Here is a 57,671-nt window from a genome sequence, read left to right on the forward strand (position 1 = left end):
CAGACGGCTAAACTGTTACAACTGCAATTGCCCGGATGGCCCCCCCGCGCGCGGTTTTATCAATCGGGCGTGTCACCTGATACAATAGCGCCGTTTATGCCGCCGCCCGCCCCGCAACTGGGCGTTCCCCCCAAAAGTAAAGGTTTCGTTCCGACATGAACCACGACAAGTCCAAAGCCCTCTTCGCCGCCGCCAACAAGACCCTCGTCGGCGGGGTAAACAGCCCCGTCCGCGCCTTCAAGGGCGTCGGGGGCGATCCCTTCTTCGTCGCATCGGGGAAAGGCGCCACCATTACCGACGCGGACGGCAACGAGTACATCGACTACGTGCTCTCCTGGGGTCCGCTCGTCCTGGGCCATGCGCACGAGGCCATCGAGACCGCCGTGCGCGATGCGCTCTCGCGCGGCGCGAGTTTCGGCATCCCCACCGAGGCCGAAATCCTGCTCGCGGAGCGGCTGGCGAAGCTCGTCCCCTGCATCGAGAAGGCGCGCCTCGTGAACAGCGGCACGGAGGCCACCATGAGCGCCATCCGCCTCGCGCGCGGCTACACAAAGCGCGATCTGGTCGTGAAGATTGAGGGCTGTTACCACGGCCATGTGGACAGCCTCCTCGTCAAGGCGGGCAGCGGCCTGACCACCCTCGGCGTCCCCACGAGCCCCGGCGTTCCCAAGGCCTACGCCGCCACGACGCTGACCGTGCCCTTTAACGACCTCGACGCTATCCGCGACGTCTTCGAGGAGCACGGCCCGAATATCGCCTGCGTCATCGTGGAGCCGGTTGCCGGCAACATGGGCGTCATCCCGCCGGTGCCGGGCTACCTCAAGGGCCTCCGCGCCTTCACGAGCGACTACGGCGCGCTGCTCATCTTCGACGAGGTGATGACCGGGTTCCGCGTGGCCCTGGGCGGCGCGCAGGAACGCTATGGCGTCACGCCGGACCTCTGCACGCTCGGCAAGGTCATCGGCGGCGGCCTGCCCGTGGGCGCCTACGGCGGGCCCGCCGAGATTATGGATCACCTGTCGCCCGTCGGCCCCGTCTACCAGGCCGGCACGCTTTCCGGCAATCCCCTGGCCACCGCCGCCGGCATCGCCGCGCTCGACGCCATCGCTCAGCCCGGCGTCATGGAGAGCCTGGAGGCGAAGCTCAAGCAGCTCGGCGACGGCCTGGGCGCCATCGCGCGGGAGACCGGCGTCCCCGTTTACCAGACCCAGGTGGGATCGATGGCCTGCATGTTCTTCCACCCCGGCCCGATCCGCAACTACGCCGAAGCCACGAAGTCGGATACCGCGCGCTACGCGAAGTTTTTCTGGGGCATGCTCGAGCGCGGCGTCTATTTCGCGCCCTCGCAGTACGAGGCGGCCTTCATGAGCACGGCCCACGGGGACAGCGACATCGACAAGACGCTCGAAGCCGCGCGCGAGGTCTTCAAGACGCTGTAGGCCGGGGCTACAGGGCGCCCGCGCCGCCACCGCCCGGCGTTTCGATGATCAGCACGTCGCCCGGAGCCACCGCCACCTGCGCGTGGCCCGGCAGGTGCTCCGGGAATTCGCCGCGCAGCAGCCAGTTCTGGCCGGGCAGGCCGGGCTGGCCGCCGTCGAGGCCGAAGGCCGCCGTGGTCCGCCGTTCCATCAGGCACGATACCGTCACCGCGCGCCGGAACTCGATTGCGCGGACGAGCCCGTCGCCCCCGCGCCAGCGCCCCGCGCCACCCGATCCGCGCCGGATCGAGAACTGTAGCAGGATGACCGGATAGCGCCGCTCCAGCACTTCGGGGTCCGTGATGCGCGTGTTGGTCATGTGGCTGTGCACCCCCGAAGCCCCCGGAAAGCCGCGGCCCGCGCCCGTCCCGCCGCCGATCGTTTCGTAGTAGCCGAAGGTGTCGTCGCCGAAGGTCAGGTTGTTCATGGTGCCCTGGCTCCCGGCCAGGACGCCCAGCGCGCCGTAGATCGCGTCGCAGATCCGCTGCGAGGTTTCCACATTGCCGCCCACCACCGCCGCCGGAGGCCGGGGAGACAGCAGCGATCCTTCCGGAATAATGACCTCGATCGGGTCCAGGCAGCCGCTGTTGAGCGGGATGGGCTTGCCCACGAGCGTCCGGAAGACGTAGAGCACCGCCGAGAGCGCCACGGCCCGCGGCGCGTTCAGATTCCCCTCCAGCTGCGGCGCGGTTCCCGTGAAATCCACCATGGCCCGCGATCCGTCGATGGTGATTTCGCAGCGGATCGGCGCGCCGCTGTCCAGGATCTCCGTAAACGAGTACGCGCCATCGGGAAGCGCCGCGATGCAGTCCGCCATGGTGTCCGCGGCGTTCCTGCGCACGTGCCCCATGTAGGCCTGCACGGCGCGGACGGTATACTGGTCACACAGGCCGCGCAGCAGATCCGCGCCGAGTACGTTTGCGGCGATCTGCGCGCGAAAATCGCTCAGGCGCTCCTCGATATCGCGCGCGGGCCAGGGACCGGCCGCCAGCGCGTCGCGCAGCTCCTTCTCCCGGAATTCTCCGCCGGAAACCAGCGCGAAATTGTGGAAGCGGATGCCCTCCTCGTCGATGCGCTTCGAAAACGGGGGCATGGATCCCGGCGCGATACCGCCCACGTCCGCGTGGTGGCCGCGATTGGCCACGAAGAAGATGCGCTCGCCCGCTTCCGAGAACACGGGCGTCACCACCGTCATGTCCGGCAGGTGCGAACCGCCGTGATACGGATCGTTGGTCAGGTAGACGTCGCCCGGGCGCATCGCGTCGCCCGCATCGCGCAGGATCGCCTTCACGCTCTCGCCCATGGCCCCCAGGTGCACCGGAATGTGCGGCGCGTTCGCCACAAGCGCGCCGTCCGGCCCGAACACCGCGCAGGAGAAGTCCAGGCGCTCCTTGATATTCGCGGAGTGGCTCGCGCGCTCCAGGCACTCGCCCATCTGCTCCGCGATGGACATGAACCGGTTGTTGAACACCTCCAGTAGCACGGGGTCGGCCTCGGCGGCGATGTGCTCGGTTTCGGCGACGGCCTCGGCGGTGAGAATCAGGTTGCCCAGCGCGTCCACCGCTGCGGACCAGCCGGGATCCACGATGACCGTCGAGGCCTCCTCGACGATGAAGGCGGGGCCCGCGAGAAGTTGGCCGGGCAGGAGCGCGTCCCGACGATAAACCGGCGTCTCCACGGGCGCCAGGGTGCGTGCGCCATCGGGCTGTACGGTATCGAAATACACCGTCACGCGATCCTCGGGTACGGGGGGCGCGCCCGCCGAAGAGGCCGCGCCGGGCAAGGCCGCCGAGAGGGGCGCCCGGTTCTCGAAGCGGCCCGTCGCGCGCAGGCGCAGGTTCACCACCTCGATGGGATGCCCCGGCTTGGCGAAGCCGTAGCGCTGCTGGTGAAGCGCCGCAAACGCATCGGCCCAGTTTGTGTCCGTCTCCACCGGAATCTCCAGGGCCGCGTCCGCGCCTTCGTAGCGGAGCTCCGCGCTGCGCGCGAACTGGACCGCGTCCGGCGCGATGCCGTCGCGTTCAAGCACGGCCCGCCCGCGCGACTCCAGCGCCGTGAATCGCGGCAGGATCCGCGCGAGGGCTTGCTCGTCCAGGCGCGCCAGCACCGGCTCGCTCTCCGAGTGCGCCAGATCGGCCAGGCCCATGCCCAGCGCGCTCAAGACCCCCGCCCGGGGATGCAGCACGATGTGGCGCATGCCCAGCGCGCCCGCCACGGCGCAGGCATGCTGCGCGCCCGCGCCGCCGAAGCAGCACAGGGCATACTCCCGCGCGTTGTAGCCGCGCGCCACGCTGATGGCCTTGATCGGCTTGACCATGTTCTCGTTAGCAATCCGTATGAAGCCCGCCGCCGCCTCCTCCAGCGACACCGTGCGCCCCGCCGCCGCCGCCATGGCCTCGGCCAGCGCGCCGATGCGCGCCCGCGCCGCCGCCGCGTCCAGCGGCTGATCCGCGTTCGGCCCGAAGCACGCCGGAAAATAGCGCGGCTGGATGCGCCCGAGAACCAGGTTGGCGTCCGTCACCGCCGCCGGGCCGCCCGCGCCGTAGCAGGCCGGTCCCGGCTGTGCGCCCGCGCTCTCCGGCCCGACGGTGCAGCGGTGCCCATCAAACGCCAGAATCGATCCGCCGCCCGCCGCCACCGTTTCGATCGCGATCATCGGCGCCTTGATACGCGCGCCCGCGACCGTTTTTTCGTAGACAAACTCGAAGGTGTTGTCGGCGCGGCTCACGTCGGTGGAAGTGCCGCCCATGTCGAAGCCAATCGCCTTCGGGAAGCCAGCCTCCCGGCAGATCGCCGCATAGGCCACCGCGCCGCCCGCCGGCCCCGAGAGGATCGCGTTCTTGCCGGAAAAGCGCCGCGCATCCGCCAGGCCGCCGTTGGACTGCATGAAGCGGAGCGGTGCGTCAGCCCCCAGCGCCTCCCGCGCCCGCGCGATGTAATCCCGGATGATCGGCGTGAGGTAGGCGTCCGCGAGCGCCGTGTCGCCGCGGCCCACCGCCTTGATTTCGTTCGCTGCCTCGTGGCTCAGGCTGATCTGCGAAAAGCCAAGCTCCCGCGCAATCTCACCAATGCGAAACTCGTGGATCGGGTTGGCGTAGCTGTTCAGGAGCAGCACCGCGACGCTGTCGATGCCCGCCGCCCGCGCCGACACCAGCGCATCCCGCACCCCGGCCTTGTCGAGGGCGGTGTGGATCGCGCCGTCCGCCAGGATCCGCTCCGTGACCTCGATCGTGCGCGCCGCCAGGGTGTCCGGTTGCTGGATATGCAGCGCGAAGAGGTCCGGCCGGTCCTGGTAACCAATCGCCAGCAAATCCGCGAAGCCCTTCGTCACCAGAAAGGCGACCGGCGCCCCCTTGCGCTCCAGCAGCGCGTTGGTGGCCAGCGTCGTGCCCATCTTCACCGCGTTGATCCGGTCCGGCGGGATTGGTGCGCCCGCGGGCAGCCCCAGCAACGACCGGATCGCGTGCAGCGGCGCGTCGGCGTAATGCGCCGGATTCACGCTCAACAATTTGCGCGCATGGATCTGGCCCTGCGGGTCGCGGGCCACGACATCGGTAAACGTGCCGCCGCGATCAATCCAGAAATCCCAGCCGCGGGCGGGAGAAGAGGCGGGGTGCATGAAAAAACTCCGGGAAGTTGCGGTACTTCGTGCGAAACCGGGCGGAAGTATAGCAGGTTCGCCGACCGCGCCGGCGCTCCATCCGAAATATGCAATACTTTAGCGGAATGAAGGTAGCTTGATTTCTCGACAACACAAACCTGCGCCACATTCCCTTAATGGTACACGTAAAAAACCAGGGTGAAGCGCGCAAGGAACGTGGCACAGCCGTCCCGGCTGTGTACCGGTTGCGAAGCGACCGGCCTTTCATCCTCTACGAGTGACGCTACGCCCCATGAAAGGCTGCACCCCCAAAGGGACACGCCCCCTTATCCGCGACAAAAGTAGGATAGCCGTCCCGGCTGTCCACCCCGGCAATGCCCGCGCAAGCGGCGCCCGCGATCCGCCGCCGGCCTATTTCTTCACGGGCTTCTTGGCGGGCTTTTTTCCGGCGGCGGGCGAGGTGCTGGAGGAGCCGCCGTCCAGGTTGTTCGGATCCTTCATCTGCGCCCGGGCGTCCTCCTCGGAGATGAGCCCCGCCTTGTACAGGTTCTTCAGCGAGCGGTCCATCGTGATCATGCCCTCGCGGGTGCTCGTCTCCACGACGCTGTAGACCTGGTGGGTCTTGCCTTCGCGGATGAGGTTGGCGATCGCCGTGTTGTTCATGAGCATCTCGCAGGCGAGCACGCGCCCGGTGTTGTCCGCGTTGGGCAGGAGCCGCTGGGAGATGATCGCGTGGAGCGTGAGGGAGAGCTGGAACCGGATCTGCTGCTGCTCGTGGCCGGGAAACACGTCGATGATGCGGTCCACGGTCTGGATCGCGTCGTTCGTGTGGAGCGTGGCAAAGACGAGGTGGCCGGTCTCCGCCGCCGTAAGCGCCGCCTTGATGGTCTCCAGATCGCGCATTTCGCCGATCAGGATCACATCGGGATCCTGCCGGAGGACGTACTTCAGCGCCGTCGGGAAGCTGTTGGTGTCGCCGCCGACTTCGCGCTGATCCACGATCGACTTCTTGTGGGTGTGCACGTATTCGATCGGGTCTTCCACGGTGATGATGTGGCAGGCGCGTTCGTGGTTGATGAGGTCGATCATCGCCGCCTGGGTGGTCGTCTTGCCGTGGCCCGTCGGCCCCGTGACCAGCACGAGGCCCTGCTTCACCTTGGCGATGCTTGCCACGGCCTCGGGCAGGCCGAGATCCGCGAGGCCCGGGATGGACTCGGGAATCGGCCGGAAGGCGGCGGTGACCGCGCCTTTCTGTCGGTAGACGTTCACGCGGAAGCGGTGCCGGCGGCCGGAGGCCAGGGAGAAGTCCAATTCCTTGTTCTGCAGGAACTGCTCGCGCTGCTCGTCCGTCAGGAAATCGAAGATCAGGCGCTCCGTCTGCTCCGGGGTGAGGGCATCGGTCCGGCTCCGGAAGAGTTGGCCGTGAATCCGCAGGATGGGCGGGGCCCCGGCGCTAATCAGCAGGTCGGAGGCTTTCTCCTGGGCGACGAGGTCAAAAAGATCTTGGATATTCATGCGGGCAGGACTCCTGCGGGTTGCGGCGGCGTACAGGCGCGCCGTTTCTCCATGGTCCGGCCGGTATGGACGCGCTCTCCCGTCCTCCCCGGACCCCGAACCTGGGCGCCATGATAGACCAATGCCGGGCGGGATGCAACGGCGCGCTACCAGATAATGCGCACTTCCTCTTCGAGCTCCACCCCATGCTGCGCCCGCACCCGTTCTTTGGCGAGTGCGATCAGGTCCAGCACGTTCTGGAACGTGGCGTTGTCGTCGTTCATGATGAAGTTCGCGTGCATCGGGCTCACGATCGCCCCGCCGCGGCGTGTTCCCTTGAGGCCGCAGCGCTCGATGAGATCGCCCGCGTGCCCGCCCTCGGGGTTCTTGAACACGCTCCCGCAGCAGAAGCCCTGCGGCTGTTTCTCCCGGCGCCGCTGCTTGTAATGCGCGTAGATCGCGCTCTGGTCCGTCTCGGCGGGCGTGAACTGGAAAACGCCGCCGAGGATTACGTCGCCCGGATCGCAGAAGGTCTGGCCCCGGTAGCTGTAGAGTTCCGGGCGCATCGGGATGGTCTCCAGGCCGGACGGCTTCATCACGTCCACGGACGCCATCCACTGGCAGGTGCTCCCCTTCACCGTGCCGGCGTTCATGTAGATAGCGCCGCCCACGGATCCGGGAATGCCCGTGAAGCCCCCCACTCCGTCGTAATTGTGGACCAGCATGATGTTGCGGACCATGTCGTCCAGCTCGCGGCCCGCGCCAACATAGTAGCGATCGCCGCCCAGGCCCTCCATGCGCTTCAGTTCGGTCGTGAAAAGGACGATCCCGTCGAAACCCGCATCATTGATGAGGACATTCGACCCGCCCCCAAGCACCAGCTTCTTGCCCGGCTGCGCGCGCATCCACGCGAACGCCTCCGCCGCCTCGTTTTCATCCCGGGGCAACAGCGCCACCGTCGCCGGCCCCCCGATGTGATACAGGGTGTGCCGGGCCAGGGGATAGTTCAAGCGCGCGAATTCAAAGGGCGGGGTTTCCATGGCGGATAGAATACCCCATGTGGGAGTCGGGTTCCCAGTTTTCACCACATTTTGTGCCTCGCGGGCGTAAGCGGCGCCGCCTGACCACGGCGACAGGCGCCTGAGTTCGCCGCAATCCCCACCGCCTCCCGCAGGCGTGCCACGGTCAAGCCCGCAAGGGCTTGCCCGTGCAAGTCCCCTCAGGGACTGACACGCCACGCCACCTCACCCTCCGTTCCCCCCAAACCCCACCCCGTGCCACGCGATCGCGCCCCCCCAGGGACTGACACGCCCAACCACCCCACCCGGCATATCTGACCCGGACGTCAACTATCCCTGCTCCAATCGGGCGCACAACGCCCAACCGGCGGGGTCTGTCCCGTCATCCCCATCGCCACCCCAGGCGTGCCACGGACAAGCCCGCAAGGGCTTGCCCGTGCAAGTCCCCCCAGGGAGCGCCACGCCACGCCACCTCACCCTCCGTTCCCCCAAACCCCACCCCGTGCCACGCGATCGCGCCCCAGCGCGTTCGTGTGCCCGGAGCAACACCAGCCCACCACCGCCAGTACCACCCCGCACGAGCGGCAAAACCGCCCCACGCTCCAAGCCTCCACCAAGCTCAACCGGCGGGTCTGTCGCGTCATCCCCATCGCCTCCCCCGGGCGTGCCACTAAAACAGGGACAGCCACCTATTCTTGACAAATCCCCGTTTCCGCGCTATACTCTTCCCCATGCCAAGACTCGCACGCATCGTGGTGGCGGGAGAGCCCCACCACATCACCCAGCGCGGTAATAACCAGCAGGACGTCTTCTTTGTGGACGACGACCGGCGGGTGTACCTCCAATTTCTGCGGCAATACGCGACGCGGTATCGGCTCCGTATCCACGGCTACTGTCTGATGACCAACCACGTGCATATCATTGCCGTGCCGGAGGTGGAGGAGGCCCTGGCCAACGCCATCGGGCGCGCGCACTTCCGCTACAGCCAGTACTTCAACCAGTTGCACCAGCGCAGCGGCCATCTCTGGCAGGGCCGTTTCCACTCCTGCACGCTCGACGAAGCCCACTACGGCAACGCGATGCACTACGTCGAGCAGAACCCCGTCCGCGCGAAGATGGTGCGGAAGCCGTGGCGCTACCGGTGGTCCAGCGCGGCCGTGCATGTGGGGGAGCGAAAGGACGACGGCCTGCTCGACCTCGACCGCTGGCGCGAGGCCCACGGCGACGAAGCCCGCTGGCGCGCGGTGCTGGAGCAGGGGATCGACCCCGATTTCGCCGAGACCTTCCGCCGCAACACCCACACCGGCCGCCCCCTGGGCACGGCCGGCTTCCTGAGTATGCTGGAAGCCCAACTCGGCCGCCGCCTCCGCGCCCTGCCCGTCGGCCGCCCGCGGAAGGTAAAGACGGGTGGCGGGAGGAAAAAATAGAGGGCTGTCCCTATTTGCCTAGCTACCTGCCTCCTCCTGGTACGCTAGTATCATCAAGCCATCGTATGTAACTAGCATTCAAATGTCGTTTAGATATGCGAGTCGCCCTGTAGCCAGCAATGATAGAGTAAGCCCGGGAAGGGCAGCGATTAGAGACAACCACTATATCGGGGCTATGTCAAGTGAAGCGTCAATCGGAGGAGAGTACACAATGAAGCAGTTCTTCATTTGGGGGCATGGGTGTAATCAATACACACTTTTGGATACGACAACAATCCGCAGAAAGTCGTATGGAACTGGGCAAAAGTTGTCGATACAGAAGCTCGCTGGTTGTGATGGAAACGAGCACATCCTGGAATGTCCCTAATTCCGAGGAGGAGCACTATGAAGACTTTCTTATTTGTTGGAGCTATTGTCGTTCTCTTCTTGACCTCGAATACTACAGCGGTCGCCGGAACCTTCGTCCCGCCAAGGTTCACGGTGACTGCGGAAATCTCGGAGACAGCACTGATTGCGGGGGCACCACTCTATGTCTATTTGACAGTCACGCGGGAAGAGGATGGGAATCCCGAACTTGCAACCGTGTCCCTGACATCCATAAATGACAATGTCCGATTGCAAATAGACGACCTGAATGCCCAGGAGGTCAAGAGACGTCCAAGACAACCATGGCCTGCCGTTAATGGGCTTGAGTTCTTGCTGTTCAAGCCGCTCGGGGCGGGGGAATCGTATACCAAGACGCTGATCGTGCATCGCTGGAGTTCCACGGCGTTGCCAGCAGGCAGTTATACTGTCGTTGTGGAGGCGCCGCGTCTCAACTATTATATGGAAAAAAATCGAAGTGAATGGCATCCGGTGCTTGAGAAGCCATTCCGAAAGGCTATTCCCCTGAAGATTCTTCCACCCGACCACGAACGGGTTGCCCGAATCTTTGACGAAATGCTTACGGCTGTGACCGCGGAGAGCACACCCTGGAGTGATCGATATCGGGCTTTGGACTCGATAATCTTCGCGCAGGGCCCAGACGCTCTTGCGTCACAGTTAGGACTATTGGCGGCTATGGAAAAGGACACCGTGCGGTTTGGTTACGGGCAAAAGGAGATTGTGACCATGCTGTGGTACATTGTGCAGTCTGCGGACGTTGCCACCGCCCGCGCGTTGGCCGCGCTCGCACGAGGTCCCGTATTCGGAACCAATCTGGACGGAGAGGATCACTCTGGCCGCGGGATCTGGCCTATGTTGGGCTGGGCTATTCATGAGCTGCACCGAACGGGGAGCCCGGAAGTCCAGGCGGTTACGAAGGAATTAGTGGAGGTGGTGCCCGATAAACCCGGACTGGTAGAAATGACTTTCCAGCATGGCGGCATGCAGTTCGACAAGGATTATTAATGGGGGCCACCAGATCGCGGTGATGGTGGGCTCGGTGGCCATCACAGCGGTGACGGCCCAGAACTGCATGTACTACGGGTGGAGCTATCGAAAACTATAAACTAGGGACAACCACCTATTAATCTATCTCTTGGTCTAGACATCACCACCTGTTACGTCTATGATGACCTCGGTGCCATGATTGAGATGACGGACCCGCGGGGTAAGGTTACGGAGTTCGAGTATTCGCCACGGCGGACGCTTGGCGCTGATCCGAGCTGCTGCGGCGGCGGGCAGTTGGAACTGGTGCGGGACGCCCCGAACCCCGTGGCACGGAAGTGGTGGGTGCATGCGTTGAAAAAGCGAGGAGCAGGCAGCATTTTCGCCCCTTGATGCCGATGCATGCCGCGCGCAACGGCCCGACCCCGACCGGGACATACCCCCGCGCTGCGGCGTGAAGCGTTGACGCTCCGGGCGCCATTGGACGCGAGGGCGCCTGCCGCAACGTCTGGCGCCAGTGCGCGGGTACGTCCCTTGGGTTGGCGCCGCCAAGGGACGGGTGCGCGCTGCTCACCTCGACCCCACGCACATAGACCGGCGTCCCGCGCATGCGACCGCCGCCCTTCCCGAACACCGCCGGTGCGCGCGCCTGTCCCGGTCCGGGTAGCGGTGGGAGGCGTGACTGTGACGGGGGGCTTGTGCTTGCTCGACGTGTAGTTGGGGGTGGTATTGGCGTGTCGGTCTCTGGGGTGACTGGCACGGGCAAGCCCTTGCGGGGCAGTTGACAGTTGACAGTTGACAGTTGACAGTTGACAGTTGACAGTTGGCGGTTGATAGTTGTCACAGGGGTGGTGGAAGGGTGGATACAGGCCGGATGCCCTGCCTCCTGGGAGTTGAGCCGCTCGTGCGGGGTGGTTGTGGCGGTGTTGGGTTGGCTTTGCTCCAGGCACACGAATCCGCCTGGGGCGGAATCGCGTGGCGCGTTTTTGGGGCGTTGGCGCGGATGTTGGACATGGATCATCCCGCCCGAAAAGCGATCGCCCCGCCGCGTTGTCGCGCGGCGGGGCGTCGGGGATATCCGTGGGGATTGTCCCGGCGATCAGGCCAGCTCAATGAGCGAGGGGTCGTATTCTTTGGGCTGTTCGAAGCCGAGCAGGTTGATGAGGGTGGCGGCGACGTTGCTGAGGCCGGGGGTGTCGATCGCGCGCATGCGCCAGGCGTTGGCGCCGGAGTAGTCCTTGATGACGAAGGGGACGGGGTTGAGGGTGTGGGCGACGTGGGGCTCGCGCTTGCCTTTTTTCTCGGTGAAGAGGCAGTCGGCGTTGCCGTGGTCGGCGGTGATGACGGCGATGCCGCCGGCTTTCTCGACGTCGTAGAGCAGCCGTTCCAGGCCGAGGTCGACCGCTTCGACGGAGATGCGGACGGCGAGGGCGTGGCCCGTGTGGCCGACCATGTCGCCGTTGGGCATGTTGGCGCGGAGGAACTTGTACTGTCCGGTCTTCATGGCGTCGAGGAGGGCGTCGGTAATCTCTCCGGCCTTCATCCAGGGTCGCTTGTCGAAGGTCATGTTGTCGGAGGGGATTTCGAGGAAGGTTTCGAGGCCCTCGTTGATGTAGCCGGATTTGTTTCCGTTCCAGAAGTAGGTGACGTGGCCGTATTTCTGGGTCTCGGAGATGGCGAAGCTCTTGATCCCGGCGCCGCAGAGGTATTCGCTGATGGTCCCGGCGATCTTGGAGGGCTGCACGAGGAAATTCTTCGGCAGCTTCAGATCGCCGTCGTATTGCATCATGCCGGCGTAGAACACGTCCGGGCGGCGCTTGCGATCGAATTCGGCGAACTCGTCGCCCTCTTCGAAGCAGCGGGTGATTTCCAGCGCGCGGTCGCCCCGGAAGTTCAGGAAGACCACGGCGTCGCCGTCTTCGATCGCGCCGACGGGCTTGCCGTCTTCCGCGATGACGAACTCGCCGACGTGCTGGTCGGTTACCCGCGGGTCCTCGTCGTAGTAGGTCTGGACGGCCTCGGCGGCGGAGGCGAACTGCCGGCCTTCGCCGAGCACGTGGGCGCGCCAGCCGCGCTCGACCATGGGCCAGTCGGCGTTGTAGCGGTCCATGGTGATGTACATGCGCCCGCCGCCGGAGGCGATGCGGTAGTCGCGCCCGCCTTCGCTGCATTCGGCGAGTTTGGCTTCGAGCTGCTCGATATAGCCGAGGGCGGATCGCTCGCCGACGTCGCGGCCGTCGGTGAGGATGTGGCAGCGCACGCGCGCGACACCCTCGGCGGCGCACTGGTCGAGGATGTCGAGCAGTTGCTGGATGTTGCTGTGCACGTTGCCATCGGAGAGGAGGCCGATGAAGTGGGCCGTGCCGCCTTCCTTCGCGCGGGCCACGATGGTCTTCCAGGCGTCGCCCTGGAAGACGCGCTTGTCGGCGATGGCCTCGTTGCAGAGTTTCGCGCCCTGCGGGAAGACGCGCCCGGCCCCGAGCGCGTTGTGCCCCACTTCGGAGTTGCCCATGTCCTCGTCGGTGGGCTGGCCCACCGCCGTGCCGTGCGCCTTGAGCTTCGTGAAGAGCGGCTCTTCGAAGAGCCAGTCGAGCGTGGGCGTATAGGCCAGGTGAACCCCGTCGGATTCATCCTTCGGCCCCAGGCCGACGCCGTCCATGATGATAAACAGCAGCGGGCCCGAAAAGGGGGTATAGTTCGGCAGGGGGTTCAGGCTGTACTTGCTCATGAAGGCATTCCTGTGGTTAAGGCGGTCGCGCGGGGGCGTCCGAACGGTCGGGGAAAAGGGGCGAAAGCCGGGGAAGAGCGGCGTCCAGCGTCACGCGCGGGGCGACCGGGCGGAACGGGGCGCTGCTCGCCCATGAGTGTAGCGGAGGCGTCGCGCGCGTTTCAAAACATCCCCGATTCGCGGCGGCCCCCGGGCGGGCGTTCAGCGCTCGCCGAAAATGGCGTGGAAGTAGTCGGAATTGTCCAGAAGGCGGAGATCGATCGTCCGGAAGGACTCCACTTCCTCGGGCGAGATGGGGGCATCAACGGGCGTCTCATCGGGCTCACCGATCACGTGCAGTTCGGCCTCGGGATGAACCGGGAACGCGCGGTCTCCGGGGGCGTCGGGCGCGCCGTCGCGCGAGAAGAGACGCCCCACGCGTTCGCGGACGAACTGGGTGAGGACGGAAGCCACGTGATCGCGGCGATCCTCGGATTCGCCTTGCAGCATCGTGTGCTGGTCGAGCGCGAGGGCGGCGCCGCAGAAGACGGCGACCATGCCGTTGCACTCGGGGCAGGGTCCCACGATGATGGTGGCGGGGGAGGGCAGCTGAATCCGGCCTTCGGCGGCGCAGTGGGGGCAGGTGATATCAACGGTAACGGGCATGAATTACAAACTCCGTACTACAGGTGCACGGAGTATACCATGCGCCGGTATATCCGGCAAATGGCCCTTGAAATTCGGGTTTTGAGGCGGGCGGAGGGCATGCCGGCGGAGGGGCGGAAGGAGGGCCTGCTTCGGCGCGCCGGCCCGCGAATCAGCGATCCGCGGCAACAGCGGTCGCGCGCGCCTGAATCGCCTCCAGCAGCGCCTCGGGCTCGCCGGTTTCCTCGGTCTTGCGGTCGTGCCAGCCGGGGTAGGTGAGCAGGGTCACGCCGTACGTTTGCTTCCGGGTGTCCAGGGCGACCCGGGTGCTGTTGTCGGAGACCGCTTCAAGATCGATGGTGTACTTGTAGCGATTTGGCTGGAGCAGGCGACGCCGCTCGGGCGTAAGCGCGATGAAGTGGCCGCGCTTGTCCCGCGTGTAGATATCCAGTTCCTTTTCGCGCAACACATCCTTGACGGATTGCCAGGTGGCGTCGAAGGGGGCATCGACAACGACGGCGTGGTTCAGGGCGAAACCGGTGGTGTCGCGTGCGGCATGCGCGCACCCCAGGGGCAGGGTGGCGATGACGAGCAAGACACTGCCGCAAAGGAACTTAGAGCGGTTCATTTCCGTTCTCCGATGGGTTGCGGCGATTGTAGCACAGGGTTGGCGGGGGTTCAAGCCGCCGCGCGGGCAAAACAGAAAACGGCGCGCGTTCATTTCGGCGTGAACGCGCACCGTTGCGATTACCGGTGGCGGGGGATTACTCCTCCTCCTTCGCCTCGTCCTTTGTCTCGCTCTTCGCGGCGTTGCGCGTCTCGTGCTTGATTTCGTCGGACTTCTCGTCCGGTTTCACGGCGTCCTTGAATTCGGTGATCGCTTCGCCCAGAGAGCGTCCCACGCCCGAGATCTTGGATCCGCCGAAGAGCAGCAGCACAATAACCAATACGATAACCAACTCAGTCATTCCAAAACCAAACATGGTTTACTCCTGTCCTCTGTGCGACACAGAATTTGGTCCCGGCGCAATGCGGGACATGGGCGCCACGCGGCGATGGATCGGGGGGAGCTACCGCCTGCGCGCCTGGAACACGGCCTGCCATTGGCCTTCGCGGTTCCGCGGCGCGCATTACAAAGGCGTGTTTGCCGGGCGCGGTGCGGGGGGAAGACGTCAGCCAGGGTACAATTCAACACACCCGTCATTATAGACCGTGCCCGAGCACATTACAAGTGGCGAATGAGAGATGATCAGCGCAATCGCATCCAAGACCCGATCATGGCGTATGGGCGTAAACTTGAGTCGATACCGAGCCTGGAACCAATCAAAGTGCGCGTGTTGGAGCGCCGGCATCTCTGGCAAGGTAAGGAAAGCGCCGCGGCGCCGGCGCAGGCGGGCCCGTTACTTGCCGCCCATCAGCCCCGGGAAGTCGATCGGGGGCGTGGCGGTCTCGCCGAAGAAAAGCTTCTGCCCCGCGCCGCCGATGACATCGTCTTCCGCGCCGTCGAGGTCTTCAAGCAGAATCACGCGCTTGGCGGGCTTGTTCCTGGGGGCATCGGGTTGTATGGGTGACTTGTTCATGATGATTCCTCCATGATGGCCTAACGCCTGTTAAAAGCGATTTTTGTGCCAATTTCCTGTCACTATCGTAAGGTCTTATAAATTAAACCTTTAGCCCATTCACTGTGGCAATGCGGGATCAATGACTCTCGCAGAACGGGGCCATTCGTGGTTGCGTTTTGCGACCGAGGCTTCAGGGCGCTACCATGCAGCCGTGCGCGACGGCACAAAAAGCGGGAACGCCGCGACACGATCCCGACGCGGCGTTCCCTGGCCTGGCGACCCTCCCCGGGGGCTTCCCACAGGCTACCGCCTGCCGCTGGCGTCCAGCGACCTGTAGGCCGGGCTGTACCAGTCGGTGGGCGTGTAGTAGTGGGGGCCCCCCTTCACCTGCGCGGCTTCCTCATCCGCTGCATGCCGCGTCGTGGTCGTCTTGACCGCTTCCGCGGTCGCCAGATCGGTAAGAGCAAATGGGACGCATCAGAAGCGTACCGAGCCGTCGCCAAACGCGAAGTGGGCGCCGCCGGATTGAACGGAGCGGGACTCGCCGTCGACGCCGTCAAACTTGATATAGGCTGGCCCGCCCTTTACCTGTTCGGCCTCAACGGGATTCACGGCCATGACTTCTTGAATATCCTGCATCTTGATGTTGCTCATCGTGTCTTTCCTCGACCCCGTCGTGGGGCTTACTCTTCGTTGGTTCGGATTGAACAGCGCCTCGCCATTCAGACTCACGGCTTGCATAAAGCAGCGATCATGCCAATGGGGCTGTGACGTCGCAAGGGGTTGTATAACAGAGGCTTAGCGGGTTCCGTGCCGGCGGGTTGGGTGCGGGGGCGAGGCGTATCTGTTCGCCAAATAGTCTCGAAATTGGACTATGGTCCCGAAATGGATCCGCGCATATTCGTCAGGAAGTCGGTTTCCGGCCCCTCGGAGCGCGGAAGCGGCGGAGGGCGTCCCACAGCAGCAGCCCCCAGACTGGCGCATACTCGAGCCAGACCACGCGGTAGTGGAAGAAGTCGGCCTGCCCCCGGGCGTCGAAGTAGAACTTGAGGTAGTAGAGCGGCAGCATGACGGTCAGCAGGAGAAGCCCGCGGTTTGGAACCAGCACGAGCCAGGGCAGCAGCCAGGCGTAGTACCACGGGAACTGTACGGGGCTGAGCAGAAAGAGCGCGGCGGCCACGGTGCACCACCAGGCGGCCAGGTGGCGGCGCTGGTCCAATTCCGCCACTCCGAGCTGGCGCCGCCGCCACACCGACCACCCGCCGGCGCAGGCCAGCGCCGCGAGCGCAACGCCCGTGATGCCCTTCGCGAGCAGGTGCGCCTCTTGCGGGCCGAGCGGCGATCCGGCAAGGGCGGCGGACCGCGCGCCCAGCCAGGCGATCGCCATGAACAGCGCGTCGTTCATCTCCCAGCGCGCGCCATAGGCCACTAGGCCAGCGCCGTTGCCCAGGCCGCCCCAGAGCAGCATCGGCGCGACAAGGGCCAGCGCCAGGGCCGCGCACAGGAGCACGGCGTACAGAGCGCGGCGCCAGCCCGGGCCGCGGGCGCCCGCCACGATCGGCGCCAGGAGCGCGGGCCAGAATTTGATGGCCGCGGCGAGGCCCAGGGCGGCGGCGGCGGGGCGTGCGCGCCCGCGCAAGACCAACAGCAGCGCCAGCAACATCGGCGGGACCAACAGCAGATCCATGTGCACGCTGTTGTAGCATTCCTTCACGAAGAGCGGATTCCACCAGTAAATCAACACCCGCCACGCGGGAAGATCGAGCGCGCGAAGCAGGCCGATCAGGATCGCGAACACGGCGCAATCGAGCGCGAAATAGACCAGCCGCAGCCCCCCGATGGACCACGGCGCGGCCCAATGCGCAATCGCGAAGAAGGCCTGCGCCGCCGGCGGGTAGATCGTGCGCAGGTGTGCGTGGTTCACGCGCGCAATCACGGCGCCCGAATCCGCCGCGAGCGCGGCCAGCTCCGGGTCCGCCACGAGGCCGTCCCGGATGGCCCCGGGCGCGTGCGCGTAGGGGTTCTGCCCGGATGCCACCACGGCGCCGTCCCAGAGGTAGCGGTAGAAGTCATCTTCCAGCACCGGGGGGCCGGCGGACGCCGCGATGCGCATCAGGACGCCCGCGGCGAAGATCCACGCAAGCGCGTTGCGCGTTGGCGGGAGGGAGCCGCCGGCCCACACGGCGGCCAGGTAGACGGCGCCAGCGCCCATCAGGAGCGCGACGAGGAAGGGGATCGGGCGGGCGGCCATGTCGGACCCGTAGGCGAATTCGGGAGCGCGCCAGGCCAGTAGCGCGCAGGCCGCTACGAGCAGCCCGCCGCACGTGGTGACGATGCCGGCGCGCCCGCGGGCCCGGATCACGGCGCGCGCCCGGCGGCCACCGCATGATACACGTTGCAGTACGCGCGCGCCGCCGCCTCCCAGGTGTACGCTTTTGCGCGCGCGAGGCCCGCCGCGCGGAGGGCCGCCGCTTCTTCCGGGTTCGCGAGAATCGCAACGCACGAGGCCGCCATGCCCGCCAGGTCATCCACGGGGTGCACCCGCGCCGCCTCACCGGCCACCTCGGGCAGCGCGCCGCCGTCCGAGCAGACCACGGGCGTCCCGCAGGCCATGGCCTCCAGGACGGGCAGCCCGAAGCCTTCAAACCGCGAGGGCCACAGGAGCAGGTCGGCGGCGTTGTAGGCCAGCACGAGGTCCGGCTCGCTCAGTTGCGTGCGGTGTGCGAGGCGGGGTTCCAGTCCATGCCGGGCGATGAGTTGCTGTTCCTCCGGCGCGAACGTTCCGCCGACCTTGAGCAGCACAACGTCTTCGGGAAGGGACCGGAAGATCTCCAGCAGGCCGCCGATGTTCTTGTAGGGCAGACAGGTCCCCACGTGGAGTACCACGCGCTTGCCTTCCAGCCCGTGCCGCCGCCGGAAGGCGCCCAGGGCGTCGTCGCCGGGGTCCAGAGGCTGAAAGTGCGCCTCCACGGCCTGGGGAATGACGCTGGTTCGATCCTCGGAGCAAGCGGCGATGTCGAGGAGCGTGCGGCGGGTAAATTCCGAGACGCAAACCACGTGGGCGCAGCGGGCCAGGGCCTGGGTGGCCCTGGCGTAGAAATGCCGTCCTGCCCGGCCGCGAAAAATGGAGCGCAGGGAGGGATCGAGGAGGTAGGGCATGAGATCGTGACACGTAACGACGGTGCGCCGGTAGTTCCACGGGGCGATGCCGTAGGCGTGGTCGTTGTCAATGAGGTGGATGACGTCCGCGCGGCAGCAGGCGAGGCGGGCGGGGTTGAGAAAGCGCTTCCGCAGCTTCACCCGCTTCGGGTGGGTCGCCGCGCGCCCGCAATCGCCGCCGGGCGCGTCCAGGAGTTGTATCTCGTCGCCCGCGCCGAGCATCGGCGCCGCGTGGCGCGCGATGGAATACGCCGTGCGCAGGATGCTCGCGCGCCCTTCCTCGGGCACGTAGCCGCCGATCAGGACGCGCATGGGGGCGGGCCGCTATCCACGGCGGATGCGCTCCACAATCGAGGCCGTGGACTTCGTGAGGTCCCCCGCGATGAGCGCGATGCAGCCGCCGGATTCCTCGATGACGGCGCGCTCGCGTTCGTTGAGGCCGCCGTGGAGGTGGTGGAGCCCCTTGGCGTAGACATCCGGCTTGAGCGCCCGCAGCACCTCGGCGCAGTCGGGCTGGTCGAAGACGGTGATGTAGTCGATGCACTCGACGGCGGACAGGACCAGCAATCGCTCCGCCTCGGTGGCGAGGGGACGCCCCGGGCCCTTGACCGCCGCCACGGACGCGTCGCTATTGACCCCGACAATAAAGACATCGCCCAGGCGGGACGCCTTCAGGAGGAAATCGATGTGGCCGGCGTGCAGTATTTCGAAGCAGCCGTTCGTCCAGACGATGGTCTTGCTCTGGCGCCGGTAGTGTCCCGCGAGATCGACCAGGCCTTCCAGCGCAATCTGCTTGCTGGATTGCGGAATCGCGCTCATGGCGCGGGCGCGCCGGCCAGCTGCGCGCGCCAGTACCCCAGCAGGCCTTCCAGCAGGGACTCGAAGGGGATTTCCGGCTGCCAGCCCGTCGCTTCGGTGAAGCGGTCGTGGCAGCCACGGATCTCCGGCACATCGGAGGGGCGCATGCGCGCCGGGTCCTGCTCTACGGAAACGTCAACCGTACTCATGGCCACGAGCTGGTCGAGGGCCGACTGGATGGGCACGGAGACGCCGGAGCAGATGTTGTAGGCCGCGCCGGCGCGCCCGTGCAACGCGGCGAGCTCGTAGGCGCGGAGCACGTCATCCACATGCAGGAAATCGCGCGCCGCCTCCAGGTTTCCAACCCGCACGACGGGCGCGTGCAGGCCGGCTTCGATGGCCGCGATCTGCCGGGCGAAGCTGGAGAGCACGTAGCTTTCGTTCTGTCCGGGACCAGTATGGTTGAAAGGCCGGAGACGCACGCAATCAAGCGCCTTCACGCGCCCAAGCCGCCCGCAGTAGTGATCCGCCGCCGCCTTGCTGATGGCGTAAGTGTTCACGGGATTGAGGGGATGCTCCTCGGTCACCGGAATGGACTGCGGCGGCCCGTAGGCGTCCGCGCTTCCGATGAAGACAAGCCGCGCATCGGGGCATGCTTCCCGCATGGCCTCGCTGAGGCGGATGGTCCCGTTTAGGTTCACATCCATCGCAAGCAGAGGATCCGCCTCGGCATCGGGCACGAATGCGATCGCGGCGAGGTGGAACACATGGGTCACGGCGCCCGCATCGCGCAGGAGCGCGGCCACGGAGTCGGCGTCGCGGAAATCGCAGGGGATCATGCCTTCTCGGGCCGGGTGGCCGCTGCATACGACGTCCCAGCCGCGGCCGCGGAGGTAGTCCGCCAGCCGCGTTCCCACGAAACCCGCCGCGCCGGTTATCAGCGCGCGTCCGGTCATACCACGACGATGCGGTTGTCGATTTCGGCCTGGACGCGCTCCAGGTCCGCGTCGACCATCCGGTGGACGAGTTCCGGGAAGCTGCATTCGCGCTCCCAGCCCAGCTGTTTCTTGGCCTTGGTGCAGTCGCCCAGGAGCAGCTCCACTTCGGCGGGGCGGTAGAACTTCGGATCCACCTTCACGTAGTCGTTGTAGTCCAGCCCCGCGCGGCCGAAGGCCAGCTCGCAGAATTCCCGGACGCTGTGGGTCTCTTCCGTGGCGATGACGTAGTCGTCGGGCGTGTCCTGCTGCAGCATGAGCCACATCGCGCGCACGTAGTCGCCGGCGAAGCCCCAGTCCCGTTTCGCGTCGAGATTACCCAGGCGCAACTCGCTCGCCAGGCCCAGTTTGATGCGCGCCACTCCGTCGGTGATCTTCCGGGTGACGAATTCCAGGCCGCGACGGGGGGATTCGTGGTTGAAGAGGATACCGGAGCAGGCGTACATGTCGTAGCTCTCGCGGTAATTGATCGTGATCCAGTGCCCGTAGACCTTCGCGACGCCGTAGGGGCTGCGGGGATAAAACGGGGTCAGTTCCGTCTGCGGCGTTTCGCGCACGTGGCCGAACATTTCGCTCGACGAGGCCTGGTAGACGCGGATGTCCTTGTTCACGTGCCGCACGGCCTCGAGGATCCGGGTCACGCCGAGTGCGGTGATGTCCCCCGTGAGCAGCGGCTGGTTCCACGAGGTGGGCACGAAGGACTGCGCCGCGAGGTTGTAGATTTCCCGGGGGCGGATATCGCCGACGGCCTCGATCAGGGAAACCTGGTCGGCCAGGTCGGCCTGGAGCAGGTGCAGGCGGTCCTTGATGTGGTTAATCCGCTCAAACTTTTCGGTGCTCGATCGCCGGACGAGGCCGTATACCTCGTAACCCTTTTCCAGCAGCAATTCGGCCAGGTACGAGCCGTCCTGGCCCGTGATGCCGGTAACAATTGCGCGGGGTGCGTGATCTGCCATCGTATCTCTTCCTCTATCCGGACGCGGTGTCCGCCGCCTGGTTCAAAGCTGCGCGAGCATGGGGAAACGGCCCGCGCGCCCTCGCGAAGGAGGGTGGCGCGCACGCCGCGGGGGCGCTCCGGCCCGAATTCCGGGACCGGATCAGGCCGAAAAAAAGACGCGCGTTCACCGGAACGGATCCCCGCCCACATATGGCGCGCAGTATAGTGAAAGGCCCGCGCGGATCACAAGGGGGGGGAGGGGGGATGGGCCGCGCGGCGCGGTCAGACGGGCCGCGCCTCGGACAGCAGTTCCTGGAGGCCTCCGACGATCATCTCCACGCCGACGGCCCCAACGAAGAGGGCCATAATGCGCATGAGCACGGCGAAATACTTCGCGAAGGCCGTCTCCCGGGCGCCCTCGGCGTTCCGGAACACGCCGTAGGCGCAGAGCACGAAGACGATGTTGACGAAAAGCACGCCCGCGATGACGCCCGTTCCGAGGAGGGCGCCGTGCTTCTCGCCAATCAGGATGCTGACCCAGAGCATCCCGGGGCCCACCATGTAGGGCAGGGCGATTTTGGGGGCCAGGTCGCGGACTTCGCCGCGGAAGAGCTGGGTGCTGCCCTCCCCCGCCGTGATGTAGCGGTAGGCGACGTAGAGGTTGATCATCCCGCCGAAGACGCGCAGGGAGCCAAGGCGGATCTGAAAGACATCCGAAAGGATCGGCTGGCCGGAGATGGCGAACACGACGAAAATGATGAAGGAGTAGAAGCTTGCCCGCAGGTGCACGCGCGTGAAGCGCTTGAAGTGCATGGTTTCGAACAGCTCCCGGAGGTAGAGGACCTGCGAGAACGGGTTCAGGATGATCAGCATCAGTAGAAAGAGGTTTGTGTCCACGTATCTAAAAGTCCTTCACGGCCCGCTCAGCGAAACGCCAGATCGCGCAGGAACAGGGCGATGGCGGGGAACAGGACCACGAGCACGGCGGAAAACAGCAGGATGGCGATGAAGGGCGGCGTGCCCTTCACGATTTCGAGGTAGGGGCGCCGGAATATTGCGATGGCGGTGAAGATGTCGCAGCCGAACGGCGGGGTGGCCGAGCCGATCGCGACCTGCATCGTGACGACGACGCCGACGAAGACGGGGTCGATCCCGGCCGCCACCGCGATGGGGTGGAATATGGGCGTCAGGATCAGAATCACCACGATGGGATCCACGAACATGCAACCGATGAAGTACGCGATCGCGATGGCGGCGATGATCGTGTAGTAGCCCGACTCCGCGGTGAGGCCGAGGCCGTCCGTGATGAGCGCCTGCGGTAGTTCGGCGAAGGAGATGACCCACGAAAACGCCGCGCCCGCGCCGACGAGGACGAAGACGACGGCGGTGACGAGGCCGGTGTTGGTGGCGATGGCGGGCACGTCCCTGAGGGAGATTTCACGGAACACCAGCACCTCCAGCACGAGCGCGTAGAGCACCGATACGGCCGCCGCCTCTGTCGGGCTGAACCAGCCCGTGTAAATCCCGCCGATGATGATCAGGGGGAAGCCCAGGGGGAGGATGGCGCGCCGCGCCGCCGCCCGGCGGGCCGGCCAGTCCTGCCGTTCGAGGCGGGGTATCTTCATCTGGATCGAGCGAATATAGCAATAGACACAAAACAGCAGCAGAATCAGCAGCCCGGGTCCGATGCCCGCGAGGAAGAGTTCGCCGATGGACGTGCCGGACACGACGCCATAGACGATCATGCCGATGCTCGGCGGGATCAGCAGCGCGATATCGCTCGCGTTGATGATCAGCGCCGTGGAAAAAGGTGACGAATAGCCGGCCTGCATCAGGCGGGGCCGGAGCGGCCCGCCAATCGCGACGACGGTGGCCTGGGTGGATCCGGAGATGGCCCCGAAGAGCGTGCAGCTGATCGCGCTCGTTATCGGGAGCCCGCCGCGCAGGTGGCCGGCGAAGGCCATGACCAGGTTGAGGAGGCGGTCCGCCGCCTGGCCGCGGGTCATGATGTCGGCGGCGAAGATGAACATGGGCACCGCGAGCAGGGCGGCGGGCTTGATACCGCCGATCCACTGCTGGATGACGACGGCGGAGTTGACCTCGGGGAAGTACAGCAGCAGCACCGCCAGCGCGGAGGCGAGGAGCGGGACTTTCATGGGGTAGCCCAGGAAGAGCAGCCCCAGCATGATCGCGAGTATCAACAACGCCATGCCGGTCATGGGGCGCCCTCCGCTGTCTTGCCGGCGGCGTCGGCGGCGGCGCTCATGTATTCATCCTTCGTGTCGAAGGCCAGGTACACGGCCTCGCGCCGCAGGTTGCGCGCCGCCGTGAGCAGGTACTGGATCCCCGCCATCACCAGGCCGAGGGGCGCGATGAGGTAGACGAGGTACAGGGGAACCTGAAGCACCGGGGACACCGAGCCGAGGCGGCGCACCACCAGGGCGTATTCCAGCGCCTGCCACGCCAGGAAGAGCAGCAGCGCCGCCGTGGTCGCCGCGATGCCGGTCATGATGATCTTCCGCGCGCGGTGGCCCAGGGCGTCGTATATCGCGGTCATGCGGATGTGGCGCCCGCGGCTCGCGCCGTAGCTCAGCCCGGCAAAGGTCACCAGGACGATCAGGAACTGGCACAGCTCCTCGGTGAACGCGAGGCTCGCGCCCAGAAAGGAACGCGAGATCACGTTCAGGACGGTCAGGCCCGCGATGGCGAGGATCGCGCCGGCGAGCACGAGTTCCTCCGCCCGCTGTATCAGTCTGAATAAACGCTCCATCGCGAAGCTCCTTGTGTCCGGGCCGCTCTAAATCGAACCCTATCCGTTTTGCGGGCCGGGATTGGGCATTCCGCTATCCCCGCACAGCATTCGACTGCTACGATCTGAACTTAAACCACGAATGGACACGAATTCACACGAATGAAGGGACGATTGGATTTATTTGGGGATTCCACGCTGTCTGTCCTGTGTGGCCGAGATTCGAATTCCTTTCAGGCGAACTCGAAGGGCGCCGGTTTTTCCAGGGCGATGCCCTGGGCTATGCTGCGCTGGCCCTTCGGGCCGAAGAATCCCGCCGATGCGCTTCCGGCGATCCAGTATGCCGTCCCAAAGTCCAATTCTTCATTCGCGTCCATTCGCGTCCATTCGCGGTTCAATTCCAATGGGTCTCGGCCAGGGCGACCGTGCATTTTTATCGTGCATTCTTACGAAATGTATGCTAGAATGGTCCTTATATGCGGACGCCGCGTTCGCGGCGAGAACCCGAAAGGGCCATCATGTTTATTCTGAATCGTACCGGTATTCGCGCCGGAATGTTGATCTTGGCGGCGATCGCCATCGCCGCCGCGCGCGCGGATACGCCGCAGCAGCACTGGCGCTTCGCCATTGAAGAGACGCAGGGGAGCGTGCAGGACGCGTACGCGCAGGAGTTCAAGCGGCGCATCGAGGCGGGGTCGGGCGGAGCCATCCGCGTCACCGTCTACCCATACGGGACGCTGGGCACGTCGGACCAGGTGACCGAACTTCTCGCGATGGATTCCATCCAGTTCGCCATGGCCTCGCCGGGGCACCTGGGCAAGCTCATCCCGGAGGTGCAGGCCTTCCTGCTTCATTTTCTTCTCACGGACGACGAGACCATCAACAACCGCGCTTTGGGCGATCCGGCGCTCCGCGAGGCCTTCGACGCGATCTATGCCGAGAAGGGGCTCTCGCTGCTTTCTATCCTGAGCGAGGGCTGGATGGTGTGGACCACGCAGAAGCCGGTTCGCAGGCCGGAGGACTTCGCGGGGGTGAAGATCCGCACGATGACGTCGCCATTGCTGCTGGCGGCCTACCGCGCGTACGGCGCGAGCCCGACCCCGCTGCCCTATGGCGAGGTGTACAGCGCGCTGCAATTGAATATGATCGACGCGCAGGTGAATCCGGTATTTGCGATACAGGAAATGAGCTTCTACGAGGTGGTCGAGTATATGATCTTCGCGCGGCACGCGCCGTTTGTGACGACGGCCGTGTCGAACCGTGCCTTTCTCGACGGGCTGCGACCGGCGGACCGCCAGCTCGTGCTGGAGACGATTGACGCGCTTCAGGCCTTCAACCTGGAGACGCAGCGGAAGTTCAACCTGGAGCGCCTGGACCTGATCCGCGAGCGGAAGCCGTCGATCCAGATCATACCCGAGCTGAGCGAGGACGAGCGGGCGGCGTTCCGGGAGGCAAGCCGCCCGGTGTACGAGCAGTTCACGCGCCTGGCGGGCCCGCGGGGCGCCGAAATGCTGGAGGCGATACGGGAGGCCGTCGCCCGCGCGTCGGTCGAGAGCCCGTGAGCCGTTCCGGCGCGCCGGCAAAAAAGAGGGCGGCGCCAGCCGGAACCGCCCGTGACCGCGCCGCCTCTCGTGTTGGGTGTTCATGGTGTCAGGCCACCGAGGCCTCGCCTGGCGTGAACTCCAGGGGCTCGAGGGGCTCCGGCTCGCGGTTGCCCAGGAACCATGGGCGCCGGTGGGCCGCAGCAAAGGGCTCGACCAGCTGGTTGTTCATGCTGTTGTAGACGAAGAAGACGTTGCTGCGCGGGTAAGGGGTGATATTTCCGTTGGAGCCGTGCATCAGGTTGCAGTCGAACAGGGTGACCGAGCCGATTGGCCCGCGCGGTACCGCAATGCCGAATTCATTCGCCATCCACTCCAGCTGGGTGTCATTGGGTACGCCGTAGTCCTGTTTTTTCAGGGACTGCATGTAATGGTCTTCGGGCGTGTAGCCCTCGCACTGGCAGAAGTACTTGTGGGAGCCCGGCATGACCATGAGCGGCCCGTTGTACTCGTAGTTTGGCGTCAACGAGATGGAGCAGCTCACGGCGCGCATGGAAGGCATCCCGTCCTCGCAGTGCCAGGTCTCGAAATCGCTGTGCCAGTAGAATTCCTTGCCGCGAAAGCCCGGCTTGTAGTTGACGCGGCTCTGGTGCAGGTAGACCTCGCCCCCGAGAATCTGCCGGACCATGCCGAGCAGGCGCTGTTCCGCGGCGAGGCGCTTGAAGGCCTCGCTCACGGTGTGGACCGCGAACACCGATCGTATCTCGCCGCTCAGGGCCTCCGTAATCGCGATTTCGGACTGGCGCACCTCCTCGTTGGTGCGGAGCGCGTCCATCTCCTGCTGCATCGCGGCGACTTCGTCGTCGTCGAAAAAGGACTCCAGGTACAGGTAGCCCCGCGCCTCGTAGCGGGCGAGTGTTTCCGGATCGAGCGGCCCGGCCCCCGCGAAGGGCCCGTCGTGCACGACCGGCTCCTTGCGCTTGAGTATTTCCACCGTCGCTTCACCGCGCGATGGGTATGTGTCGTCCGTATCCGTATGGTTCATCTATCCCTCTCCTTGCCCAGGTGTCATTCTGTTATTCGCGCGCCGCGCCGGCAGGCTCGTCTTCGAGCAGCGGGTAGGCGCCGTCCGCGTCGTGCGTCTCCCGCCCGGTGCAGGGCGGGTTGAAGACGCAGATCATGCGCAGGTTCTTTTTGGCGCGGAGGACATGCCGATCATGATCGTCGAGGGCGTACATGACGCCGGGCATGATCACATGCCGTTCGCCGGAGCCCAGATCTTCAAGCTCGCCTTCGCCCTCCACGCAGAGCACGGCCTCGAGGTGGTTCTTGTACCACATGCGGGTTTCCGTGCCCGCGTAGAGGATGGTCTCGTGGAAGGAGAATCCCATGCCGTCCTCCTTGAGGAGGAGGCGCCGGCTGACCCAGGTGTCGGCGTGCACCTCGCGGCTGGTTCCGCGCATCGATTCGACGCTTCGGACTATCAAGCCGTCACCTCCCTCACCCCGGCGAACTGGCGCGCGTGCTGCGGGAAGGCCTCCAGCGCGGCGGCCAGGCTTTCCTCGATGATTTCGAGGCCGCGCTCGAGCGTTTCCATCTCGATCGTCAGCGGCGGCAGGAGCTTGAGCACCTGGTCGTCCGCGCCGGACGTCTCGATGACGAGCCCGCGCTTGAACGACTCCCGCGCGATCGCGTTGGCGAGTTCGGGCGGCGAACATTCCACGCCGAAGATGAGGCCGCGGCCGCGCACGCCCAGGATCCCCGGATACGACTCGCGGAGGCCGTGCAGGAAGCTGCCGGCCACGAAAGACTTCTCCTTCACCTCGTTGGGGAAGGTGCGGCTGCCCCAGTAGCGTTCGATGGCCTCGGCGGCGGTGACGAACGCGAGGTTGTTCCCGCGGAAGGTGCCGTTGTGCTCGCCGGGTTTCCATTTGTCGAGGCGGGGCTTCATCAGCACGACCGACATGGGCAGTCCGAAGCCGGAGAGCGACTTCGACAGCGTCACGATGTCCGGGTTGATGCCGGCGTCCTCGAAACTGAAGAAGGTTCCGGTGCGCCCGCAGCCGACCTGGATATCGTCGACGATAAAGACGATTTCGTGGTCGTTGCACAAACGTTCAAGGCGGCGGAGCCAGTCGTAGCTCGCCTCGTTCACGCCGCCCTCGCCCTGAATCGTTTCCACCACCACCGCCGCGGGCTTGTCCAGGCCGCTGCTGTTGTCCACGAGCATCTTCTCGAAGAACATGAGGGTGTCGAGGTGTTCGCCCAGGTAGCCGTCGTAGGGCATGAAGGTGGTGTGCTGCGGGTCCACGCCGGCGGCGTCGCGGAAGTGGCTGTTGCCGGTCGCGGCGACCGCGCCCAGGGTCACGCCGTGGAAGCCGTTGGTAAAGGAGACAATATTCGTGCGCCCGGTGTGGTTTCGGGCGATCTTGAAGGCCGCCTCCACGGCGTTGGTGCCGGTCGGGCCGGTGAACTGGAGCTTGTAGTCCATTTCACGGGGCTTCAGGATAACGTCCTGCATGGCCTTGATGAAGCGGTGCTTGGCCGTCGTCATCATGTCGAGGCCGTGCGTTACGCCGTTCCGGATGACGTAGTCCAGCAGGGCGTCTTTGAGAAAGTCGTCGTTGTGGCCGTAGTTCAGCGAGCCGGCGCCCGCCAGAAAGTCGATGTATTCGTTGCCCTGCTCGTCGGTCAGGGTTGCGTTTTTGGCCTCCGCAAAGACCACCGGAAAGGACCGGCAGTAGCCGCGCACTTCCGATTCGTAGGTTTCGAACAGGTCTCGTTTGTCGCCTGTGCCATTACCATTGTCACTCATCGTTTTTTTCCTCCTTTTTTCGAGTTGCTCACCGCAAGGGCCCCACGCGGAAAAGCGCCTCTGGCTCGTGTTCGCCGCCGCCAAAATGTTCCGGCTCGAAATAGGCGCGCTCCTCACAGGGAACGCCCAGGCGCTCCGCCAGCCCGCGAAAGAGCCGGCGCGACGCCGTGTTGGACGGGGAGACGGTCGCTTCGAGGTAGCGCACCGGGACGGGGTCGTCCCGCCCGATGAGTTCCATGAGCAACGCCTGCCCCAGGCCGAGCCCGCGGCCGCGTTCATGCACCCCGATCTGCCAGATGAAAAGCGTGTCCGTAGCGTCTGGCAGCCGGTAGCCCGCCGCAAAGCCGGCGAGCCCATCGCCATTCTCCGCAACCGCCGTGGTGCGCCCGAAGTGGGTTGCGAGGAGGGCGTACGCGTACGCGGTATTGACCTCCAGGGGGGGACATTGCTGCACCAGGTCGTGAATTCGCGCCCCGTCCTCGGCGTTCGCGCGCCGGATCACGAGGGTCTGTTGCGGGGTAGACATAACGCTCCGTTGGTTGTAGTGCCCGGAATCAGAGAGACAAGTCCGTGCTACAAAAATCATTTGAACTCGAATGATTGTAGCAAAATTCGGATCTTTTCTCAAGGACGGCGTGAATTTGGTCCCCGATTCCCCGTAACCCCTTAGCCCAGCGTTTCTTCCAACTCCGGCACGTCGCCCGTGGCCAACAGCGGAGCCGCTTCGATATCCCGCGCTTCCATAAGATCCACGATTCGCTCCAGCGAAAGGGCGATCGTGTTCTGCTCACGCTCGGGGAGCTCGTGAAACGCATTCGCGAAGACATCCTGCAGCGGCGACGGCGCGGATCGCGCAAGCGCTATCCCCGCCTCGGTGGCGCAGATGTGCACGAGGCGGCGGTCGTAGGTGCTGCGCTCCCGGCGAACGAGGCCCTTGGATTCAAGGCGATCGAGGATCCCGACCACGGTGCTGTTGCTCACGTGGATCTGGCGCGCGATGTCTGAGGCGGTCGAGGAGCCGGACTCCACGATCCAAAGCAGTGTCACGAGTTGGGGCGTGGTGATATTGTGGACTGCCGCCAGCTTGCGCGAGTGGATGTCCACGGCCTGGATGATCCGCCGGAGCGCCCGAAGGATGCGGACGTCAAGCGGGGTGACGGCGGGCCGCGCCGTTTCGCTGGTGGTCGTATGGGTTTCAGCCATGGCAAGCTCCCGTGCGGTGTTGGCAACGCTATATGCCGCAATTATAGCCGGAATCCACCCTTCCGCGCCATATGGATTCCCGGGCGGGTCTCGCACGAACCGGACGGTGCGGGCCTGCGCCCCGGCGGTCGCACGGATCGCGCGGCGCGGTCTCGGTGTGGGGTGAATTGGGGGGGAGTCCGCCCCGGGGCGGGAAAACGGTTTGCGCAAACGCCGATCAGCGCCCCCCGCTAGTATGCGCTGTATCGCACCCTAGAGGACCAGGAGGAGGGCCGTTGCGTCGGCGGCGAGCACGAGCGCCGCGCAGAGAGCCCGCCGCCGACCCCAGGGAAAGGCCCCGGCAATTGCCATCACGGAGGCCACGGCGAGGGCGACCGTACCCGTTGTGACCATGCTGAAGGCGGGAAATTGCGCCCAGTAGGATGGGGAATCCAGAACATTCGCGGGGATGGCGGCCCGATTGAGCCAGAAGAGGCCCAACGAGAAGAGCAGCAACCCCGTCGAGGCCACGACGAGCGCGGCCATCTCGCGGCGTATGCTGCGGCGCGCGCGGCGATCCTCGCCCGAACTGCTTGCAATCTCCACCAGCTTCTCCCGAACACTCGCGTCCGGGTCGGCCGCCGTCACGAGCCCGTGCCGGTGGCAGAACACGCCTTCGCGGTCTTTCCAGCTGACGAGCACGCGCTGCTCGTCCTGATGATGGAGGCGGAGTTCCCGGTCCCGCGCGATACAGTTCAGCCACGCGTCGCGCGACATCACCAACCCACACGGGCCGGCCCCCGCGATTGTGGCTGCGTCATTTTCGTGGGGCATGGTCATAACCCTGCTACCCTTCCTGGCGAACCAGCCGTATCTCCCCCAGAGACAACGTGCGTTTATTCTGCTCGAAACGAACGGGAATTTCCACCCGCCCGTATCCGCCCATATCGAACTCAAATATCACGGCCAATGGACCCTCCCGGTCCCGGCGGCCCCGGTGGGCTTCACCCGGGCAACCCGTTACATACCGGAACGCTATCTCGCCTCCCGCTCCCGTCTCTCCATCATACACCAGCCGGTCTCCCGCCCGGATCGCCACCGCCACACCGGATACCGGCTCGCCCGTGGCGCCGTCCACAATGGCGCCACTGAAATCGACCACGTGACGGCACGGGCCGCCGAGTCCGGCGCACCCCGCCAGGCCAGACAGCGCCGCGGCAGCCGCCAGGCGCCGGCCCCACCGGCCTATACCCGCGGGGGCAAAACGCCAATCCAGTCGCCGCAACGGCAAGCCTCCAACTGCGCGCCGCACGGCACAAGCCGCGCATACTGCGCAAAGTACCAGACATAATAACATTGATCGCGCCGCTTGGCAACTGTCCTCAGGGCAATCGCATTTAAACCTCCACCTCGAGCCGAGCGCCACATGGACTACCTTAAATGTTAAGAAGGGCGCGTGTTGGAGCGCTGGCATCCTTGCCGGCACAGATGCCGGCGCTCCAAAACGCTCACTATCGTTGATTCAAGGTTCCAAATCGACTCAAGTTTACGCCCATATACCGAGATCGAGTTTAAATGCGATTGCCCTGCAACTGTCATGCGCCGGAAAATTGACGCCGCCCTGGTTCGTCAGTTGTCCCCGATTTCCACTGCGGGTTCGGGCAGGTTCCGATCAATCTCGTCCAGTCGGTAGCCAAAGCCGCTGCCGGCGATGGAATCCAGCCGCACGACGCCCTCGCGACGGCGGTAGAGCCCGGGATGCACCTTCGCCTCGGGCAGGCTGGCGTCCGGGTAGAACTGCATCGCGTTCGTTTCCACGCCCATGATCGTGCCGGCGTGCGCCGCGAGAAGGACATGCGGGATCTGCGCGATCATGGGATTCGTCAGATCCTGCACCATGAGCGTCATGCCGTGCGCTTTCGCCCAGCACAGGCTCAGCAGGGCGCCCGTCTGTGTCTTGCAGGTCTTGAGCGCAACGCCGGTCCAGCCCAGCGATCGCCCGAGCCGGACCAGTTCCCAATCGTGCGCGCTTTCGTCCATGAAAAGGGGTTTCCGGCTCGAAACGCTGTGGACATCGATCCGGTTCGCTTCCAGATCGTAGGGGAAGGGCTGTTCGACGTACAGCAGCATCCCGCAAATGCGCGGGTGCTCCATGATCAACCGATCCAGTATGACATTCACGTAGGTCGGATCCGTCACCGTGCAATTAAAATCCGTTGTAAGCCAAACCACCCCCTCCTCAATCGCAATCGCGCCCACATCGACAATCCGCTTGTAGTCCCAGGCCGCATCCGTGCCGCAGAGCTTGATCTTCAGGCACATGAGCCCGTCCGTCCGGATCCACTCGCGGAGAAAGACGGGGTAATTGTCTTTTGGCATTTCGATATCCGGCTCAAAGGGATCCAGCGGGTCTTTCCCGCCCACAAGGTGCCAGGCCGGCAGTTCCATCTTTGCGGGGCGGATGAGAAAGTCCGCGGGGTATTTTCCCGCGAAGGACACGTCGCTGTTCTCCGCCGGCGCCAGCCACGCCGAAAGGTCCCGGTTCATATACTGCGCGTTGTAGGTCGCGTAGGTGGGCGCGTCGTTGAGGTTGCCATAGGCGTCGTGCAGGGCGATGTCGTAGGCCGAGCAGCACACGAGCGCCGCGAGCCAGGGCATGGGCTCGCCGCCGCGTTCCGCGTTGAACTCCGCGACCAGCGCTGGCAGGCGATCGTGGAGAAAGGCCTGGCCTACCTCGATCGGGTGGCCGTAAACGTCGAAATCCGCCCAGGCCGCCGCGAGCAGTTCGCTGAAGGCCATCAGCGCGGCCTCGCGCTCGGCGTAGGGCAGCGCGCTGGGCCACACCCAGTTCGCGCTCAGCGGCGTCTCGCCCCAGCCGGACGCCCGGCGGCGATCGCGGCCGGCCACTTCGATCCGGACCCGCGCGCACTGGATATGGGTTGAAACCGCGGCGCCGAACTTGAGCGGCACCCGCAAGGTGCAGGGAATGTAGTACAGGCTCGCCGCCAGGGGGCGGGCGTCGGTTGACTTGGACATGGGATCACACTTTCCTGGGCCGCGGCCGGCGGGCGGCGCGGAATCCAATACGAGAACTGCCACGGAGGCCAGCAGTTTGCCACGCGAATGGCTTGTACTACAATTTCCGGGAGATTGCCGGCGGGTGCGGCGCCGGGTAATGGGCACAGGGCAATCGCATTTAAACTTCCAACTCGACCCGAACGCCACATGAACCACCTTCAGTGTTCAAGAGGGCGCGTGTTGGAGCGCTGGCATTTCGCCTGCGGCGAATCCCTGACCTGGCCGGCACAGATGCCGGCGCTCCAAAGCGCTCACTATCGTTGATTCAAGGTTCCAAATCGACTCAAGTTTACGCCCATATACCGAGATCGAGTTTAAATGCGATTGCCCTGGCAATGGGCGCGGTTTGCATACCCGCCGGAAATCTGGTTTACTCAGATCCGTACCGCGCGCCCCCGCGGTGTTCCGGGTTGCTGAATGCCGGCGGGTGCCGGTTGGGGATTCGCCCATGTTTCAAACGGCCCCCGCATCGCGAGACGCCGTCTCCGCCGCGCTGAATGGTTCCCCCGGCTGCCACACGCCGGTCGGCCCCCTCGCTGTCCATTCCTGCGCGCGCTTCGCCGGGGTCACGCTCCGGGATTACACGCTGAACGCCGCGACGCTGGCCGATTGCGTCGTTCGGTACTACGAGCGTTTCGGGCCCGATGCGGTTTGGGTTTCCGCGGACACGTGGGTCACGGCGGAGGCCATGGGCGCGCGCGTGGCGTTCCCCGGAGCAGATCTGCCGCTGGGCGGGGCCGGCGATCCGCTCGTGCGGTCGCCCGGCGACATTGATCGGCTCCCCCCGCCGGATCCCGGGGCGCGCGGGCGCCAGCCGCTGATGCTCGAAGCCTTGGGCCGGGTACGCGCGGCGATTGGCAACGACGCCTTCATCGTCGCGTGTTTCGATCAGTATCCGTTCTCGCTCGCCTGCGCCCTCATGGGCATCCAGCCGGTCATGACAAAGGTCATCGAGGATCCGGGTTTCGTCGAGGCGCTGATGGAGCGGGGCCTGGAGCACGGGATCGCCTACGCCCGCGCCCTGGCCGATGCGGGGGCCGACATGCTCAGCGGCGGCGACTCCCCGGCGGGGCTGATCGGGCCCGCGCTGTACGCCCAGTGCGCGCTTCCCTTCGAGCAGCGGCTTATCGCGGGCGTGCAGGCCTCGTGCGCGATCCCGGTCTCGCTGCATATCTGCGGCAACGCGATGCCCATACTGGACGGCATGGCCGCATCCGGCGCGTCCGTCCTGGAGTTGGATCACCTCACCGACCTGGGAATGGCCTGCGATGTCGCGGGCCCGGAGATCGCCCTGTGGGGCAACCTCGATCCCATCGGCGTCCTCGCGCAAGGCAGTCCGGACGCCGTTCGCCAGGCCGCATGGAACGCGCTCGAAACCGTGCGAAGCCGGGGCCACCGGCGCTTCGTGCTCAGTTCCGGATGCACGCTGGCCCCCGACACACCCCCGGAAAACCTCGACGCCCTGCGCCAGGCCGCCCGGGAATTCGATCAGGAGAACAACGCCCCATGAGCAAGAAACTTGGTGTACTTATCCACGGCGCGGGCTGGGTGGCCTCCCAGCACATCCAGGCCTTCCAGAAGAACCCCCACACCGAAGTCCGCGCCATCTCGAGCCGCACCCTGGAGAGCGCCCGGAATCGCGCCGCGGAGTTCGGCCTCGACGTGCCCTGTCATATCGATTACAAGGCGGCCCTCGAACAGCCGGACATCGACATTGTGGCGGTGTGCACCCCGCAGCACCTCCATCCCGAAAACACCATCGCCGCCGCCCGCGCCGGAAAACACATCGTGATTGAAAAACCCGCCGCCATGACCCTCGGGGACGCTCGCGCGATGCGGGACGCGGTGCGGGAGGCCGGGGTGCGCACCGTCGTGAGTTTTGTGTTGCGCTGGAACCCCCTGTTCCAGGCAATCAAGTCCCGGATCGCGGCAGACGCCATCGGGCGGGTCTACTGCGTCGAAACGGACTACCAGAGCTACGCCGGGGACTGGTGGGGCGGATACGGGCTGGGGCGGCAGAAGGAACTCGGCGGCAGCGCCTTTCTCGTGGCGGGTTGCCACGCGATCGACGCGCTGCGCTGGTTCGCCGCGCCGGGAGAGTTCGAGGCCGCCACCCCGGTGGAAGTGTTTGCGTGCCAGGGCGGCCTGCGCGGCCAGTCCACGGCGCAGTACAACCCGATCACGGGCGACTGGCACGAAGGCGAGCCGCTCGAATACCCCGGCGTCGAAATGGCCTTCGTCCGCTTCGACAATGGCGTTATCGGCAAGGTCTCCGTCAATTTCGAGTGCATCCAGCCCTACGCCTTCCCCGTCCGCATTTTCGGCGATCGCGGGACCATTCGCGACAACCAGCTGTGGGCGCCCGCGGGCGCGGCAACGCCCGGCTGGGAGACCATCCCAGGAATCACCCCGGATAGCGCGGACGTCACGCACCATCCCTTCCAGGCGCAGATCGATCACTTCGTCGGCTGCATTCAGGAGGGCCGGGAGTCGCACTGCAACCTCGAGGACGCGCTGCGTACGCACGAAGTGATCTTCGCCGCGCAACGCTGTAACGAGACCGGCCGATCCGTCTCGCTCCCCCTGCCATAAGGCGGCGCACATTGCGGCCCGCCGGGCGCGTTGTTAGAATGCGCGCAGGAGGATCGAAGGCATGTATGAGGAACTGGACCAGACCATCGCCGCGCTGGAGAACACGTCCGCCGGCTGGGTCAACCGGCGCGACGCGGCCGCGGCGCTGGGCGAGTATATCCGCCGCGCCCGCGCGGCGCTCGAAGCACACGCAAACGAGAAGGACGTCGACGTGCGCGGCAGCGTCGTGGAGGCCCTCAAGACCGCCGCTTCGCCCGCCGCGCCCGCGGCCACCTCCGCGACGCCGGCTCCGCCCACCATGCGAGAACTGGCCCGCGCGTGCTACCGGAAGTCGCGCCGCGAAGTAAAGCCCGAGGGCGACGGCTTCGTGGTCCGCGTCCAGGCGCGGGACGGGCGCGCGCAGGACGTTCGCATCGACCGCACCACGCAGGCGGACGGCCGCGAAATCATCCGCGTTTCGACGGAATGCGCCGCGGCGGACCCCGAAACCATCGCCTGGGCCATCCGCAACCACGCCCGCTTCACGTACTGCGCGTTCTGCGTGGAGGAGCGCGGCGGGGTGGAACGCCTCATTCTTGCGTGTAATTTCGAGCCCGACCTCGTCTCGCCCGCCCAGGTGAAGAACGCGGTGAAGGAAGCGGCCCACTACGGCGACTGGCTGGAAAAGAAGCTCACCGGCCAGGACGAACACTGACGCGGGGCGCCGCGCGCGATCAGTCGGTCTTATAGGCCGGAGCCTGTTTTGCGATCTCGAGGATGTCGGCGCCGGGTATGACGACGCTGGCCATGTTCATGTCGTATTCGTCATGAACCCCCATTCCGTTGGGGCCGTTGCCGCGCAGGATGCGCGTGACGTTGATGCCGAGGCAGGCGCCGCTCGTGAGAAACACCGGCGTCCCCATGCCGCTGTATTCGCCGAGAATATACGTGAGCCGCGGGCGCTCCTGCACCGCGCCGATACGCATCACATTCGCCGTGGCCAGCCGCTGCGCCACCTTTCCGAGGCGGTGCAAGGTGACCACCTCGTCGAAGGCCTGGGCCGTCGCCCCGCCGGACAGGTCCACATAGGCCTGCGGCGCGTCGGGCTTCGTCACCGGACGCAGGAAGGCCAGATCCAGGTCGCGGTCGCGCAGCACGATCTCCGCATCCACTTCCTGCTCCCCGTGCAACGCCTTCAGCCCGGTGATCTCCGTCTTGCTGCTGTAGCCGTCCTCGCCCGCGAACATGTCGTCCATCCACGACGAGGGATCCGTGTGCATCAGCGAGGTGACCATCAGCCCTTCCGGCGAGATCACCGTCGCGGTAACCTCCTGCGTGAACTCGCTCACATCGGTCCCGTATTCCGGCATGGTGTAGCTCTGTTTGACCGTCAGCTTCACCTGCACAACCGCGGCGCCGTTTTTCGCGACGATCGCGCGCATCGCCTCGGCCACGGGATCCGCGCCCGCCCATCCGGGCAATAGCACCGCCGCCGCAACCAGGGCCCATCCCGCCCGCATCCATGGATTTCGCATCGTTTGCTTCCTCTTGTTACGCCCCAGGCGTCGCATTGGACTCGTGGTAGCGGCGCAGGCCATCCAGCGCGCGCTGAAAATCTTCCGGCGGCGGCGCCGTAAAGGTCAGCCGCTCTCCTGTTTTCGGGTGGGTCACGCCGAGGCGTTCCGCGTGAAGCGCCTGGCCGATGAGGCCGTACAGCGCGGCGCGGAGGTCGTCCGGAATAATCCAGTTTCGATACTCATGCTCGCCGTACACGGGATCGCCCAGGACCGGGCGGCCCGCGAAGCGCATGTGCACGCGGATCTGGTGGGTGCGGCCGGTCTCCAGCTGCAGGCCCACCAGGGACGCGATCCCGAAGCGCTCCAGCACCTCAAAATTCGTCACGGCCTCCTTGGCGCGGATCCCGGTCACGGCCATGCGGCTCCGGTCGCTCAGGCTCCGCCCGATGTTCGCGTTCACGCGGCCGCGTTCCTCCTGAAACTCGCCGCGCACCAGGCAGAGGTAGCGCCGATCGAAGGTGTGCGCCGCCGCCTGGGCCGCGAGATGGCGAAAGGCCGGCTCGTTCTTCGCCACCACCATCACGCCCGAAGTGTCCCGGTCCAGCCGGTGCACGATGCCCGGCCGGGTCATGTCCTCGCCCGCGCGCCTGAAATCGGGGCAGTGATACAGTATCGCGTTCACCAGCGTGCCCGTGTGGTGGCCCGGCGCCGGATGCACCACCATGCCGGGCGCCTTATTCACCATCACGAGGTCTTCGTCCTCGTACAGGATTTCGAGGGGAATGTTCTCCGGCTCCGGCCAGGCCGACGGGGCCGGCGGCAGATCCACCGTGATCGCGTCGCCCTCGCTCAGCACGCGGCCCGGCTTGGTGCACGGCGCGCCGTTGAGCATGACGCGCTCGTCCTTGATCAGCTTCTTGAGGTACGAGCGCGTCGCATCCTCCACCGCCTCCGCGAGAAACACATCGAGCCGGAGGCCCGCATGCTCCTCCCCGGCGTTTATTTCAACCAATTCACTCAAGAGGCATAACCTTTTTGGTAACCGTTTAACCGTCTGAAGCATAGAAAATTTTCAACCACGAATGAACACGAATAAGAGAGACTATTGACCGGGTTCGAAGACTCAAATGGAACGATAACAGGTCCACCTTTAAGCCTTTGTAACATTCTAGCCGCCTGAAGCAGCAACGCGCGGAAACAGCACGAACGGACCGTTAACGTACGAGGAAGCGATGCAAAGGATCGCGGACATTTCTGTCCGCGGCAGGACGAGCACAAGACATCTCGTGATCGCTGCGTATGTGAAGAGGCGCGGGTCGCCAATGCTTTCCGCTCCTGGTGACGCCGGGATCCTATTCCAAACCACTTACGTCACTTCATTTCCCGAGCTCCCGTTGCCGCGGACGTGCCGAAGGTCCGCCGAGGCGGAAATGTCCACGATCCCGCTATTCACGCCGGTCTTGCCCGGGAATCGCCTCCAAGGCGGTGGGTGCTTCATTCCGCTAAAGTGTTACAAAGAATTAAGAATGGATTCCAGCTCCGGAAGTTTCCGATCAATTCGTGCCAATTCGTGTGCATTCGTGGTTCAATATCCTGGTTGCGGCCAGCGGCTGCGCCGGGTTCTTTGTGCTCTTTGTACTACTATCCGTCAACTTCTTGTTTTTTCTGCAAGTTCTTTCGCTCAAGATCCATATAACCGTTTGTTGTAAAAGCATTTACGAAGCGAAAAATCCAGGGAGAATCTCCGGGCCGTTCCACAAGTGTCGTGGTCGAAATTCTTTTCTTGCCCACGGATTACACCGATGACACGGATTGAAGCGACACCCGAACCAATCGAGAAGAAGCAGCCCGCCACCCGATCAACCCCGCTAAAATTCCGATGCTGAACAATCCGATCAGGCTGCCTTGGAAACAGCACGCAGCCGCCTGCACACCCCAACGACCGAAATCATTTTCTATTCTCTTTCCGTGTCATCAGTGCAATCCGTGGGCACAATTCTTGATCACCGCCCGCGGCTGCTCCCGATGCATTCGTGTGCATTGGTGTTCATTCGTGGTTAAGAATGCGCTCTCGATCATCCACCCAATCCATCTGCGTACCAGAAATCACCCTATGCGCTCTCTGCGTTCTCTGCGGTTAAAGCTATTCTCTTTTTTTTCTTCGTGGCCTTCGTGCCCTTCGTGGTGCTCAATTCCTTGGTTGCGGCCAGCGGCTGCCCCGTGTCCATTCGTGGTTAAGCCGCTACTCAACTTCAGGCGGCTGAAGTTTTGCCCCTTTTGTAACACGGCGCTGACCAATGAAACGCCCGCGACGACACCCGCCTCCCCTACGCGCCGGCATCACCCGTGAATCTCGCGGAAGTGCATCACCGCCGCCATGAAATCGTCGCCGAGAAACTGCGGGAGAAACGGCTCCTCGTCGTCCTCGTCCTCCTCCGCCGCGCGCGCCGCGACCTGGCCTATGGCCTCCGCCAGCAGCGCGGCCATGGTGTCCCAGAGATCGCGCCGATCCTTCCAGAAAGCCGCATCCGCTTCGAGCAGGGCGACGATCAGATCGCCCTCGTGCGCCGCCGCCTTCATGAACGGGTCGCCCTCCATCCGCGCGATCGCGAGCGGCACGGTAAACCGGAGGCTGACGCCCCACCGGATCAGTTGCAGCAACTCTCCCGGCGTCAGGCGGCGCACCGGCTTGGTCGCCAGCGCGAACGCGTGCGGCGGTGCGTCGTACTCGTCTATCTCAAAACGCCAGTCCCCGCCCTCCAACTCGGCGAGCGAGCGGTGTGTGTCGAAATCAATGGGATTGTCCATGGCAGGTCCTGTGTGTGCGCCGGCCCCCGGCGCCGCCGAATGACGTATCATACCACGAATACGCGCCTGCGCCGAACCCTGCGCCGCGGCGGCCGATCCGTGCTACAATGCTCCACACGGCGCGTGACGCGCTGGATAGCCCCCGGGATACCGCTTTCATCCCCGCCGGCGGCCATTCATCTCCCATTATTGACCCCGCCGGCGGCTAGAACGCACATCCCCGCGCGGCGCGACGCCTGTTGGACAACGCACCCAGGAAGGACTCCCATGATCGCCCGTCTACTCTCCTGCCTCGCCCTCGCCGCCGCATTCGCCGCGCCCGCCCTCGAAAGCGAGCTCATTTTCCCCATGAACCCGATGCACAACCACGGATCGAGCATCGTGGAGACGCCGGAGGGCGACCTCATTGCGTGCTGGTTCCACGGCACGGGCGAGCGCAAGTCCGACGATGTGGTGATCCAGGGAGCGCGCAAGCGCCAGGGCGCGGATACGTGGAGCGAGCCCTTCCTGATGGCGGATACGCCCGATCTGCCGGACTGCAATCCGGTGCTGTTCATCGACCCCCGCGGCACGCTCTGGCTCTTCTGGATCGCCGTCCAGGACAACGAGTGGGGCGGGTCCCTCCTGAAATACCGCACCGCCGCGAACTACCAGAACGACGGGCCGCCCGAATGGGACTGGCAGGACGTCATCCACACGCGCCCGCTCAATCTGGAGCCGAAAATGAACGCCACGCTCGACCAGCTCGAGACGGAGATGGCGGATCTCCTTGCGGGCGCCCCGCGAATTCAGGGATTGATCCAGCAACTCCGCGACACGCTCCCAATCAAGATCCACCGGCGGCTGGGCTGGATGACGCGGATCAAGCCGATTATGACCAGCGAAAACCGGATGATGCTCGGGCTCTATTCCGACGTTTGGAACTCGTCGCTGGCGGTCTTCACCGAGGATTGGGGCCAGACCTGGACCACCGGGGAACCCGCGCTCACCATGCAGCTCGGCAACATCCAGCCGGCCTTCGCCCAGCGCAAAAATGGCGAGATCGTGATGTACATGCGGGACAACGGCCTCCCGAAGAAGATCCGCCAGGCGGTCTCCAACGACGGCGGCGTGACCTGGGGGCCGGTCACCGCGATGGACATTCCCAATCCCGGGGCATCGGTGGATGTGCTCGTGTTGCAAAGCGGCCACTGGGCCCTGATCTGCAACGACGCGGACGGGCGGCACATCGCGACGGTGTATCTTTCGGAGGACGAAGGGCAGACCTGGCCGGTTTCCAGACGGATCGAAGACTTCGAGAAGGACGCCGGTTCCGCCTCGTATTTCGCACTGATTCAGGGGAAAGACGGCGTGATTCACACGACGTATTCCTACAAGAACGCGGACACGCCCGGATCCGCGATCAAGCATGTCGCGTTTGACGAGGGGTGGATCCGGGGCGAGTAAGCCCCGCCCACGCGCCGCCTTGCGCCTGAAAATGGACCATGCCCGCTCCCGGTCTACAGGAGGGCATGCCATGAACATGAACACACTCGCGCGGGGTGAACGGTGGATGACGCCGGCGGAGAAACGCCTGAACCGCCGTTTCGTAACAAGGGTCGCGCGCCAACTGCGCGCCCGGGGGGTGGCGGACTCTCCCATGCTGTGCCTGCGCATCGGGGACGTCGCCGTCACATGGATCCTCGCGCGACGTCTGGAAGCGGCCCTCGCGCCGGATCCCGCCGCGCAGTCCCCCGCCGTCGCGACCCCCGCCCAGGCCGACGCCATCGGCAAGAACCGGGAGCGCCTGCGGAAGTCGGTCAAGGAGCTCGAGGAGTTCTGCGAACGCAACGGCGCCCCGGTCGAAACAGGCCTGGCCGACATCGTGCGGCCCATGCTGCGCAATGTGGAGGGCGCGGGCCTGTTTTCCCCGGACCGGTGATGGCCGGGGATGGCCAAACATAATGTAGGATAGCCGTCCCGGCTGTCCGGACAGGCGGGACGCCTATCCTACTTTGCCCGTGACTTCTTTTGGACAGGCGCTTATGACGCGTTGCGTCACCCATTGAGGATGAAATGCTGCTCCTGACTGTTGGCGATCAACTGAAGTCCCGCACCCACAAGCCTTCGCGGCGGAGCCGCGGAGCTTGAGGGTGGCACCCGTGGCTCCTCTTGAAATCTCGGGACAGGCGGGACGCCTATCCTACTCTGCGTATCTGTAGGCATGGCGCGGGCCGCCTTGCAACCGCGCGGCTCCATATGCGATACCATCCACATGAAACCGTTCATCGTGCTAGTCATCGCCGCCCTTGCCCTCGCCGGGTGCGCGTCGAATCCGAAACCGGATGGTCCGCCGGTCGTGCGCGAACTGCTCACGACCGGCTACTGCAAGTGCGGGCGCTGCACCAACTGGCGCCACACCCTCTTCCTCCGGCGCACGGTCATCAAGGACGGCCCCAGCAAGGGCGATCGCAAAAAGGTGCGCAAGACCGCCAGCGGCAAGATGGCGAAGGTCGGCACCATCGCCGCCGACACCAGCGTATACCCCTTCGGGACGATTATGTACATTCCCGGCTACGGCTACGGCGAAGTGCAGGATGTCGGCGGGGCCATCAAGGGCCAGCACATCGATCTTTTCTTCAAGAAGCACGAGACCGCCCTGAAATGGGGCAAGCAGCGCAAGCAGGTCCAGATCTGGTTCCCCTGAGCGCCCGCGGACTGAACCCGCTTCGGGTTGCGCGCGCGATCCCCAACCGAAAAGGACGATCCCATGCTGGAAGATTCTCCACTCAAACATAAACGCATCCTGATCATCGCCGGCGAGATCTACGAAGATCTGGAGCTCTGGTACCCGAAGCTCCGCCTGGAGGAGGCGGGCGCGGCCGTGACCGTGGCCGGGCCGGAGGCGGGCGTGAAATACGCCGGTAAACACGGCTACCCCTGCGTTTCCGACGCCCGCATCGACGCCATGCTGGAGGCGGATTTTGACGGGCTTATCGTGCCCGGCGGCTTCATGCCCGACGCCCTGCGCCGCGATCCGGCGCTCCTCAAGCTCGTGTCGGATTTCGCGGCGGCGGGCAAGCTGGTGGCGGCCATCTGCCACGGTGGCTGGATACCGATCTCGGCGAAGGTTTACCGCGGCGTCCGCGTGACCGGATCGCCGGGCATCAAGGACGACCTGGAGAACGCCGGCGCCCTCTTCGAAGACGCCCCGGTCGTGGTTGATCGCCACTTCATTTCCAGCCGCCGCCCCGGCGATCTGCCGGACTTCTGCCGCGCCATCATCGCCTTTCTCGCGGCCTGGCAGCCCTGAACGAAGGGGCCATGCCCGATCCCGCCGACAGAGGGCCGCACGTCCTGATGATCGGGGCCTTTCCGCCCCAGGCCCAGGGCATTCCCGGCTATTGCGGGGCCCTGGCGGCCGCGATCGGCCGGCGCGCGACGATCCGCGCCCTGGGCTTCCGGGCCATGTATCCCCCGTGGCTCTTCCCGGGCGTGAAGGCGGCCAACGACCCCACCAGCGCGGCCCCGGAGGCCCCGGGCCTCACCGTGACGCACGCGCTGGCCTGGTACAACCCGCTCGGCTGGATCCGGCATGCGTGGCGCGCGCCGGCGGATGTCGTCCATATCCAGTGGTGGAGCCTGCCGCTGTTTCCGGTCTGCCTGACCTTCGCGCTGGCGGCAAGGATACGGAGGCTGGCCGTGGTGCTGACGGTCCACAACGTCCATCCCCACGAACCGAGCCGGGGCTTCACCATCGCCAGCCGCATCCTCTACCGCCTCGCCGATCACCTCATCGTGCACAGCAAGACGAACCGCGAACAACTCTGCGCCAGCGGGACGATCGCGCGCGACCACGTTTCCTGCATTCCCATGGGCGCCGACGATGGCCCGATCACGCCGCCGGATCGCCCGACCGCCCGCGCCACGCTCGATCTGCCCGAAGACGCCGAGGTGGTGCTATTCTTCGGCACGATCCGCCCGTACAAGGGGCTGCGCGATTTGCTGCGCGCCGCCGCGACCGCCCGAAAATCGCTGCCGCGCCTTCATCTCGTGATCGCGGGCAAGCCCTGGGAAGACTGGGCGCCCCTCGACGGCCTGATTCACGACCTGGGTCTGGGCGATTGCGTGCGCGCACGGCTGAAATACCTCCCGGAAGCCGATTTGCCGCCGATTCTTGCCGCCGCGGATCTCGCCGTGCTGCCCTACACGCATTTCGACGCGCAGAGCGCGGCCGGATCGCGCCTGATCGCCGCCGGGTTGCCGCTGGTCGTCACCGATACCGGCGGCTTGCCGGAGCTTGTGCAGCACGATCCTCGCTGGGTGGCGCCCCCGAACGATCCCGAGGCCCTCGCGGCGCGGATCGTGGCGTACTTCACCGATCCCGCCGCCGCCGAGGCCTTCCGCGATATTGCCGGCAGGACCCGCGCGGCGATGTCGTGGGACGGCGCGGCGGAGGCGCACCTTCGGCTCTACAGGGCGCTGCGGACGTAGGCGCTGCGGGCTATTTCGCGGCGCCGGTCGCCACCATATCGAGCACGAGCCGTTTATCCGGCGAGCCCGATCCCGCCACCGTCGCTTTCGAGGCCGCCGGCGGGCGCTCCGGGTCGTAGTATTCCGGGCGGATCTCGTTCAACGCGGTGGAGGTGTCGTCCGCCGTCACGTAGTACGTAGCCTTGATCATGTGCCTGAAATCGCCGCCCAGCGGTTCCAGCACCGCCTTCAACTGCGCGAAGATATCGTGCACCTGGCCGGCGGCATCCAGGGTTTTCCGCGCGGTGAAGCCCTGGGTGTAAATCCGCACCGGGCTGTTCACGATCGCGTAGCGGCAGTAGACCGGCGACCGCGCCACCTCGGGCGGCCAGCGGTGCTCGACCGGGTCCGCGCTTTCCGGGGCGCCCGGGATCCACGCGATCAGCTCGATCTCCGTGGGGATGCCGTTCAGCCAGTCCACAAAGGTCATCGCGGGCGCGGTGGCGTCCGGATAAAACGCCGCCATTACCGCTTCCGCCTCCGCCACGCCGGACGCGGGTTTCATGAAGGCCTTCAGGTGCACCACGTGCTCCGCGGACAACCCGTTCAGCGCAAGCACCTCGTGCAGCTGGTCCATCGTGCCCTTTGACGCGACGACTAGGTCTTGCGTATCCATCTCGGCCATGCCGGAAATGTAGAGCGCCCGGCCTTTCGGCAATACCGCCACGTGCGCCGCGCCGTTTCGCGCGGGGATCGCGCCGCTCGTGTGCCGCAGCACGGCCTCCGGCGCGCGATCATCCGCCACGGCCGCGATCGCGTCGGCCGCGACCAGCGCCGCCGGGTCCGCCAGCGCCGAAACAACCCAGGTCACCGCCGGGTGCGCGCCATCGCCCAGGCGGCCCTTCAGGCGCGCGGCCGCCTCCCCCACCAGCGCGTCCGACGTGACGTACATGTTCAGCCGCGCGATCGCGTCGAGGCTGGAACCCACTTCGCCCAGGATCGACGACAGGTTTGCGACGAGCCGGTCGAGCTGCGCGTCGAGCGTATCGCCCGCGATCACGCCCGACGCGTCCACCGGGAGAAGTTGCGCCGTGTGCGCGAGCGCCCGATCTTCAACGACCACCGCCGCCGCCAGGCCCGTCTCCGGGTCGACCGAAACGGCGCGGGTCCCTTGCGCCTGGACGGCCAGCGCGCTCACGCCCAGCCCCACAACCACGCCGAACATCCGGGAGATGCTTCGATTTCCATGCATGATGTCATTCCTGCCTCGTTGCGTTTCATTACAGCGTAAGCGCCGATGATATACCACGGCGGCGGGCGGGGCCAAGCGGCGATCGCGGGGCCGTTGGCGGCAGGGCAATCGCATTTAAACTCGACCTCGGTATATGGGCGTAAACTTGAGTCGATTTGGAACCTTGAATCAACGATAGTGAGCGTTTTGGAGCGCCGGCATCTGTGCCGGCAAGGTCCGGGATTCGCCGCAGGCGAAATGCCAGCGCGCCAACACGCGCCCCTTATAACATTGAAGGTGGTTCATGTGGCGCCCGGCTCGAGTTGGAAGTTTAAATGGGATTGCCCTGCCGTTGGCGGGCTTTGCGCGGTCGTGCTATACTTCCGGCCTCCCAACCGCGCCCCCGCCATGAGGTTCCTGTCGCCATGTCCAGCGAAATCCGCACCGCCACCCTGAAGCCCCGCGAAGAACGCCGCCTCCAGCGCGGCCATCTGTGGGCCTACCGCACCGAGTTCGACAAGCTCCCGGAACTGGAGGACGGCGAACTGGTGGACGTATATACGGGCCACCGGCGCTTTGTCGGGCGGGGCTTCTACCAGGCCCAGGGCGGCATCGCGGTGCGTCTCCTGGCCCGCCGGCAGGATGCGATCGGCGCGGACTTCTTCCGGGAGCGCATCGGCGCCGCGCGCGCACTCCGCGAGCGACTCTTTCCGGGAGCGCAAGCCTACCGCTGGGTTTTCGGCGAGAGCGACGGCCTGCCCGGGCTCGTGGCGGACCGCTTCGGCGGGACCGTGACCGTGCAGTCTTCGTGCGCGTTTTACCGGCCCTGGATGGACGCCATCGCCGGGGCCTTTCTGTCCAACGAAGGCGTCACGGGCGTGCGCGTGCAGGTGGCGTATGACGTGGTGACGCAGGGGGAAATTCCCGAGACCCTCGCCTTTGAACTCGAGGGGATGCAGGTGCGGCTGCGGCTCGAAGGCGCGCAGAAGACCGGCATGTTCCTCGACCAGCGCCTCAACCGCCTGGCGACCGCTCCCTTCGCGCCGGGCGCCCGCGTGTTCGACGGCCACTGCCACCTCGGGCTCTGGGCCTGCCACGCCGCCCGCGCCGGGGCCCGCGAGATCATCGCGGCGGACAGCGCCGAGGCCGCGATCGCGCTCGCCCGCGAAAACGCCGAGGCCAATGGCCTCGCGGACGCGATCGATTTCCGCCACGGCGATGTTGAAGCGGTGCTGGAAGCGGAGGAACCGTTCGACCTCGTGATCATCGATCCGCCGGCCTTCGCGAAGAGCCGCGGCCTGGCCAAGAAGGCGGCAAACCGCTACCTGGCGCTCAACCAGGCGGCCATCCGCGCGACCCGGCCCGGCGGACTTCTATTCACGTCGTCGTGCTCCCACTTCGTGCCGCCGGCCGACTTTCTCGACATCCTCAAGCGGGCCGCGGCCGCCGAGAAGCGATCCGCCCAGCTGCTGGAGTTGCGGGGGGCGAGTCCGGATCATCCGGTGCTCCTGAGCATGCCGGAAACCAATTATCTCAAGTGCGCGGTGCTCCATATCGCGTGATGCGGGCAATGCGAAGCCGCCGTCCACTTTCATCCTTACTGGGTGGCGCAACTCGTCATATGCGGCTGCTCCACTCAGAAAAAACGCCTCGGCATCACCACAACTGGCTCATAAAAACCAGATTACAGCAACTCTCCCAAGGAAGCGGCAAAGGCTGGGAGCGCAGGCGTCCCCGCCTGCCAGGCGGCGAAGCCGCCGTCCACTTTCATCCTAAACGGGCGCCACAATGCGGCACGAAGGCCAGCACCACATTCTCTTCGCGCTCCTTCTTGAAAGTACGGACGGGGACCCGGGGAGCGTGCACGACACTTGTACTGCTTTCGGTATGCGCTGGCATGCGCTGGCATGCGCCGCCTCGCTTCGCTATACTCGCCGGATACACCAGACCAACGCACGAGAGGAGCTTTCATGCGCAGCGTACGCGATTTCGGGGCTATCGGGGATGGCGTGGCGGACGATACCGCCGCAATCCAGCATGCCATTCAGGAGAACGTCAACGAGGTGGTGTTCCCCCCCGGCAACTACCGCATCACGAAGACCATCACCATCGACCTGGCCACAACCGGTTTTGTCAGCCTCGCCGGCAGCGGCGGGACCGCGAAGATCCTCATGGAGGGGGCCGGCCCCGCGCTCGACTTCCGCGGCAACCACGGCGGCACGGCGGGCCCGGAGACCTTCCAGGACGGCATCTGGGCGCGCGAGCGCATGCCGCTGGTGCAGGGCCTCGAGATCGAAGGGCGCCACCCCGAGGCGGACGGCATCCATTGCCACCAGACCGCGATGAGCACCTTTGAAAGCGTGCTCCTGCGGAAACTCCGCCACGGCATCCACCTCACGGAGCGCGCGCGGAACGTCCTCATCAGCCACTGCCACATCTACGACAACAGCGGCGTGGGCGTGTTTCTCGATCACGTGAACCTGCACCAGATCATTGTCGCGAGCAGCCACATCAGCTACAACAAGCTTTCGGGCATCAAGATCCTCAACGGCGAAGTCCGCAACGTGCAGATCACGGGCAACGACATCGAATACAACTACGACCGGCATGTTTCGGAAGGCGCGCCCGCAAGCGCGGAGATCTGGATCGAGACCACCGGCGAGAAGGCCACCATCCGCGAAGGGACCATCGCGAGCAACACCATCCAGTCGCGCTTTTCGCCAGGCGGCGCGAATATCCGCTTCATCAGCCGCCCCGAAGCCAACCTGCACGCGGGCCTCTTCGCCATCAGCGGGAACCTCATCGGCAGCCAGGAAACCAATATCGACCTGGTGTCGGCGCGGGGCGTATCGATATCCGGCAACGTGATCTACAGCGGCCACCAGCGCAACCTGCGGGCGACCAATTGCCGGAGCATTGCGGTTGCCGGGAACACTTTCGATCACAACGGCGATTACCTGCCGAAGGAACTGGCCACGGGCATCACGTTTGACGGCTGCACCGACTGCACGCTGACCGGCTCCATCATTCACGACGCCTTTGCGGGAGAGCACACCGTGAACACCCCGGTGACGCTGGAACGGAAGGGGCTGGTTGAGATCATCGGATGCCAACGAATGACCGTTAGCGCCTGCCAGATCCTGGACCCAGGCCTGCCGGGAATCTACCTCGATTCCTGCGATCTGGTGAACATCCAGGGTTGCTCGATCCTCGATTCCCGCGAAGAAAACAAGATGCCCCACGCCATCCACTGGACCGGCCCCGGCCAGGCCAACCAGATCGGAAACTGCACGCTCGGCCAGGGCGGCGCGGGGGCCATCAACGCGGCGGCGGAGGCGAACGTGAAGGTCGGGGACAACGTGGAAGTGGCGTAATCTGAAAGCGGATAACCCGGCCGCGGTTCCGCCGGGATCGGGTATACTGAGCGTATAAAACGACAGGGAGCAGATGCGCTTTCGATACCATGATTGAACACACCATTACATTGCACGGGCCCGGCGCTGGCGGCGGCAAACCAAGGCCAGCCGCCGCGGCCCCGCTGCTGTCCGTGCTGGAGCCCGCGCTCCGGGACAATCTTCGCCTGGCCTTTTTCTCGTCCAGCCGCATCAAAGGTCGCCCGTCCCGCCCGTTGCAGAAGGCGTGGGCGATCCGCCTCGCCGGGCTGCGCGCGGGCCAGGACGGCGCGACCGTGCTGGTCTTCGAGGCCCCCACGCTGGGCGAAGCCGCGCCAGCGCTCTACGATCAGCGCGATCTGTGGGACGACGCGCCGGGCCCCGACGAAACCGCGCTTGATCTTCTGGGGTATACGCTCGCCGACATCGGCGCCCGCCTGGATACGAGTAACCGGTTCGATCTCCCGCTCCTGCGCCGGATCCACCAGTTTCGGCGGGCGCTGGATCACGGGGTTTCCCGCATCACGATCAGCGGCCAGCGCCGGGCGCCGCGCCGGGATATACCGGCGATCGAACAACCGCTGATCGAAGCGGTGGGCCGGTTGATCAGCACGACCCCATCGCCGCGCCGCGTCCGGGTTCAGGGCGTTCTCGACATGGTGCGCTGCAGCGATCGCGTGTTTGAGGTCGAGACGGGCGGCGGCGAGCGCCTGCGCGCGGTCTGGACGCCCATGGACCTGGCGCCGCTCAAGGAATACCTGAACACGGGGGTGCTTATCGAGGGAGACGCCAGTTTTCGCCCCAATGGCAAGGTGCTGCGTGTGGATGTGGACGCGATCCGGCCGGCGCTTCCGGAAGACGCGTTTTTCTCCGTGCTGCCCCGGCCCGAGCCCAATCCGGCGCAAGCGGCGCATTTGCCTGACCGCGGTTCGCGGGCGAATGGCGGCCTGGCTTCCCTGGCCGGGGCCTGGCCCGGGGATGAGTCCGCCGAAGAACTGCTTGCGACCCTGGCGGACCTCGGGCGGTGAGCGAGCCCCCCAATTACATGTTGGATACGGGGCTGGTGCTGCATATCGTGCGCGGTTCCGCCGCCTTTCAGGCAATTGACACGATATACCAACTTACTCAGTCCCGATTCCGCCCCTTGATATGCGTCGTAACGCGCGGGGAAATTCGCGCCATCGCATACCGGCGCGGCTGGGGTGAGAAAAAGCTCCGGGAACTGGACGCGCTGCTGGATAAACTCGTATACATTGACATTAGCGATCCGGCGGTTATCGAAGCGTACGCCCGGCTGAGCGCATGCGCCACGGAGCGCGGCTGGGCGCTTCACAGCCAGAAGAACGATCTGTGGATAGCCGCCGCCGCACAAGTGACCGGATCCGTCTTGCTCACCATGGACCACGATTTCACCAGCGCGCATGAGGACGGCCTTATCAAGCGTGTACTGTTCGATCACGTAACCGGCGCGGTCGTGCCGTAGACACGTTTTCGCACGAGGGAGTAAGGATTCCATGGATACATTGTTTTCCGCGCGCGGATTCGCCGTGCTGGTCGCCCTTGTTGTGGCCCTGTTCGCCCCCGGGCAGGAGCGCGATCCCAACCTGCCAGCGGACTATGAGGCGAGCCTGGCGGCGATGTCCGCCGCGTTCGCGGGGGGCGCGCTCGAACTGGAAGATGGAACGAAGCTTGCCTGGCATATTCGCGACGGGGATGGGCCGAACCTGGTGCTGATTCCCGGGAGCTGGGGCGACTACCTGAGCTTCAACCGCTTCGTACCCCATCTCGACGCGAACCTGCGCATCATCATCATTGAGCTGCGCGGGCACGGCGACAGCGGCAATCACCAGATGGGCGCCACGATGGCCGATCTGGCGGACGATGTCATGCGCGTGGTGGCGCATCTCGGCCTGGACCGCTACTACTTGGGCGGCCACAGCATCGGCGGCATGCTCGCCGTCGAAATCGCCGGACGCGCGCCGGAAGGCCTGGCGGGCGCCATCCCGATGGAGGGCTGGACGCACCACACGGTCCAGTTCAACGCCTTTGGCCACCTCGGGCCGTTTCCGTCCACGCCGGCCGTCGCCGCGGAGCGCGCCGCCAACCGCGACCGCGGCCAGGCGCGCCTCACGCCGGAGGAGATCCGGGATTTCGCATCCATCTGGCGGAAGTGGGACGGGTACGAGGCGCTCCTGGCGACCTCAACACCGATGCTGCAACTCTGGGGCGATCGCGGGCAGAAGGAGCGGCCCGGGCGCGCCATGATGCAGATCCCGGACCGCGAAAACATCCAGATCTTCTGGATTCCGAACGCCTCGCACGCGCACCTCGTGGAGCAGCCCGAAGCCGGGGCCCAGGCCGTGAACGCGTTTATTCGCTCGGTGGAGGCGCAGGCGGCAGCAGGTGCTCCCGCAGAAAGTCCATGATCAGGGCGTCGCGCGCTTCGCCACGGCCCTCGAAGCCGCACGCCACCACGCAGGGGACTCCCGCCGCATCCAGCTTCTCCTTCAGGGCGAAGCCGAAGCGCGGGTGGTGTATCCCCACGCGCAGCGAGGTCACCGGCGCGTCCGCCGCGCTGTTGTAGGTCATGAGGACGGGCGGATCGTCCGGGGTGATGTGTGTGATCGGCGCTGTCTCTTCGAAGAGGCGGTACTTTTCCTCGGGCAGGTTGTCGATCTCGCTCGACTTGACGCCAAACAGGTAGCCCAGCGCGGGATGCTCCCAGGTGGCCATCTCGGGGATCAGCGCGCGGACGTAGCGTGGGTCGTAGGAGGCCTGCCCGTTCTCCGCGGCGATGCACGCGAGCCGGCTCGACTCGCGAAGCACGGGATCGGTGTTGTCGGGGTCCGCCAGGTCCTCGTGGAAGCCGAGCCAGAGCGACAGGCCCGCGCCGGCGGAATCTCCGTTCGCCGCGATGCGCGCGGGGTCGATGTTCCATTCCGCCGCGCGGTGGCGCAGGTACTGGATCGCCCGCGCCGCGTCGTGAAACGGGACCGGCGCCATGACCTCATCGGTCAGCCGGTAGGTGATCGCCGCAACGGAGATGCCGGATTCCAGGCAGGCCGCCAGCAGCCGGTTGCTCACCTTCTTGTTGCCGCCCCGGAAGCCCCCGCCGTGGATGGAGACGAGGAGCGGCGTGGGGGAGTCCGACGGCGCGAGCCACACGTCCATCACGTTGCGCCCGTGCGGACCGTAGGCGACGTTGGCACGGGTAGGCGCGACCACCGGCACAAACGGGGCCTCGGGCTGCGGCTTCAGGAGCGTCTCCCGCAGGAACGCCAGCGCGGCCGACCAGGCTTCGTCGCGCACGGCCGCCGAACCGCGGAGGTTGTGGCCGCCCGCCTCAAAGAGCAGCAGGCGGCTCTCCGGGCGCACGGCCTTCATGGCCTCGTACATCCGCTCCGACTGCTTCCAGTACACGGTGCGGTCGTCCTTGCAATGCGCGAGCAGCATCGGCGCGTCGCCCGTGGACACGTGGTAGTAGGGCGAGGCCTGACGCCAGACCGCGCTTTCCGGGGAGAAGGGCTCCCCGATCCAGGCGCCGTTCGTCCTCCGTTTCTCCGGATTGTTCTCGTTCTCGTTGCTCTCGCGAAAGCGCTCGATGAAATCGAAGACCCCGGCATAGGTCACGGCGGCCTGCACCCGGCTGGAGACCCCGGCGTTGCCGCCATCGCCCTCCAGGTCGGGGTGATCCGATACCGCCAGCATCGCCGCCAGATGCCCGCCCGCCGACTGGCCAAACGCGCCGATCCGCGCGGGGTCGATGGAGAGCAGCCCGGCCTTCGCGCGCAGGAACCGGACCGCCGCCTTGGTGTCGTGCACCGCCGCCGGAAACGGATGCTCCGGCCAGCCGCGGTACCCGATGCTCGCCGCCGCGAAGCCCGCCTCCGCAAAACGCCGCGCGGTGTCCCCGAATCTGTCCTTGACCTGCGGGCGGAATCCCCCGCCGGGAATAACCACAATGCAGGGGACGGGTTCCGGCGTCGAGGCGGGAACATAAAGGTCCAGCAGGAGGGTCGCTTCGCCATAAGCGGCGAAGGGCAGGCTCCGGTAGACCGAGACGGCGCCGTCGAGCGGCTCGGGCGCGGGAAGGTCGGCGGCGAAAAGCGCGATGGCGGGCAGGAGCAGGGCAATCATGGCCGGGGTATCCTGGGGTTGAGGTGAACCAGAGGCATTGGTAACACTTTAGCGGTCTGAAGTGCGGAACAGTATGTGTTTTTACTAATGGAGCCGGTGTGCATGGAGCGCCGGCGGCCCGCCGGCTTTGCACCGAAGGTGCAAGAATACGTTGCCGGGGTCCTCCGACGACACGCGGCTTCTGATGCAACGGTAGCATTTCCAGAATGCTGTATTGCGCCGGTGGCGCAATCTGCCGGCGAGCCGCCGGCGCTCCATAGATCAACGTAGTCTTTATTCAGCAAGTCGCTCTGGTTTGGCCACTGTACTTCGTTCGGCTAGAGTGATACAGGCATTGTAGAACGCCGCCCGCCGGGCGTCAATGGGCTTGTGCGCTCTGCCGTTCCCGCCGGGCGTGATCTCGCGCCCGCCGCTCGTCTACACTGCCCCCGAATCAACACCCCGCCAACCGGAGCGCCCCATGTCCCTTTCCGTGCTTGCATCCCTGCTCTCCATCGCCGCCGCCGCGCAGTGGCAACACCCCGCCGGCCAGATCACCGACGCCACGCTCGAGGGCGTGCGCGAGAAGGTCGCGGCGCACGCGTGGGCGCGGGAGGTCTACGACTCGCACCGGCGCGCGGCGCAGCCGTGGGTCGATTTGTCTTCCGAGGAACTCCGCCGGATCTTCCCCGTCGAGGGCGGCAATGTGTACCACAATTTCTCGTGCCCGGACGACCGGGTCACCCTGCAATTCGATCCGTTCAACCCCGACGCCTTCACCTGCGGCACGTGCGGGAATGCGTTTCCGCCGGAGGCCGATTCCGGGGTCTATGAGCCGGGGGACCGCTACCACGGCGATCTCTATGACGGCTGGATCTGCCTGTTCCACATCACGCTGACGCAGCGGCTGGTGGAGATGGCGGCGATCGGGCGGCTGGAGGGCGACGCGCGGCTCCTGGATCGCGCAGAGGAAATTCTGCTGCTCTACGCGGAGCGCATCCAGGCCATGCCGTGGCGCCCGGGCAAGGGTATTTCGCCGGAGGCCGAGACTTTCCGGCAGTATGGCAGCATCTTCACCTACCACCGCGAGGGCGACAACAAGATCCTGGCGGATCTCGCGCAGACCTACGAGCTCCTGCGCGACCGCATGACGCCGGAGGACCGGGAGGCCGTGGAGACCCACCTCCTCCAGCGCATGCTGGACGACGTCATGCTGGAGCCGTACTACGTGTATGATCATAACAACATCTACCAGTGGCACCGGACCATCGCGCAGGCGGCGCTGGCGCTGGAGCGCGAGGATCTCATCGACTGGGTCTTCGGCTTTGGCGCGTATGACGCCGCGCATTTGTCGGAGCACCGGAGCATGAGCCGCATCCTGGCGGCGCACTTCAACGAGGACGGCGCCTTCTGGGAGCTGGCGTCGGGCTACCACCTCTACCCGGTCAGCTACCTCTGCGAGTTCGCCGTGCTCTCGCACCACCTCGCCCGGATGGACCCGGACCGCTTCCCGCCGGAACAGTACGACCTGACCCGCCGCGAGAGCCCGGGCGGGCGGGTCATCCACAACGCGCTCACGTGGTTCTTGTCCATGGCCATGCCGGACCGGAGCATGACCATCGTCGGGGATTCGACGAAGGCCCGCGCCGGGATGGACAGCTACGCCTGGACCGGCGAGGTGGGCTACCGCTACTTCGGGATCGAGGCCGTCGGGGACTACCCGCGTCTCCGCGAAGGCCGGCGCACCTGGGATGGCCTGCTGCACGGCGCGCCGGAAATCCACCAACACGAAACGCCCTACACCAGCTCCCACCTCTCCAGCGGGTGGGTGTCCCTGCGCGGCGAATGGAACGGCGAGCGCGTCTGGGCGGGGATCAACGCGCTCATTAAAGGCGGCGGGCACCAGCACGCCGACCACCTCACGTTGACCCACTTCGCGCAGGGGGAGCTGCTCGCGCTGGAAAAGAGCGTGCCCTACAACGAGCAGAACCTCCGCGTGCTCGGCACGCTCACTCCCGCGCACAACACCGTCACCGTGGATTTCGAGTCCGGACCGCAGGGCGAGGCCCTCACCCCCGAACAGACCCCCATTATCCGGTACTTCCACGCCGGCCCCGAGGTCCAGTTCGCGGAGGTACACGGCGATCGCCTGTACGACCAGACCTCGGTCTACCGCCGCTCCGTGGCGATTATCGAGGATGTGATCGTGGACCTGTTCCGCGTCGAGGGCGGCGAGACGCACGACTGGATCGTGAACCATGCGGGGATCGCGCCCGCGCTTTCGCTGGATACGGCGGCGGGCGATTTCGAGCCGAAGGCGTGGCTGGCGAACGGTTCGGGGACGGTCCGGGCGGCCGCCACGGGCGATGACTGGTCTGCGGAATGGCCGGTCAACGGGGCCACGTCCCGCCTGACCATGGTCGGCGCGCCGGAGACCCGGGTGTACGCCCTGGAGACCTACCCGCTCAACAACGCCGTGATCACCGAGGCCTTTCCGCCCACCCAGACGCTGTGCGTGCGGCGCACCGAGACCGCGCCCTTCCTCGCCGTGTGGGACGCCTGGAAAGACCGCCCCAACGTAAAGCGCGTGCTCCCCGCAACGGACCGGTCCGACGCCGTGCTTGTGGAGACCGCCGCACACACCTGGCGCATCGCCTTCGGCCCCGGAGCCGCCACGTTCCCGGACGGGGTCCGCATCGAAACCGACGCCGCCTTCACCGCGCTGCGCGATCGCGACGCCGTAACCGTCATCGGCGCGACGGCGATCGCCATCGAGGGCCCGAGCGCGCGCGGGCGGATCACATTGCCGGAACCGGCGTCCCTGAGCGCCGTGTGGCGCGGCGGCGCGCCCGTGCTGGCGGTCACGGGCGACATTGCCCACGATACCCGCGGTGGCGTCGATCATCCCCGCCCGGCCCCGCCCGTGCGGCCCGAAATCACCGGAGACTGGTTCGCGGCGGGCGGCGGCTGATTCGCGCGCACGGCAAAGGTCCGGTGAACGGCATCGTCCCGCAGCTTTGCGTCTCGTAGGAGAATGCCTCCAACTGTCCATTTGGTGATAGTTCAGCGGATTGAAGCTGGCTTGATTCCTCGACGGCACAATCCCGCGCCGCAACGGAAGTGCGGACCAATGGGAGCGCGGGCGGCCCGCCCGCAACGCGCCGTAGGCGCGAATCTGATATGCGGCGGTAGTCCGGGTCCAACCTGCCCCCCAATCATACATGCCGATACGGTAAACACCTCCAGGCGCCTTCGGTGCAATGCCGGCGGGCGCACGTTTTGGCGCAGGCGCGGTCCGGCCCGCCCGAAAAAGTGCAATGGCCCATCCCTATAAGCAGGCGCTTTGTCAAAGGCAACCCCCAAGGAGGAAACCGCCATGCCCGTCAGCCTCGGATCGCACCCCCGCCACCTCGAAGAACTCCGCATCGGAGGCGGATACGGATCCGCCCCCGACGGCGGCGCCGACTTCGATCGCGCCGGGAACATCGCCGCCAGCGGCAGCCTCGACCTCGGCGGGCCAGCCGCCTTCGAAAGCGACGTCACGGTCGCCGGCGACTTCGCCGTCACCGGCGTCGACACCACCTGGAGCGCCTACCTCCCCGCAAGTCTCGGCATGCCCGACCCCGCCCTCCCCTGCGGCCCCGTCACCCCCGTAAGCTGGCGCAACTTCCACGTCGCCACGCCCACCCTCGCCTTCGACCCCAACAACCCCGAAGCCGCCTACTTCCAGTTCCGCCTGCCCCCGGCCTACGACGGCCGCCCCCTCACCTTCACCATCGAATGGAGCGCACAAGCCGGCACAGGGGGCGATGTGCGGTGGGGGGTTCTACCAATTTCATTCAGTAACGGAAGCAACTTTGTCGTAACCGGCACTACGACTTTTGTGAACACAACGCTCGGCACATTGGAGACTCTTCATATCACTGAAATCAGTTCCACGCCGCTGGACTGCGCTTCTGAAACGCTAAATACTGTCAGAATCATCAGATTAAGCAACGATGGGGCAGATACATTTGATGCAGACGCACTTCTTCTCGGGATTGGAATCTCACTTTGAGAGATCATCAGTGTGCGTGTAAATCCCACTTGCCCGCCAACTCACACCCTTGTACGACGAAATATGTACGTTACGAAACTTTTCTGGCGGAAACCAACCACGTACGCGACTTTCAGAAATGAATTCTACTTGGGGCGCATTCAGCTTATCGAAGACATTGAGCACGTTCCGTTCAAACGACAGGCGCCTGAAGTTGCTGAAGTACTCGTAGTAGGGAAGCATCTGAAGCGGGAACAGATAGAGCGAGTAGATTGGCAAGTAAAGCACAGAGGTTAAGATCTTCGAAATAAGCAGGAGGGCACGAGTACTGGCGTTTCGAAGCGCAATTCGTCGAAGCCTCTCGATGAGAAACTCCGCAATCCAGTTCCCCTCCTTGCTGTACACCCACAGAATCAATCTGCCATTCTGCTTCAAGTGCCGCACAAGGTTTGCAACGGTCGAGTCAGGACTATCCGTATGATGTACCACCCCAATAGAGAAAACTACATCGAAGTTCTCCTGCAAATCCATCACCGCAATATCTGCCTCAAGAAACTGAACATTCGTAAGGTCTGAGTTCCTTTCTGCGGCAACTTCCACTGCATTAAGATCGACAGCAACTATTCGCTTGCAGTATGGAGCAACGAAAGATGTGTGCTGTCCGCCGCCACAGCCTGCTTCCAAAACTGTCTTGCCACGGAAATCCTCCAATTTGTTCGGAGAAATCCATTCTTCAAACAGAAACAACTCCTCATCACGAAAGGCTTTCCATTGCTCCAACCACTTGCTCTGCTTTTCTTGAGCCACGCTGCATCTCCGCCCCATATATTTGGTCACGCATATAACATGCGGAAAATATCATTCCTTCAGCAGCCTGGCCACAAAATGCAATCGCCGATCACAGAGGCAGGTCAGTGGCCAAGAATAAAGCCCAAGCGAAAGCTTCAGCGCGTCTTCTCGCAACCCCGAAGATTTAAATGCTTTCTCCCAATT

The 57,671-nt window shown here is 65.3% G+C and carries 53 protein-coding genes (1 of these 53 cut by a window edge); 20 read left to right on the forward strand and 33 right to left on the reverse strand.

The genetic code is table 11. The features are described 5' to 3' along the window. Positions 1-155: 155 nt before the first annotated feature. Entirely contained in the window at positions 156-1,439 is a 1,284-nt protein-coding gene (gene hemL / locus KF886_00665; protein MBX3175848.1) for a glutamate-1-semialdehyde 2,1-aminomutase, read from the forward strand. A gap of 7 nt (positions 1,440-1,446) precedes the next feature. Here the strand turns inward: hemL and KF886_00670 are convergent, their stop codons facing one another. The 3 genes from KF886_00670 to murB form a co-directional block, all read right to left on the reverse strand. Then, entirely contained in the window at positions 1,447-5,097 is a 3,651-nt protein-coding gene (locus tag KF886_00670) for a hydantoinase B/oxoprolinase family protein (protein MBX3175849.1), read from the reverse strand. 393 nt (positions 5,098-5,490) lie between these two features. Continuing rightward, complete coding sequence (locus tag KF886_00675) at positions 5,491-6,594, reverse strand: type IV pilus twitching motility protein PilT (protein ID MBX3175850.1); 1,104 nt, start codon at positions 6,592-6,594, stop codon at positions 5,491-5,493. A gap of 146 nt (positions 6,595-6,740) precedes the next feature. Continuing rightward, on the reverse strand, positions 6,741-7,613 hold the full coding sequence (gene murB, locus KF886_00680) for a UDP-N-acetylmuramate dehydrogenase (GenBank protein MBX3175851.1): 873 nt from the start codon (positions 7,611-7,613) through the stop codon (positions 6,741-6,743). A 710-nt stretch (positions 7,614-8,323) separates the two neighbouring features. Here murB and KF886_00685 point away from each other — a divergent pair. From KF886_00685 to KF886_00695, 3 genes are all read left to right on the forward strand, one after another. Further along, on the forward strand, positions 8,324-9,019 hold the full coding sequence (locus KF886_00685; GenBank protein MBX3175852.1) for a transposase: 696 nt from the start codon (positions 8,324-8,326) through the stop codon (positions 9,017-9,019). Between the two features lie 384 nt (positions 9,020-9,403). Continuing rightward, positions 9,404-10,408, forward strand: a complete 1,005-nt coding sequence (locus KF886_00690) for a hypothetical protein (GenBank protein MBX3175853.1) — start codon at positions 9,404-9,406, stop codon at positions 10,406-10,408. Between the two features lie 177 nt (positions 10,409-10,585). After that, entirely contained in the window at positions 10,586-10,780 is a 195-nt protein-coding gene (locus KF886_00695) for a hypothetical protein (protein MBX3175854.1), read from the forward strand. Between the two features lie 706 nt (positions 10,781-11,486). On the opposite strand, the gene gpmI is transcribed toward KF886_00695, so the two are convergent. The 15 genes from gpmI to KF886_00770 all read right to left on the reverse strand — a co-directional run bounded on the left by gpmI (position 11,487) and on the right by KF886_00770 (position 24,316). After that, positions 11,487-13,115, reverse strand: a complete 1,629-nt coding sequence (gene gpmI, locus KF886_00700) for a 2,3-bisphosphoglycerate-independent phosphoglycerate mutase (protein ID MBX3175855.1) — start codon at positions 13,113-13,115, stop codon at positions 11,487-11,489. A 201-nt stretch (positions 13,116-13,316) separates the two neighbouring features. Further along, on the reverse strand, positions 13,317-13,760 hold the full coding sequence (locus KF886_00705; GenBank protein ID MBX3175856.1) for a hypothetical protein: 444 nt from the start codon (positions 13,758-13,760) through the stop codon (positions 13,317-13,319). A gap of 151 nt (positions 13,761-13,911) precedes the next feature. Next, on the reverse strand, positions 13,912-14,367 hold the full coding sequence (locus KF886_00710; protein ID MBX3175857.1) for a hypothetical protein: 456 nt from the start codon (positions 14,365-14,367) through the stop codon (positions 13,912-13,914). Positions 14,368-14,503: 136 nt separating this feature from the next. Beyond that, complete coding sequence (tatA, locus tag KF886_00715) at positions 14,504-14,722, reverse strand: twin-arginine translocase TatA/TatE family subunit (GenBank protein MBX3175858.1); 219 nt, start codon at positions 14,720-14,722, stop codon at positions 14,504-14,506. A 417-nt stretch (positions 14,723-15,139) separates the two neighbouring features. Continuing rightward, entirely contained in the window at positions 15,140-15,319 is a 180-nt protein-coding gene (locus KF886_00720; protein ID MBX3175859.1) for a hypothetical protein, read from the reverse strand. Between the two features lie 459 nt (positions 15,320-15,778). Next, complete coding sequence (locus KF886_00725) at positions 15,779-15,955, reverse strand: hypothetical protein (protein MBX3175860.1); 177 nt, start codon at positions 15,953-15,955, stop codon at positions 15,779-15,781. 250 nt (positions 15,956-16,205) lie between these two features. Next, the gene (locus tag KF886_00730) at positions 16,206-17,663 is read right to left on the reverse strand and encodes a DUF2029 domain-containing protein (protein MBX3175861.1); all 1,458 of its coding nucleotides are present in this window, start codon (positions 17,661-17,663) and stop codon (positions 16,206-16,208) included. Further along, a complete protein-coding gene (locus KF886_00735) occupies positions 17,660-18,376 on the reverse strand; it encodes a glycosyltransferase family 4 protein (GenBank protein MBX3175862.1) in 717 nt (238 codons plus the stop codon). Before KF886_00735 ends, KF886_00730 begins: the two co-directional genes overlap by 4 nt. A 408-nt stretch (positions 18,377-18,784) precedes the next feature. Then, on the reverse strand, positions 18,785-19,279 hold the full coding sequence (locus tag KF886_00740) for an adenylyltransferase/cytidyltransferase family protein (GenBank protein ID MBX3175863.1): 495 nt from the start codon (positions 19,277-19,279) through the stop codon (positions 18,785-18,787). After that, a complete protein-coding gene (locus KF886_00745; GenBank protein MBX3175864.1) occupies positions 19,276-20,214 on the reverse strand; it encodes a GDP-mannose 4,6-dehydratase in 939 nt (312 codons plus the stop codon). Before KF886_00745 ends, KF886_00740 begins: the two co-directional genes overlap by 4 nt. Next, positions 20,211-21,209, reverse strand: coding sequence for a GDP-mannose 4,6-dehydratase (gene gmd, locus KF886_00750; GenBank protein MBX3175865.1), 999 nt, complete (start codon positions 21,207-21,209; stop codon positions 20,211-20,213). Before gmd ends, KF886_00745 begins: the two co-directional genes overlap by 4 nt. A 263-nt stretch (positions 21,210-21,472) precedes the next feature. Next, the gene (locus KF886_00755; GenBank protein ID MBX3175866.1) at positions 21,473-22,087 is read right to left on the reverse strand and encodes a MarC family protein; all 615 of its coding nucleotides are present in this window, start codon (positions 22,085-22,087) and stop codon (positions 21,473-21,475) included. A 26-nt stretch (positions 22,088-22,113) separates the two neighbouring features. Continuing rightward, the gene (locus KF886_00760; protein ID MBX3175867.1) at positions 22,114-23,400 is read right to left on the reverse strand and encodes a TRAP transporter large permease; all 1,287 of its coding nucleotides are present in this window, start codon (positions 23,398-23,400) and stop codon (positions 22,114-22,116) included. A 5-nt stretch (positions 23,401-23,405) separates the two neighbouring features. Continuing rightward, a complete protein-coding gene (locus tag KF886_00765; GenBank protein MBX3175868.1) occupies positions 23,406-23,960 on the reverse strand; it encodes a TRAP transporter small permease in 555 nt (184 codons plus the stop codon). A gap of 212 nt (positions 23,961-24,172) precedes the next feature. Further along, the gene (locus KF886_00770; protein MBX3175869.1) at positions 24,173-24,316 is read right to left on the reverse strand and encodes a hypothetical protein; all 144 of its coding nucleotides are present in this window, start codon (positions 24,314-24,316) and stop codon (positions 24,173-24,175) included. A 141-nt stretch (positions 24,317-24,457) separates the two neighbouring features. On the opposite strand from KF886_00770, the gene dctP reads away from it, so the two are divergent. Next, entirely contained in the window at positions 24,458-25,501 is a 1,044-nt protein-coding gene (gene dctP, locus KF886_00775; protein ID MBX3175870.1) for a TRAP transporter substrate-binding protein DctP, read from the forward strand. An 88-nt stretch (positions 25,502-25,589) separates the two neighbouring features. On the opposite strand, the gene thpD is transcribed toward dctP, so the two are convergent. The 8 genes from thpD to KF886_00815 form a co-directional block, all read right to left on the reverse strand. Continuing rightward, the gene (gene thpD / locus KF886_00780; GenBank protein MBX3175871.1) at positions 25,590-26,525 is read right to left on the reverse strand and encodes an ectoine hydroxylase; all 936 of its coding nucleotides are present in this window, start codon (positions 26,523-26,525) and stop codon (positions 25,590-25,592) included. Between the two features lie 31 nt (positions 26,526-26,556). Continuing rightward, entirely contained in the window at positions 26,557-26,967 is a 411-nt protein-coding gene (locus KF886_00785; GenBank protein MBX3175872.1) for an ectoine synthase, read from the reverse strand. Next, a complete protein-coding gene (gene ectB, locus KF886_00790; GenBank protein MBX3175873.1) occupies positions 26,964-28,295 on the reverse strand; it encodes a diaminobutyrate--2-oxoglutarate transaminase in 1,332 nt (443 codons plus the stop codon). The genes KF886_00785 and ectB overlap by 4 nt, the downstream gene beginning before the upstream one ends. A gap of 28 nt (positions 28,296-28,323) precedes the next feature. Beyond that, a complete protein-coding gene (ectA, locus tag KF886_00795; GenBank protein MBX3175874.1) occupies positions 28,324-28,821 on the reverse strand; it encodes a diaminobutyrate acetyltransferase in 498 nt (165 codons plus the stop codon). Between the two features lie 140 nt (positions 28,822-28,961). Next, on the reverse strand, positions 28,962-29,498 hold the full coding sequence (locus KF886_00800; GenBank protein ID MBX3175875.1) for a MarR family transcriptional regulator: 537 nt from the start codon (positions 29,496-29,498) through the stop codon (positions 28,962-28,964). Between the two features lie 252 nt (positions 29,499-29,750). Then, complete coding sequence (locus KF886_00805) at positions 29,751-30,311, reverse strand: hypothetical protein (protein ID MBX3175876.1); 561 nt, start codon at positions 30,309-30,311, stop codon at positions 29,751-29,753. A gap of 13 nt (positions 30,312-30,324) precedes the next feature. Beyond that, entirely contained in the window at positions 30,325-30,762 is a 438-nt protein-coding gene (locus KF886_00810) for a hypothetical protein (protein ID MBX3175877.1), read from the reverse strand. Positions 30,763-31,106: 344 nt separating this feature from the next. After that, positions 31,107-32,513 carry a hypothetical protein gene (locus KF886_00815; protein MBX3175878.1) on the reverse strand — a complete coding sequence of 469 codons (1,407 nt, stop codon included), beginning with the start codon at positions 32,511-32,513 and terminating at the stop codon, positions 31,107-31,109. 490 nt (positions 32,514-33,003) lie between these two features. Between KF886_00815 and KF886_00820 the strand changes: the two genes are divergently transcribed. From KF886_00820 to KF886_00830, 3 genes are all read left to right on the forward strand, one after another. Next, complete coding sequence (locus KF886_00820) at positions 33,004-34,065, forward strand: uroporphyrinogen decarboxylase family protein (protein MBX3175879.1); 1,062 nt, start codon at positions 33,004-33,006, stop codon at positions 34,063-34,065. Then, positions 34,062-35,147 (forward strand): Gfo/Idh/MocA family oxidoreductase, encoded by a 1,086-nt coding sequence (locus KF886_00825; protein MBX3175880.1) that lies wholly within the window; start codon positions 34,062-34,064, stop codon positions 35,145-35,147. Before KF886_00820 ends, KF886_00825 begins: the two co-directional genes overlap by 4 nt. A 61-nt stretch (positions 35,148-35,208) precedes the next feature. After that, positions 35,209-35,841 (forward strand): hypothetical protein, encoded by a 633-nt coding sequence (locus KF886_00830; protein ID MBX3175881.1) that lies wholly within the window; start codon positions 35,209-35,211, stop codon positions 35,839-35,841. Between the two features lie 19 nt (positions 35,842-35,860). Here the strand turns inward: KF886_00830 and KF886_00835 are convergent, their stop codons facing one another. From KF886_00835 to KF886_00845, 3 genes are all read right to left on the reverse strand, one after another. After that, entirely contained in the window at positions 35,861-36,661 is an 801-nt protein-coding gene (locus tag KF886_00835; GenBank protein MBX3175882.1) for a trypsin-like peptidase domain-containing protein, read from the reverse strand. 16 nt (positions 36,662-36,677) lie between these two features. Then, positions 36,678-37,706, reverse strand: a complete 1,029-nt coding sequence (locus tag KF886_00840; GenBank protein MBX3175883.1) for an RluA family pseudouridine synthase — start codon at positions 37,704-37,706, stop codon at positions 36,678-36,680. 1,277 nt (positions 37,707-38,983) lie between these two features. After that, the gene (locus tag KF886_00845; protein ID MBX3175884.1) at positions 38,984-39,451 is read right to left on the reverse strand and encodes a hypothetical protein; all 468 of its coding nucleotides are present in this window, start codon (positions 39,449-39,451) and stop codon (positions 38,984-38,986) included. Between the two features lie 267 nt (positions 39,452-39,718). Between KF886_00845 and KF886_00850 the strand changes: the two genes are divergently transcribed. From KF886_00850 to KF886_00870, 5 genes are all read left to right on the forward strand, one after another. Further along, positions 39,719-40,897 (forward strand): exo-alpha-sialidase, encoded by a 1,179-nt coding sequence (locus tag KF886_00850; protein MBX3175885.1) that lies wholly within the window; start codon positions 39,719-39,721, stop codon positions 40,895-40,897. 70 nt (positions 40,898-40,967) lie between these two features. Continuing rightward, on the forward strand, positions 40,968-41,372 hold the full coding sequence (locus KF886_00855; GenBank protein ID MBX3175886.1) for a hypothetical protein: 405 nt from the start codon (positions 40,968-40,970) through the stop codon (positions 41,370-41,372). A gap of 282 nt (positions 41,373-41,654) precedes the next feature. Further along, positions 41,655-42,137, forward strand: a complete 483-nt coding sequence (locus tag KF886_00860) for a 3D domain-containing protein (GenBank protein ID MBX3175887.1) — start codon at positions 41,655-41,657, stop codon at positions 42,135-42,137. A gap of 63 nt (positions 42,138-42,200) precedes the next feature. After that, the gene (locus tag KF886_00865; protein ID MBX3175888.1) at positions 42,201-42,743 is read left to right on the forward strand and encodes a type 1 glutamine amidotransferase; all 543 of its coding nucleotides are present in this window, start codon (positions 42,201-42,203) and stop codon (positions 42,741-42,743) included. Between the two features lie 11 nt (positions 42,744-42,754). Beyond that, positions 42,755-43,924, forward strand: coding sequence for a glycosyltransferase (locus tag KF886_00870; protein ID MBX3175889.1), 1,170 nt, complete (start codon positions 42,755-42,757; stop codon positions 43,922-43,924). Between the two features lie 10 nt (positions 43,925-43,934). Here KF886_00870 and KF886_00875 read toward each other — a convergent pair whose 3' ends face one another. Next, entirely contained in the window at positions 43,935-45,155 is a 1,221-nt protein-coding gene (locus KF886_00875) for a RidA family protein (protein MBX3175890.1), read from the reverse strand. Between the two features lie 404 nt (positions 45,156-45,559). Here KF886_00875 and KF886_00880 point away from each other — a divergent pair, with 404 nt between their 5' ends. The 5 genes from KF886_00880 (at position 45,560) to KF886_00900 (ending at position 50,952) form a co-directional block, all read left to right on the forward strand. Next, positions 45,560-46,696, forward strand: coding sequence for a class I SAM-dependent rRNA methyltransferase (locus KF886_00880; protein MBX3175891.1), 1,137 nt, complete (start codon positions 45,560-45,562; stop codon positions 46,694-46,696). Positions 46,697-47,104: 408 nt separating this feature from the next. Then, positions 47,105-48,508 (forward strand): right-handed parallel beta-helix repeat-containing protein, encoded by a 1,404-nt coding sequence (locus KF886_00885; protein MBX3175892.1) that lies wholly within the window; start codon positions 47,105-47,107, stop codon positions 48,506-48,508. An 89-nt stretch (positions 48,509-48,597) separates the two neighbouring features. Then, a complete protein-coding gene (locus tag KF886_00890; GenBank protein MBX3175893.1) occupies positions 48,598-49,554 on the forward strand; it encodes a hypothetical protein in 957 nt (318 codons plus the stop codon). Further along, positions 49,551-50,009: a PIN domain-containing protein gene (locus KF886_00895; GenBank protein ID MBX3175894.1), complete on the forward strand. Its 459-nt coding sequence runs from the start codon at positions 49,551-49,553 to the stop codon at positions 50,007-50,009. Before KF886_00890 ends, KF886_00895 begins: the two co-directional genes overlap by 4 nt. A gap of 31 nt (positions 50,010-50,040) precedes the next feature. Next, the gene (locus tag KF886_00900) at positions 50,041-50,952 is read left to right on the forward strand and encodes an alpha/beta hydrolase (protein ID MBX3175895.1); all 912 of its coding nucleotides are present in this window, start codon (positions 50,041-50,043) and stop codon (positions 50,950-50,952) included. On the opposite strand, the gene KF886_00905 is transcribed toward KF886_00900, so the two are convergent. Beyond that, complete coding sequence (locus KF886_00905; GenBank protein ID MBX3175896.1) at positions 50,897-52,663, reverse strand: alpha/beta hydrolase; 1,767 nt, start codon at positions 52,661-52,663, stop codon at positions 50,897-50,899. The two genes, KF886_00900 and KF886_00905, sit on opposite strands and share 56 nt — an antisense overlap. 460 nt (positions 52,664-53,123) lie before the next feature. Between KF886_00905 and KF886_00910 the strand changes: the two genes are divergently transcribed. Both KF886_00910 and KF886_00915 read left to right on the forward strand, forming a co-directional pair. Beyond that, positions 53,124-55,613: a hypothetical protein gene (locus KF886_00910; protein ID MBX3175897.1), complete on the forward strand. Its 2,490-nt coding sequence runs from the start codon at positions 53,124-53,126 to the stop codon at positions 55,611-55,613. 405 nt (positions 55,614-56,018) lie between these two features. Further along, the gene (locus KF886_00915; protein MBX3175898.1) at positions 56,019-56,699 is read left to right on the forward strand and encodes a hypothetical protein; all 681 of its coding nucleotides are present in this window, start codon (positions 56,019-56,021) and stop codon (positions 56,697-56,699) included. Here the strand turns inward: KF886_00915 and KF886_00920 are convergent. Together KF886_00920 and KF886_00925 are read right to left on the reverse strand one after the other, a co-directional pair. Next, positions 56,691-57,485 carry a class I SAM-dependent methyltransferase gene (locus KF886_00920; protein MBX3175899.1) on the reverse strand — a complete coding sequence of 265 codons (795 nt, stop codon included), beginning with the start codon at positions 57,483-57,485 and terminating at the stop codon, positions 56,691-56,693. The two genes, KF886_00915 and KF886_00920, sit on opposite strands and share 9 nt — an antisense overlap. 51 nt (positions 57,486-57,536) lie before the next feature. Then, positions 57,537-57,671, reverse strand: partial view of a methyltransferase domain-containing protein gene (locus KF886_00925; protein MBX3175900.1) — the 3' portion only. 579 nt of this gene lie beyond the right edge of the window; the window shows 135 of its 714 coding nt (coding positions 580-714); its start codon lies beyond the right edge, outside the window — the gene reads right to left on this strand; it ends in the stop codon at positions 57,537-57,539.

The sequence above is a fragment of the Candidatus Hydrogenedentota bacterium genome (assembly GCA_019637335.1).
In the GTDB taxonomy this organism is placed as follows: Bacteria; Hydrogenedentota; Hydrogenedentia; order Hydrogenedentales; family JAEUWI01; genus JAEUWI01.

Excerpts from the sequence above, each read along its gene's own strand:
- hemL (MBX3175848.1), top strand. The coding sequence starts at position 156 with ATGAACCACGACAAGTCCAAAGCCCTCTTCGCCGCCGCCAACAAGACC.
- KF886_00670 (MBX3175849.1), bottom strand. The coding sequence starts at position 5,097 with ATGCACCCCGCCTCTTCTCCCGCCCGCGGCTGGGATTTCTGGATTGAT.
- KF886_00675 (MBX3175850.1), bottom strand. The coding sequence starts at position 6,594 with ATGAATATCCAAGATCTTTTTGACCTCGTCGCCCAGGAGAAAGCCTCC.
- murB (MBX3175851.1), bottom strand. The coding sequence starts at position 7,613 with ATGGAAACCCCGCCCTTTGAATTCGCGCGCTTGAACTATCCCCTGGCC.
- KF886_00685 (MBX3175852.1), top strand. The coding sequence starts at position 8,324 with ATGCCAAGACTCGCACGCATCGTGGTGGCGGGAGAGCCCCACCACATC.
- KF886_00690 (MBX3175853.1), top strand. The coding sequence starts at position 9,404 with ATGAAGACTTTCTTATTTGTTGGAGCTATTGTCGTTCTCTTCTTGACC.
- KF886_00695 (MBX3175854.1), top strand. The coding sequence starts at position 10,586 with ATGATTGAGATGACGGACCCGCGGGGTAAGGTTACGGAGTTCGAGTAT.
- gpmI (MBX3175855.1), bottom strand. The coding sequence starts at position 13,115 with ATGAGCAAGTACAGCCTGAACCCCCTGCCGAACTATACCCCCTTTTCG.
- KF886_00705 (MBX3175856.1), bottom strand. The coding sequence starts at position 13,760 with ATGCCCGTTACCGTTGATATCACCTGCCCCCACTGCGCCGCCGAAGGC.
- KF886_00710 (MBX3175857.1), bottom strand. The coding sequence starts at position 14,367 with ATGAACCGCTCTAAGTTCCTTTGCGGCAGTGTCTTGCTCGTCATCGCC.
- tatA (MBX3175858.1), bottom strand. The coding sequence starts at position 14,722 with ATGTTTGGTTTTGGAATGACTGAGTTGGTTATCGTATTGGTTATTGTG.
- KF886_00720 (MBX3175859.1), bottom strand. The coding sequence starts at position 15,319 with ATGAACAAGTCACCCATACAACCCGATGCCCCCAGGAACAAGCCCGCC.
- KF886_00725 (MBX3175860.1), bottom strand. The coding sequence starts at position 15,955 with ATGAGCAACATCAAGATGCAGGATATTCAAGAAGTCATGGCCGTGAAT.
- KF886_00740 (MBX3175863.1), bottom strand. The coding sequence starts at position 19,279 with ATGAGCGCGATTCCGCAATCCAGCAAGCAGATTGCGCTGGAAGGCCTG.
- KF886_00745 (MBX3175864.1), bottom strand. The coding sequence starts at position 20,214 with ATGACCGGACGCGCGCTGATAACCGGCGCGGCGGGTTTCGTGGGAACG.
- gmd (MBX3175865.1), bottom strand. The coding sequence starts at position 21,209 with ATGGCAGATCACGCACCCCGCGCAATTGTTACCGGCATCACGGGCCAG.
- KF886_00760 (MBX3175867.1), bottom strand. The coding sequence starts at position 23,400 with ATGGCGTTGTTGATACTCGCGATCATGCTGGGGCTGCTCTTCCTGGGC.
- KF886_00765 (MBX3175868.1), bottom strand. The coding sequence starts at position 23,960 with ATGGAGCGTTTATTCAGACTGATACAGCGGGCGGAGGAACTCGTGCTC.
- KF886_00770 (MBX3175869.1), bottom strand. The coding sequence starts at position 24,316 with ATGGACGCGAATGAAGAATTGGACTTTGGGACGGCATACTGGATCGCC.
- dctP (MBX3175870.1), top strand. The coding sequence starts at position 24,458 with ATGTTTATTCTGAATCGTACCGGTATTCGCGCCGGAATGTTGATCTTG.
- thpD (MBX3175871.1), bottom strand. The coding sequence starts at position 26,525 with ATGAACCATACGGATACGGACGACACATACCCATCGCGCGGTGAAGCG.
- ectB (MBX3175873.1), bottom strand. The coding sequence starts at position 28,295 with ATGAGTGACAATGGTAATGGCACAGGCGACAAACGAGACCTGTTCGAA.
- ectA (MBX3175874.1), bottom strand. The coding sequence starts at position 28,821 with ATGTCTACCCCGCAACAGACCCTCGTGATCCGGCGCGCGAACGCCGAG.
- KF886_00800 (MBX3175875.1), bottom strand. The coding sequence starts at position 29,498 with ATGGCTGAAACCCATACGACCACCAGCGAAACGGCGCGGCCCGCCGTC.
- KF886_00805 (MBX3175876.1), bottom strand. The coding sequence starts at position 30,311 with ATGCCCCACGAAAATGACGCAGCCACAATCGCGGGGGCCGGCCCGTGT.
- KF886_00815 (MBX3175878.1), bottom strand. The coding sequence starts at position 32,513 with ATGTCCAAGTCAACCGACGCCCGCCCCCTGGCGGCGAGCCTGTACTAC.
- KF886_00820 (MBX3175879.1), top strand. The coding sequence starts at position 33,004 with ATGTTTCAAACGGCCCCCGCATCGCGAGACGCCGTCTCCGCCGCGCTG.
- KF886_00825 (MBX3175880.1), top strand. The coding sequence starts at position 34,062 with ATGAGCAAGAAACTTGGTGTACTTATCCACGGCGCGGGCTGGGTGGCC.
- KF886_00830 (MBX3175881.1), top strand. The coding sequence starts at position 35,209 with ATGTATGAGGAACTGGACCAGACCATCGCCGCGCTGGAGAACACGTCC.
- KF886_00835 (MBX3175882.1), bottom strand. The coding sequence starts at position 36,661 with ATGCGAAATCCATGGATGCGGGCGGGATGGGCCCTGGTTGCGGCGGCG.
- KF886_00840 (MBX3175883.1), bottom strand. The coding sequence starts at position 37,706 with ATGCTTCAGACGGTTAAACGGTTACCAAAAAGGTTATGCCTCTTGAGT.
- KF886_00845 (MBX3175884.1), bottom strand. The coding sequence starts at position 39,451 with ATGGACAATCCCATTGATTTCGACACACACCGCTCGCTCGCCGAGTTG.
- KF886_00850 (MBX3175885.1), top strand. The coding sequence starts at position 39,719 with ATGATCGCCCGTCTACTCTCCTGCCTCGCCCTCGCCGCCGCATTCGCC.
- KF886_00855 (MBX3175886.1), top strand. The coding sequence starts at position 40,968 with ATGAACATGAACACACTCGCGCGGGGTGAACGGTGGATGACGCCGGCG.
- KF886_00860 (MBX3175887.1), top strand. The coding sequence starts at position 41,655 with ATGGCGCGGGCCGCCTTGCAACCGCGCGGCTCCATATGCGATACCATC.
- KF886_00865 (MBX3175888.1), top strand. The coding sequence starts at position 42,201 with ATGCTGGAAGATTCTCCACTCAAACATAAACGCATCCTGATCATCGCC.
- KF886_00870 (MBX3175889.1), top strand. The coding sequence starts at position 42,755 with ATGCCCGATCCCGCCGACAGAGGGCCGCACGTCCTGATGATCGGGGCC.
- KF886_00875 (MBX3175890.1), bottom strand. The coding sequence starts at position 45,155 with ATGCATGGAAATCGAAGCATCTCCCGGATGTTCGGCGTGGTTGTGGGG.
- KF886_00880 (MBX3175891.1), top strand. The coding sequence starts at position 45,560 with ATGTCCAGCGAAATCCGCACCGCCACCCTGAAGCCCCGCGAAGAACGC.
- KF886_00885 (MBX3175892.1), top strand. The coding sequence starts at position 47,105 with ATGCGCAGCGTACGCGATTTCGGGGCTATCGGGGATGGCGTGGCGGAC.
- KF886_00890 (MBX3175893.1), top strand. The coding sequence starts at position 48,598 with ATGATTGAACACACCATTACATTGCACGGGCCCGGCGCTGGCGGCGGC.
- KF886_00900 (MBX3175895.1), top strand. The coding sequence starts at position 50,041 with ATGGATACATTGTTTTCCGCGCGCGGATTCGCCGTGCTGGTCGCCCTT.
- KF886_00905 (MBX3175896.1), bottom strand. The coding sequence starts at position 52,663 with ATGATTGCCCTGCTCCTGCCCGCCATCGCGCTTTTCGCCGCCGACCTT.
- KF886_00910 (MBX3175897.1), top strand. The coding sequence starts at position 53,124 with ATGTCCCTTTCCGTGCTTGCATCCCTGCTCTCCATCGCCGCCGCCGCG.
- KF886_00915 (MBX3175898.1), top strand. The coding sequence starts at position 56,019 with ATGCCCGTCAGCCTCGGATCGCACCCCCGCCACCTCGAAGAACTCCGC.